The organism is Streptomyces sp. NPDC002911, from assembly GCF_053591835.1.
Map to the genome: position 1 here is coordinate 56,487 of NZ_JBSFUO010000015.1, position 57,146 is coordinate 113,632.

General features: G+C 70.3%; 53 protein-coding genes and 1 pseudogene (2 of these 54 cut by a window edge). 42 read left to right on the plus strand and 12 right to left on the minus strand.

The window, feature by feature from the left end; genetic code table 11:
* Both ACWD04_RS22630 and ffh read left to right on the plus strand, forming a co-directional pair.
* Positions 1-232, plus strand: the final stretch of a protein-coding gene (locus ACWD04_RS22630) for a [protein-PII] uridylyltransferase (protein WP_451134601.1). The gene continues 2,219 nt to the left of window position 1, outside the view; the window shows 232 of its 2,451 coding nt (coding positions 2,220-2,451); the start codon falls outside the window, past its left edge; its stop codon occupies positions 230-232.
* Positions 233-459: 227 nt separating this feature from the next.
* The gene (gene ffh, locus ACWD04_RS22635) at positions 460-2,007 is read left to right on the plus strand and encodes a signal recognition particle protein (protein ID WP_451134603.1); all 1,548 of its coding nucleotides are present in this window, start codon (positions 460-462) and stop codon (positions 2,005-2,007) included.
* 77 nt (positions 2,008-2,084) lie between these two features.
* Here ffh and ACWD04_RS22640 read toward each other — a convergent pair whose 3' ends face one another.
* A complete protein-coding gene (locus ACWD04_RS22640; RefSeq protein ID WP_451134605.1) occupies positions 2,085-2,954 on the minus strand; it encodes a methyltransferase domain-containing protein in 870 nt (289 codons plus the stop codon).
* A 519-nt stretch (positions 2,955-3,473) separates the two neighbouring features.
* Here ACWD04_RS22640 and ACWD04_RS22645 point away from each other — a divergent pair.
* The 17 genes from ACWD04_RS22645 (at position 3,474) to ACWD04_RS22725 (ending at position 16,367) form a co-directional block, all read left to right on the plus strand.
* Positions 3,474-4,067, plus strand: coding sequence for a hypothetical protein (locus ACWD04_RS22645; protein ID WP_451134607.1), 594 nt, complete (start codon positions 3,474-3,476; stop codon positions 4,065-4,067).
* Between the two features lie 155 nt (positions 4,068-4,222).
* On the plus strand, positions 4,223-4,663 hold the full coding sequence (rpsP, locus tag ACWD04_RS22650; RefSeq protein WP_451134609.1) for a 30S ribosomal protein S16: 441 nt from the start codon (positions 4,223-4,225) through the stop codon (positions 4,661-4,663).
* Between the two features lie 2 nt (positions 4,664-4,665).
* A complete protein-coding gene (locus ACWD04_RS22655; RefSeq protein WP_451134611.1) occupies positions 4,666-4,905 on the plus strand; it encodes an RNA-binding protein in 240 nt (79 codons plus the stop codon).
* A gap of 106 nt (positions 4,906-5,011) precedes the next feature.
* Entirely contained in the window at positions 5,012-5,644 is a 633-nt protein-coding gene (gene rimM / locus ACWD04_RS22660; RefSeq protein ID WP_451134613.1) for a ribosome maturation factor RimM, read from the plus strand.
* The gene (trmD, locus tag ACWD04_RS22665) at positions 5,644-6,465 is read left to right on the plus strand and encodes a tRNA (guanosine(37)-N1)-methyltransferase TrmD (protein WP_451134615.1); all 822 of its coding nucleotides are present in this window, start codon (positions 5,644-5,646) and stop codon (positions 6,463-6,465) included. The genes rimM and trmD overlap by 1 nt, the downstream gene beginning before the upstream one ends.
* A gap of 129 nt (positions 6,466-6,594) precedes the next feature.
* A complete protein-coding gene (gene rplS, locus ACWD04_RS22670) occupies positions 6,595-6,945 on the plus strand; it encodes a 50S ribosomal protein L19 (RefSeq protein ID WP_451134617.1) in 351 nt (116 codons plus the stop codon).
* A 45-nt stretch (positions 6,946-6,990) separates the two neighbouring features.
* Positions 6,991-7,776: a signal peptidase I gene (gene lepB / locus ACWD04_RS22675; protein ID WP_451134619.1), complete on the plus strand. Its 786-nt coding sequence runs from the start codon at positions 6,991-6,993 to the stop codon at positions 7,774-7,776.
* Positions 7,769-8,827, plus strand: coding sequence for a signal peptidase I (gene lepB, locus ACWD04_RS22680; RefSeq protein WP_451134621.1), 1,059 nt, complete (start codon positions 7,769-7,771; stop codon positions 8,825-8,827). Before lepB (ACWD04_RS22675) ends, lepB (ACWD04_RS22680) begins: the two co-directional genes overlap by 8 nt.
* Positions 8,745-9,626, plus strand: coding sequence for a signal peptidase I (lepB, locus tag ACWD04_RS22685; RefSeq protein WP_451134779.1), 882 nt, complete (start codon positions 8,745-8,747; stop codon positions 9,624-9,626). The genes lepB (ACWD04_RS22680) and lepB (ACWD04_RS22685) overlap by 83 nt, the downstream gene beginning before the upstream one ends.
* Before the next feature lie 50 nt (positions 9,627-9,676).
* Positions 9,677-10,450 (plus strand): signal peptidase I, encoded by a 774-nt coding sequence (gene lepB / locus ACWD04_RS22690; protein WP_451134623.1) that lies wholly within the window; start codon positions 9,677-9,679, stop codon positions 10,448-10,450.
* Positions 10,440-10,928, plus strand: a complete 489-nt coding sequence (locus ACWD04_RS22695) for an NUDIX hydrolase (protein ID WP_451134625.1) — start codon at positions 10,440-10,442, stop codon at positions 10,926-10,928. Before lepB (ACWD04_RS22690) ends, ACWD04_RS22695 begins: the two co-directional genes overlap by 11 nt.
* 63 nt (positions 10,929-10,991) lie before the next feature.
* Positions 10,992-11,300 (plus strand): DUF2469 domain-containing protein, encoded by a 309-nt coding sequence (locus ACWD04_RS22700; RefSeq protein WP_003965949.1) that lies wholly within the window; start codon positions 10,992-10,994, stop codon positions 11,298-11,300.
* 132 nt (positions 11,301-11,432) lie between these two features.
* The gene (locus ACWD04_RS22705; protein WP_451134627.1) at positions 11,433-11,792 is read left to right on the plus strand and encodes a YraN family protein; all 360 of its coding nucleotides are present in this window, start codon (positions 11,433-11,435) and stop codon (positions 11,790-11,792) included.
* Positions 11,792-13,414, plus strand: a complete 1,623-nt coding sequence (locus tag ACWD04_RS22710) for a YifB family Mg chelatase-like AAA ATPase (protein ID WP_451134629.1) — start codon at positions 11,792-11,794, stop codon at positions 13,412-13,414. Before ACWD04_RS22705 ends, ACWD04_RS22710 begins: the two co-directional genes overlap by 1 nt.
* Positions 13,415-13,419: 5 nt before the next feature.
* A complete protein-coding gene (gene dprA, locus ACWD04_RS22715; protein WP_451134781.1) occupies positions 13,420-14,619 on the plus strand; it encodes a DNA-processing protein DprA in 1,200 nt (399 codons plus the stop codon).
* A gap of 259 nt (positions 14,620-14,878) precedes the next feature.
* Positions 14,879-15,715, plus strand: coding sequence for an RNA polymerase sigma factor WhiG (gene whiG / locus ACWD04_RS22720; RefSeq protein WP_033304072.1), 837 nt, complete (start codon positions 14,879-14,881; stop codon positions 15,713-15,715).
* Between the two features lie 97 nt (positions 15,716-15,812).
* Positions 15,813-16,367 (plus strand): TetR/AcrR family transcriptional regulator, encoded by a 555-nt coding sequence (locus ACWD04_RS22725; protein WP_451134783.1) that lies wholly within the window; start codon positions 15,813-15,815, stop codon positions 16,365-16,367.
* Positions 16,368-16,525: 158 nt separating this feature from the next.
* On the opposite strand, the pseudogene ACWD04_RS22730 reads toward ACWD04_RS22725, so the two are convergent.
* A pseudogene (locus ACWD04_RS22730) lies at positions 16,526-17,002 on the minus strand (peptidoglycan DD-metalloendopeptidase family protein); the annotation flags it as partial.
* Positions 17,003-17,280: 278 nt separating this feature from the next.
* Here ACWD04_RS22730 and rpsB point away from each other — a divergent pair.
* The 9 genes from rpsB (at position 17,281) to ACWD04_RS22775 (ending at position 27,153) form a co-directional block, all read left to right on the plus strand.
* Positions 17,281-18,234 carry a 30S ribosomal protein S2 gene (rpsB, locus tag ACWD04_RS22735; RefSeq protein ID WP_451134631.1) on the plus strand — a complete coding sequence of 318 codons (954 nt, stop codon included), beginning with the start codon at positions 17,281-17,283 and terminating at the stop codon, positions 18,232-18,234.
* Positions 18,235-18,335: 101 nt separating this feature from the next.
* Positions 18,336-19,172 (plus strand): translation elongation factor Ts, encoded by an 837-nt coding sequence (gene tsf, locus ACWD04_RS22740; protein WP_451134633.1) that lies wholly within the window; start codon positions 18,336-18,338, stop codon positions 19,170-19,172.
* Between the two features lie 158 nt (positions 19,173-19,330).
* Complete coding sequence (gene pyrH / locus ACWD04_RS22745; RefSeq protein WP_451134635.1) at positions 19,331-20,110, plus strand: UMP kinase; 780 nt, start codon at positions 19,331-19,333, stop codon at positions 20,108-20,110.
* Between the two features lie 115 nt (positions 20,111-20,225).
* Positions 20,226-20,783, plus strand: a complete 558-nt coding sequence (gene frr / locus ACWD04_RS22750; protein ID WP_451134637.1) for a ribosome recycling factor — start codon at positions 20,226-20,228, stop codon at positions 20,781-20,783.
* Entirely contained in the window at positions 20,783-21,871 is a 1,089-nt protein-coding gene (locus ACWD04_RS22755; protein ID WP_451134639.1) for a phosphatidate cytidylyltransferase, read from the plus strand. Before frr ends, ACWD04_RS22755 begins: the two co-directional genes overlap by 1 nt.
* Positions 21,872-21,975: 104 nt before the next feature.
* A complete protein-coding gene (gene rlmN / locus ACWD04_RS22760; RefSeq protein ID WP_451134641.1) occupies positions 21,976-23,082 on the plus strand; it encodes a 23S rRNA (adenine(2503)-C(2))-methyltransferase RlmN in 1,107 nt (368 codons plus the stop codon).
* A 266-nt stretch (positions 23,083-23,348) separates the two neighbouring features.
* On the plus strand, positions 23,349-24,443 hold the full coding sequence (locus ACWD04_RS22765) for a thiamine ABC transporter substrate-binding protein (RefSeq protein ID WP_451134643.1): 1,095 nt from the start codon (positions 23,349-23,351) through the stop codon (positions 24,441-24,443).
* A 44-nt stretch (positions 24,444-24,487) separates the two neighbouring features.
* Entirely contained in the window at positions 24,488-26,101 is a 1,614-nt protein-coding gene (locus ACWD04_RS22770; RefSeq protein ID WP_451134645.1) for an ABC transporter permease, read from the plus strand.
* Positions 26,102-26,103: 2 nt separating this feature from the next.
* On the plus strand, positions 26,104-27,153 hold the full coding sequence (locus tag ACWD04_RS22775) for an ABC transporter ATP-binding protein (RefSeq protein ID WP_451134647.1): 1,050 nt from the start codon (positions 26,104-26,106) through the stop codon (positions 27,151-27,153).
* A gap of 409 nt (positions 27,154-27,562) precedes the next feature.
* On the opposite strand, the gene ACWD04_RS22780 is transcribed toward ACWD04_RS22775, so the two are convergent.
* The 5 genes from ACWD04_RS22780 to ACWD04_RS22800 form a co-directional block, all read right to left on the minus strand.
* On the minus strand, positions 27,563-28,681 hold the full coding sequence (locus ACWD04_RS22780; protein WP_451134649.1) for an LOG family protein: 1,119 nt from the start codon (positions 28,679-28,681) through the stop codon (positions 27,563-27,565).
* Positions 28,682-28,715: 34 nt separating this feature from the next.
* Positions 28,716-29,879, minus strand: a complete 1,164-nt coding sequence (locus tag ACWD04_RS22785; RefSeq protein WP_451134651.1) for a hypothetical protein — start codon at positions 29,877-29,879, stop codon at positions 28,716-28,718.
* Entirely contained in the window at positions 29,861-30,598 is a 738-nt protein-coding gene (locus ACWD04_RS22790) for an ABC transporter ATP-binding protein (protein WP_451134653.1), read from the minus strand. The genes ACWD04_RS22785 and ACWD04_RS22790 overlap by 19 nt, the downstream gene beginning before the upstream one ends.
* Before the next feature lie 224 nt (positions 30,599-30,822).
* On the minus strand, positions 30,823-32,202 hold the full coding sequence (locus tag ACWD04_RS22795) for an aspartate aminotransferase family protein (protein ID WP_451134655.1): 1,380 nt from the start codon (positions 32,200-32,202) through the stop codon (positions 30,823-30,825).
* Positions 32,181-32,678, minus strand: coding sequence for an Lrp/AsnC family transcriptional regulator (locus tag ACWD04_RS22800; protein ID WP_451134657.1), 498 nt, complete (start codon positions 32,676-32,678; stop codon positions 32,181-32,183). The genes ACWD04_RS22795 and ACWD04_RS22800 overlap by 22 nt, the downstream gene beginning before the upstream one ends.
* Positions 32,679-32,855: 177 nt before the next feature.
* On the opposite strand from ACWD04_RS22800, the gene ACWD04_RS22805 reads away from it, so the two are divergent.
* The gene (locus ACWD04_RS22805) at positions 32,856-34,295 is read left to right on the plus strand and encodes a gamma-aminobutyraldehyde dehydrogenase (protein ID WP_451134659.1); all 1,440 of its coding nucleotides are present in this window, start codon (positions 32,856-32,858) and stop codon (positions 34,293-34,295) included.
* Positions 34,296-34,709: 414 nt separating this feature from the next.
* On the opposite strand, the gene ACWD04_RS22810 is transcribed toward ACWD04_RS22805, so the two are convergent.
* A complete protein-coding gene (locus ACWD04_RS22810) occupies positions 34,710-35,414 on the minus strand; it encodes a glycerophosphodiester phosphodiesterase (protein ID WP_451134661.1) in 705 nt (234 codons plus the stop codon).
* A 23-nt stretch (positions 35,415-35,437) separates the two neighbouring features.
* Positions 35,438-36,472: an adenosine deaminase gene (locus ACWD04_RS22815; RefSeq protein ID WP_451134663.1), complete on the minus strand. Its 1,035-nt coding sequence runs from the start codon at positions 36,470-36,472 to the stop codon at positions 35,438-35,440.
* Between the two features lie 119 nt (positions 36,473-36,591).
* Between ACWD04_RS22815 and ACWD04_RS22820 the strand changes: the two genes are divergently transcribed.
* Entirely contained in the window at positions 36,592-37,302 is a 711-nt protein-coding gene (locus ACWD04_RS22820) for a DUF4190 domain-containing protein (protein ID WP_451134665.1), read from the plus strand.
* A 67-nt stretch (positions 37,303-37,369) separates the two neighbouring features.
* Here the strand turns inward: ACWD04_RS22820 and ACWD04_RS22825 are convergent, their stop codons facing one another.
* Positions 37,370-37,909, minus strand: a complete 540-nt coding sequence (locus ACWD04_RS22825; protein ID WP_451134785.1) for an NADAR family protein — start codon at positions 37,907-37,909, stop codon at positions 37,370-37,372.
* A 217-nt stretch (positions 37,910-38,126) separates the two neighbouring features.
* Here ACWD04_RS22825 and ACWD04_RS22830 point away from each other — a divergent pair, with 217 nt between their 5' ends.
* From ACWD04_RS22830 to ACWD04_RS22855, 6 genes are read left to right on the plus strand one after another with little or no spacing between them, the layout of a single operon-like run.
* Positions 38,127-39,641 carry a gamma-aminobutyraldehyde dehydrogenase gene (locus ACWD04_RS22830; RefSeq protein WP_451134667.1) on the plus strand — a complete coding sequence of 505 codons (1,515 nt, stop codon included), beginning with the start codon at positions 38,127-38,129 and terminating at the stop codon, positions 39,639-39,641.
* A 48-nt stretch (positions 39,642-39,689) separates the two neighbouring features.
* Complete coding sequence (locus ACWD04_RS22835; protein WP_451134669.1) at positions 39,690-40,937, plus strand: ABC transporter substrate-binding protein; 1,248 nt, start codon at positions 39,690-39,692, stop codon at positions 40,935-40,937.
* Between the two features lie 50 nt (positions 40,938-40,987).
* Positions 40,988-42,148 (plus strand): ABC transporter ATP-binding protein, encoded by a 1,161-nt coding sequence (locus ACWD04_RS22840; RefSeq protein WP_451134670.1) that lies wholly within the window; start codon positions 40,988-40,990, stop codon positions 42,146-42,148.
* Positions 42,145-43,068: an ABC transporter permease gene (locus ACWD04_RS22845; RefSeq protein WP_451134672.1), complete on the plus strand. Its 924-nt coding sequence runs from the start codon at positions 42,145-42,147 to the stop codon at positions 43,066-43,068. Before ACWD04_RS22840 ends, ACWD04_RS22845 begins: the two co-directional genes overlap by 4 nt.
* Positions 43,068-43,871, plus strand: a complete 804-nt coding sequence (locus tag ACWD04_RS22850; protein WP_451134674.1) for an ABC transporter permease — start codon at positions 43,068-43,070, stop codon at positions 43,869-43,871. The genes ACWD04_RS22845 and ACWD04_RS22850 overlap by 1 nt, the downstream gene beginning before the upstream one ends.
* A 21-nt stretch (positions 43,872-43,892) precedes the next feature.
* Positions 43,893-45,308, plus strand: a complete 1,416-nt coding sequence (locus ACWD04_RS22855; RefSeq protein ID WP_451134676.1) for an NAD(P)/FAD-dependent oxidoreductase — start codon at positions 43,893-43,895, stop codon at positions 45,306-45,308.
* 90 nt (positions 45,309-45,398) lie between these two features.
* On the opposite strand, the gene ACWD04_RS22860 is transcribed toward ACWD04_RS22855, so the two are convergent.
* Both ACWD04_RS22860 and gabT read right to left on the minus strand, forming a co-directional pair.
* A complete protein-coding gene (locus ACWD04_RS22860; protein ID WP_451134678.1) occupies positions 45,399-45,935 on the minus strand; it encodes a phosphatase PAP2 family protein in 537 nt (178 codons plus the stop codon).
* Positions 45,936-46,345: 410 nt separating this feature from the next.
* Complete coding sequence (gene gabT / locus ACWD04_RS22865) at positions 46,346-47,686, minus strand: 4-aminobutyrate--2-oxoglutarate transaminase (RefSeq protein ID WP_451134680.1); 1,341 nt, start codon at positions 47,684-47,686, stop codon at positions 46,346-46,348.
* Between the two features lie 266 nt (positions 47,687-47,952).
* On the opposite strand from gabT, the gene ACWD04_RS22870 reads away from it, so the two are divergent.
* The 6 genes from ACWD04_RS22870 to aroA form a co-directional block, all read left to right on the plus strand.
* Positions 47,953-50,316: an ATP/GTP-binding protein gene (locus ACWD04_RS22870; protein ID WP_451134682.1), complete on the plus strand. Its 2,364-nt coding sequence runs from the start codon at positions 47,953-47,955 to the stop codon at positions 50,314-50,316.
* Between the two features lie 146 nt (positions 50,317-50,462).
* Positions 50,463-52,040 (plus strand): PucR family transcriptional regulator, encoded by a 1,578-nt coding sequence (locus ACWD04_RS22875; RefSeq protein ID WP_451134684.1) that lies wholly within the window; start codon positions 50,463-50,465, stop codon positions 52,038-52,040.
* 222 nt (positions 52,041-52,262) lie between these two features.
* Positions 52,263-53,708: an aldehyde dehydrogenase family protein gene (locus tag ACWD04_RS22880; RefSeq protein ID WP_451134686.1), complete on the plus strand. Its 1,446-nt coding sequence runs from the start codon at positions 52,263-52,265 to the stop codon at positions 53,706-53,708.
* Between the two features lie 479 nt (positions 53,709-54,187).
* Complete coding sequence (locus ACWD04_RS22885) at positions 54,188-54,388, plus strand: hypothetical protein (RefSeq protein WP_451134787.1); 201 nt, start codon at positions 54,188-54,190, stop codon at positions 54,386-54,388.
* 296 nt (positions 54,389-54,684) lie between these two features.
* Positions 54,685-56,631, plus strand: a complete 1,947-nt coding sequence (locus ACWD04_RS22890; protein WP_451134688.1) for an acyl-CoA dehydrogenase family protein — start codon at positions 54,685-54,687, stop codon at positions 56,629-56,631.
* A gap of 79 nt (positions 56,632-56,710) precedes the next feature.
* Positions 56,711-57,146, plus strand: the 5' end (the start) of a protein-coding gene (gene aroA / locus ACWD04_RS22895) for a 3-phosphoshikimate 1-carboxyvinyltransferase (protein ID WP_451134690.1). The gene runs 806 nt beyond the window's last position; the window shows 436 of its 1,242 coding nt (coding positions 1-436); its start codon is at positions 56,711-56,713; its stop codon lies beyond the right edge, outside the window.

Below are 57,146 nucleotides of genomic sequence, written 5' to 3' on the forward strand. Positions count from 1 at the left end.
GGGCTCACGCCTGGCCACAGTGATCGAGGTCCGCGCCCAGGACGCCCCGGGGCTGCTGCACCGGATCGGCCGGGCGCTGGAACAGAGTGCGGTACGGGTACGGAGCGCCCATGTCTCCACGCTGGGAGCCAACGCGGTGGATACGGTCTATGTCACCCGTCAGGACGGCACAGTACTCTCCGCCGACGAGGCGACAGCACTGGCGAAGACGCTGGAGGAGGCCCTGCGATAAGGGCGTGACGAGCCCTGCTCGCAGTCGTTGAACGGGGTGAAGGCGGCCCCTGGTCCAGGGGGGTGCCCCGGCGTCCACGGCGTTCGCACGAAGGTGGATATGTGCTCCCCGCTCGTGCGGGGTAACAGCCCTTGCGGTCGGAGACGACCGGCAAGGGCTGACGTTTGCCCGGGCCAGATACTCTAGGAACGAACCACCCGACCCCGACCCTGAGGACCGACGAGCCCGTGTTCGATACTCTCTCCGACCGCCTTAGCGCGACTTTCAAAAACCTCAGGGGCAAGGGCCGCTTGTCCGAGGCGGACATCGACGCCACGGCTCGCGAGATCCGTATCGCCCTGCTCGAGGCCGATGTCGCCCTCCCCGTCGTCCGCGCGTTCATCGCCAACGTCAAGGAGCGGGCGCGTGGCGTCGAGGTCTCCCAGGCGCTGAACCCCGCACAGCAGGTCGTCAAGATCGTCAACGAGGAGCTCGTCGGCATCCTCGGCGGCGAGACCCGGCGGCTCCGGTTCGCCAAGAACCCGCCCACCGTGATCATGCTCGCGGGTCTCCAGGGTGCCGGTAAGACCACTCTCGCCGGGAAGCTCGGTCTCTGGCTCAAGGCCCAGGGCCACTCCCCGCTGCTCGTCGCCTGTGACCTCCAGCGCCCCAACGCCGTCAACCAGCTGAGCGTCGTCGCCGACCGCGCCGGTGTCGCGGTCTACGCACCGGAACCGGGCAACGGCGTGGGCGACCCGGTCAAGGTCGCCAAGGACTCCATCGAGTTCGCCAAGTCCAAGGTCCACGACATCGTCATCGTCGACACCGCAGGACGTCTCGGCATCGACGAGGAGCTGATGCGGCAGGCCGCGGACATCCGCGACGCCGTCAGCCCCGACGAGATCCTCTTCGTCGTCGACGCGATGATCGGCCAGGACGCGGTCAACACCGCCGAGGCCTTCCGCGACGGCGTCGGCTTCGACGGCGTGGTGCTCTCCAAGCTCGACGGTGACGCCCGCGGTGGTGCCGCCCTGTCGATCGCCCATGTCACGGGCAAGCAGATCATGTTCGCGTCGAACGGTGAGAAGCTCGGGGACTTCGACGCCTTCCACCCCGACCGCATGGCCTCCCGCATCCTCGACATGGGTGACCTGCTCACCCTGATCGAGCAGGCGGAGAAGACGTTCAGCCAGGAAGAGGCCGCCAAAATGGCCTCCAAGCTGGCGTCGAGCAAGGGCAAGGACTTCACGCTCGACGACTTCCTGGCGCAGATGGAGCAGGTCAGGAAGATGGGCTCCATCTCCAAGCTGCTCGGGATGCTGCCCGGCATGGGGCAGATCAAGGATCAGATCAACAACATCGACGAGCGCGACGTGGACCGCATGGCCGCGATCATCAAGTCGATGACCCCGAAGGAACGCGCCGAACCGACGATCATCAACGGATCGCGCCGGGCCCGTATCGCCAAGGGTTCCGGTGCCGAGGTCTCCGCGGTGAAGGGCCTCATCGAGCGGTTCTTCGAGGCCCGGAAGATGATGTCGAAGATGGCCCAGGGCGGCGGCATGCCGGGCATGCCGGGGATGCCCGGCATGGGCGGCGGCCCCGGTCGCCAGAAGAAGCAGGTCAAGCAGGCCAAGGGCAAGCGCAAGAGCGGTAACCCGATGAAGCGTAAGGCCGAGGAGCAGGCCGCTGCCGCCCGTCGCGAGCAGGCGGCGCAGGGCGGCGCGCTGGGTCTCCCCGCCCAGGAGGACCAGAACTTCGAACTGCCGGACGAGTTCAAGAAGTTCATGGGCTGACCGTTCATGGGCTGACCGGGCGGGGAACACGGACGAAGGGGCGCCCCCGCATGTCGGGGCGCCCCGTCGCTTTTCCGTCACGAAACGCACACCAGATAGCGGAAGACGTTCGGCATCCACACCGTGCCGTCGGGCCGCAGATGCGGATGCAGGGCTTCCGCGACCTCCTTCTCCACCTGGGAACGGTCCGTCGCCCGTATCGCCGTATCGAACAGCCCGGTCGACAGCAGACCGCGCACCGCGCTGTCCACGTCCGCGTAGCCGAACGGGCAGGACACCCGGCCCGAGCCGTCCGGTTTCAGCCCGGCCCGTGCGGCGACCTCCTCGAGGTCGTCCCGCAGCGCCGGCCGCCAGCCGCTCCCTGAGCGCGGGGCGCGTGCCGACTCGGTGAGCCGGGCCGCCACCCGCAGCACCGGAGCCGCGGCGCACCGCTCCGGTGGTCCCCAGCCGGCCAGCACCACCGTGGCTCCCCGCACGGCGTGCGGCACGGCGGAGGCCAGCGCGGGCGCGAGCCCCTCGGAGTCTCCGGCCGCGCAGCCGATCGGCTGGAACGCGGTCAACAGGTTGTACGGGACCTCACCGTCCGGGGCGGCCGCCGGAATGCTCTCGACGAGCCTCGCGGCCCTCGGGTCCGTACGGCCCGGTCCCATGTCCTGCCCCGGGCCGGAAGCGAGGCGTCCGCGGGCAAGGGCGAGCCGTTCACGGTCGGTGTCGACGCCGGTGACGCGCGCCCCGCGCGAGGCCGCGATCAGCAGCGCGAGCCCGGAACCGCAGCCGAGGGAAAGCATCCGCGTACCGGCCCCGACTTCGAGGCGCTCGTACACCGCCTCGTAGAGCGGTGCCAGCATGCGCTCCTGGATCTCGGCCCAGTCACGGGCACGGGTACCGGCGTCCACCGGGGCGGACGAATCCGCGTACCTGTGGTGCCGCACGAGCGTAGGTGTCATGGAATGCGCCCCAATCCGCCGTGAGGTCGGTCGTGCCCGAGTGAGGTCCCCCATGTCTGTTGCTGTGTATGCGCGCCCACAGCCCCCGTATGTCAGAGAACTCCGCATCGGCGGTCCCGTCCAGAGGCCGGACGGGGTGGGATGGCATTGCTCGCGTGCTCCGGTCGTGCGCCCCCGGGCGCGGTGTGGCCGCTGCGGGCGCCGGGAACAGCGCGCCTGCCGCTCGCTTCCTCACAGTCTTACCCGACACGCGGGGCGCAGCACGTCGAGCGCTCCGGCCCGGACCACGACCGGCGTGCGGCCGTCGCTCCGTGTTGGGTAATCTCACCCACGGGGCGTCTGTCCACGCCGGTGCGTACGCGTTGCTACGTACCACCTTGGTGCGAGCTGTGAGTCTTCTCCGCTGATCTGGGCACCCGCCCTCGTCCGGACGCATCAAGGGCAACTGACTGGTACGTGCAAATTATTTGGGATGCCCCGGAATAGGAACACCGGAGCACTCAGGCTCGTTGTCACGACGTGAGCACGACACCACCTGTACTTGCCGCAGAGCTGGCACAGGCGTGGGCCGACATTCAGCGGTACCACCCCGAGCTGCCCGATCTTGCCGCGCCAGAGTCCCTGATCGGAGAGTCCTCGTCCGCCTGTGGCGCCGAGCTCTCCTTCGAACGGCTGCTCCATGAGGCAGTCCATGGCATCGCGGCCGCGAGAGGTGTGCGGGACACCTCCCGCGCCGGCCGCTACCACAACAGACGCTTCCTCGCGATCGCCGAGGAGCTGGGCCTCGATCATGCCGAGGAGCCCCACCCCAGCAGCGGATTCTCGCTGGTGACACTGAATCCTGAGGCCAAACGCAGGTACCGCCCCACGACGGAACGGCTGCGGCGTGCGCTCAAGGCGCACACCGTCGCCACCGCGGCGGACACGAAGCGCTCGTTCCGCGGCCCCGCCGCGCGGCACGGCTCGTCCGGAGGAGGGGTGCGCGTCAAGGCCGTCTGTGACTGCGGGCGCAACGTCCGCGTCGTGCCCTCGGTCCTCGCCCAGGCCCCGATCGTCTGCGGCGGTTGCGGAAAGCCCTTCCGTATCCCGGAAGCAGCGGTCGCGGTGGGGTGACCCGATGTGGTGTGGCACAATGTCTAGCTGTACTCGACAGTCGCATAGGACCCCTCTCTCCTCCGGCTGACGCGTCCATCGGGCACCCGAGTACCGCAACCCCACGTGGCATCTTTTGTGCCCAACCACGTCAGAGACCAGGAGACACCACTTCCGTGGCAGTCAAGATCAAGCTGAAGCGTCTGGGCAAGATCCGTTCGCCTCACTACCGCATCGTCGTCGCCGACTCCCGTACCCGCCGTGACGGCCGGGCCATCGAGGAGATCGGCCTGTACCACCCGGTGCAGAACCCCTCGCGCATCGAGGTCAACGCAGAGCGCGCGCAGTACTGGCTGTCCGTCGGCGCCCAGCCGACCGAGCCCGTCCTCGCGATCCTGAAGCTCACCGGTGACTGGCAGGCCCACAAGGGCCTCCCGGCCCCCGCGCCGCTGCTGCAGCCGGAGCCCAAGGCTGACAAGCGCGCCCTGTTCGAGGCCCTGACCGCGGACGGCGACGAGGCCAAGGGTGAGGCCATCACCCAGAAGGCCAAGAAGTCGGACAAGAAGGCGGACGAGGCGGCTGACACTGCCGCGTCCACCGAGTCGACCGAGGCCTGAGCATGCTCGAGGAGGCTCTTGAGCACCTCGTGAAGGGCATCGTCGACAACCCCGACGATGTGCAGGTCGCCTCGCGTGACCTGCGCCGTGGACGCGTGGTCGAGGTCCGGGTTCACCCGGACGACCTCGGTAAGGTGATCGGTCGTAACGGCCGCACCGCACGCGCCCTGCGTACCGTCGTGGGTGCCATCGGCGGCCGTGGAATCCGTGTCGACCTCGTCGATGTGGACCAGGTTCGCTGAAAGAGTTGAACACCGGCCGGGGCCGGGGAGGGCTTTCGAGCCGTCCCCGGCCTTTGTCGTCCGTACATGACCGCCTCCTCAGTAAAAGATCACCGGGAGAAGTAGCGTGCAGTTGGTAGTTGCGCGGATCGGTCGCGCCCATGGCATCAAGGGCGAGGTCACCGTCGAGGTGCGCACCGACGAGCCTGAGCTCCGGCTCGGGCCCGGGGCCGTGCTGGCCACGGAGCCCGCCCACGTGGGGCCGCTGACGATCGAGACCGGCCGGGTGCACAGCGGCAGGCTGCTGCTGCGCTTCGAGGGTGTGCGCGACCGTACGGCGGCCGAGGCGCTGCGCAACACTCTGCTGATCGCCGAGGTGGACCCGGCGGAACTGCCCGAGGATCCCGAGGAGTTCTACGACCACCAGCTGATGGACCTGGACGTCGTCCTCGCCGACGGCACGGAGGTCGGCCGGATCACCGAGATCACGCACCTGCCGTCCCAGGACCTGTTCATCGTGGAACGGCCGGACGGCAGCGAGGTGATGATCCCGTTCGTCGAGGAGATCGTCGCGGAGATCGACCTGGAGGAGCAGCGGGCCGTCATCACTCCGCCACCGGGTCTGATCGACGAGAGCGACGCGGTGATCGCCTCCACGCGGGACGAGGACGAAGCGACCGAGGGTGAAGCGGCCGAGGGTGACGCCGCGAGTGACGCCGCGAGTGACGCCGCGCGTGACGGGAAGAAGGGCGGCGCGTGATGCGGCTCGACGTCGTCACGATCTTCCCCGAGTACCTGGAGCCTCTGAACGTCTCGCTCGTCGGCAAGGCGCGCGCCCGGGGCCGTCTCGACGTACACGTCCACGACCTGCGGGACTGGACCTACGACCGGCACAACACGGTGGACGACACCCCTTACGGCGGTGGCCCCGGCATGGTCATGAAGACCGAGCCCTGGGGTGAGGCGCTGGACGACGCGCTGGCCGGCGGATACGAGGCCGGGGCGCATTCCCCGGTCCTCGTGGTGCCCACGCCCAGCGGCGGGCGCTTCACCCAGGAGCTGGCCGTCGAGCTGTCGGAGCGGCCGTGGCTGATCTTCACCCCCGCCCGCTACGAGGGCATCGACCGTCGGGTGATGGATGAGTACGCGACCCGGATGCCGGTCATCGAGGTGTCCATCGGGGACTACGTCCTGGCGGGCGGGGAAGCAGCCGTCCTGGTGATCACCGAGGCCGTCGCCCGGCTGCTGCCGGGAGTGCTCGGCAACGCCGAGTCGCACCGCGACGACTCCTTCGCGCCCGGAGCCATGGCCGATCTGCTCGAGGGACCCGTCTACACGAAGCCTCCCGAGTGGCGCGGGCGTGGTATCCCCGAGGTGCTGCTCAGTGGCCACCACGGCCGGATCGCGCGCTGGCGGCGGGACGAGGCCTTCCGTCGCACCGCTCTTCACAGGCCCGATCTCATCGAGCGTTGCGAGGCGTCCGGCTTCGACAAGAAGGACCGCGAGATGCTCTCCATCCTCGGCTGGTCCCCGGCGTCCGACGGACGATTTTGGCGCAGGCCTGAGGCCGTGGAAGAATAGGTCCGCTGTACGTCCGGTGTGCGCCCCTGCCACAGGGGGAAAGCCGCCCGCTCGATGTGATCAGCACCCGAACCTCACTCTTAACTCTCCCGTCGATGACCTGTGGCATCGGCGAAGAAAGCAGACAACATGGCTTCCCTGCTCGATGGCGTCAACGCCGCCACCCTCCGCACCGATCTCCCGGCGTTCCGCCCCGGTGACACGGTCAACGTCCACGTGCGCGTGATCGAGGGCAACCGCTCCCGTATCCAGCAGTTCAAGGGCGTCGTCATCCGTCGCCAGGGCTCGGGTGTCAGCGAGACCTTCACGGTCCGTAAGGTCTCCTTCAGTGTCGGCGTCGAGCGCACCTTCCCGGTGCACAGCCCGATCTTCGAGAAGATCGAGCTCGTCACCCGTGGTGACGTCCGTCGCGCCAAGCTGTACTTCCTCCGTGAGCTCCGCGGCAAGGCCGCGAAGATCAAGGAGAAGCGCGACCGCTGATTCACCTCCGGCGTCCACAGCGCGGCCGGATAGAATCCGGCCCCGATGGACACGGAAGCACAGCACACGGAGCGCGATCCCTCCTCCGGCCCCGCAGACGGGCCGGAGGAGGGATCGCGCTTCACGCATGTCCCGGACCCGCGGGCTACGGTTTCGGCCTCGGCCATGTCCTGGGGACGGACCGTCTTCCTGGGCATGCTCTGCACGCTCGCCCTGTTGCTGTTCAGCACCTTCGTGCTGCAGCCCTTCCTCATCCCCAGCGGTTCGATGGAGCCCACGCTGCGGGTCGGGGACCGGGTCCTCGTCAACAAGCTGGCGTACCGTTTCGCCTCGGAGCCTCGGCGCGGCGACGTGGTGGTCTTCGACGGCACCGGATCCTTCGTACAGGAGACGACGTCCGGGGAGAACCCCGTCGGCGCTCTGCTGCGCGGGGCGGCCGCGTCCCTGGGGCTCGCCGAACCCGCCGGGTCCGACTTCGTGAAGCGGACGGTGGGCGTGGGGGGCGATCGTGTGGTCTGCTGCGACAAGCGGGGGAGGCTCGAGGTGAACGGCGTCCCGGTCGACGAGGAGTACCTGTACCCGGGTGACCGCCCGTCCGAGGTCGCCTTCGACATCGTGGTGCCCGAGGGCACGCTGTGGGTGATGGGCGACCACCGCAGCAACTCGCGGGACTCTCGCGACCACCTGGGTCAGCCCGGGGGCGGCATGGTGCCCGTCGAGCGCGTGATCGGGCGGGTCGACTGGCTCGGCTGGCCGCTCGGCAGGCTCGGTTCCCTGGAGGGTACCGAGGCCTTCACCGGCATACGGCCGAAGGACGCGCACCATGGGTAACCGGGGGCGCAAGCGGGGAGAGCCGGACGCCGGCCCGCCGCTGCCCACCGGGTCGAGGCCGGCCACGGGTCGCTCGCTGCCCACACGGGCGGAGCGCCGCAAGCTGGCCCGTAAGGTGAAACGCCGACGGCGCAGGTCCGCGATCAAGGAGATACCCCTCCTCGTCCTGGTGGCGCTGGTGATCGCGCTGGTACTCAAGACCTTCCTCGTCCAAGCCTTTGTCATCCCCAGCGGGTCGATGGAACAGACCATCCGGATCGGTGACCGGGTTCTGGTGGACAAGCTGACCCCATGGTTCGGCTCCGAACCTCAGCGTGGCGACGTCGTCGTCTTCAAGGACCCGGGCGGCTGGCTGCAGCAGGAGAGCGCCGCCGCCGAGGACCCGCCCGCCGGGGTCAAACAGGTCAAGGAACTGCTGACCTTCATCGGACTGCTCCCCTCCGAGGACGAGCAGGATCTGATCAAGCGCGTGGTGGCCGTCGGGGGCGACACCGTGAAGTGCTGCGGCGCCGACGGCAGGATCACGGTCAACGGCGTGGCGCTGGACGAGCCGTATCTGAACCCCGGCGATGTGCCGTCCACTCTCCAATTCGAGGTAAAGGTTCCCGAGGGCCGCATCTTCGTCATGGGCGACCACCGGTCGAATTCCGCGGACTCGCGATTCCATCTCGACAAACCGGGGAAGGGCACGGTGTCGGAGGACGAGGTCGTGGGCCAGGCCGTGGTGATCGCCTGGCCGTTCGGGCATTGGCGCAGGCTGGAGGAGCCCGGAACGTATGCCTCCGTCCCCGACGGGAACGCCGGAGCGACGGCCGGGGGGTCCCCGTCGAATAGTGTGTCCTCCCAGGATCGCAACGGAATGGTCCTGCTCCCGACCCCTGCGGAACTCCCGCTCGTTATGGGAGTGGTGGGCCTGCGCCGATTCGGGCGCGGGCGGTGGCACGGAGTGAGGAGTGGATGTGGGGGATTTGGCGGTCGGCGCACGATCCGGACACGACGAACCCGAGGACCGGCCTTCGAGCGACGGGGTCCCGGTGGAGGCGGAGAGTGACGACGAGTCCGCGGACGGTGGCAGTACGGCGGTGAAGAAGCCGCGCTCGTTCTGGAAGGAGCTGCCGCTCCTCATCGGCATCGCACTCATTCTCGCGCTGCTGATCAAGACGTTCCTGGTACAGGCGTTCTCGATCCCCTCGGACTCCATGCAGAACACTCTGCAGCGGGGGGACCGGGTGCTGGTCGACAAGCTGACGCCGTGGTTCGGCTCGGAGCCGGAGCGCGGAGAGGTCGTGGTCTTCCACGACCCGGGCGGCTGGCTGGAGGACACCGCGACTCCCGAGCCCAACGCGGTGCAGAAGTTCCTGAGCTTCATCGGGCTGATGCCGTCCGCGGAGGAGAAGGACCTGATCAAGAGGGTCATCGCCGTAGGCGGCGACACCGTCGCGTGCAAGAAGAACGGGCCGGTGACGGTCAACGGCAAGGCGCTGGACGACAAGTCGTTCATCTTCGAGGGAAACAGTGCCTGTGACGACGAGCCGTTCGGGCCGATCCATGTGCCCGAGGGCCGTATCTGGGTGATGGGCGACCACCGGCAGAATTCGCTGGACTCCCGTTACCACCAAGAGCTGCCCGGTCAGGGCACGGTGTCGACGGACGAGGTGGTCGGGCGGGCTGTCGTCGTGGCCTGGCCCATCAACCGCTGGGCGACTCTCCCGGTGCCGAGCACGTTCGACCAGCCCGCTCTGAACGAGGCTGCCGCCGCCGCTGTGCCCGGAGCACTCGGTGTAGCCGGGGCGCTGCCTCTCGTGTTCTGGCGTCGCCGCAGGCTGACCCGCGGGCATACCGCCGGGTAGGGTGCCGACTCGGATCAGCGATTGTCGATCTCCGATGGGGGAGCGCTGGGATGAGTGGATCAGGACGTACGGACGGCCACGGCCGGCTCGGCAACGCGTTGTCGAACCTGGCCGTGGCCGTCGGCTGTGTGCTCTTCCTCGGCGGGTTCGCCTGGGGAGCGGTGGTGTACAAGCCGTATACCGTGCCGACCGACTCGATGACACCGACGGTGAACGCCGGCGACCGGGTCCTCGCGGAGCGGCTGGACGGCGATGACGTGCGGCGCGGCGACGTGGTCGTCTTCGCCGACTCGACGTGGGGCGATGTGCCCATGGTGAAGCGGGTCATCGGTGTGGGCGGTGACAAGGTCGCCTGCTGCGACAAGGACGGCCGGCTCACCGTCAACGGCAAGCCCGTCGAGGAACCGTATCTTCGGGCGAAGGGCGCCTTGTCGGGCACGTCGGCGGACGGGGAGGCTCCGGCCTCTCTGCGAAACTTCACGGCCGATGTGCCCAAGGACCGGCTCTTCCTCCTCGGTGACGAGCGCAGCACCTCCGTGGACTCCCGCGTCCATCTGGAGGACCCGGGGCAGGGTTCGGTGCCCCGGAGCGCGGTCCAGGCACGGGTGGACGCCGTGGCCTGGCCCATGAACGGGATGATCGGCAGGCCCGAGGCCTTCGCGGCCCTGCCCGGCGGGGTGTCGTCCGACGGGCCGCTGCCGCTGCAGGTCGGAGCCTCCGTGGTGGGGGTGGTGCTCATCCTGGGCGGAGCGGCCTACGGCCCGCTCGCGGCGCGCTCCGCACGGGGGCCCAAGCGGCCGAAGGTGTCCGCCGGTGCGCACTGAGATACGCGAGGTCGCTCGCGTGGTGCTCCTGGACCCGGACGACCGGATCCTGCTGCTGCACGGCTTCGAGCCCGAGGATCGGGACAAGAGCTGGTGGTTCACCCCGGGCGGAGGCCTGGAGGGCGAGGAGACCAGGGAGGAGGCAGCCCTGCGTGAGCTCGCCGAGGAAACCGGGATCACGGACGTCTCCCTCGGTCCGCTGCTGTGGACGAGAATCTGCTCCTTCCCGTTCGACGGGCGGCGCTGGGACCAGGACGAGTGGTACTTCCTGGCCCGTACGTCGCAGACGGCCACCGATCAGAAGGGCCTCACCGAGCTGGAGCTGCGCAGTGTCGCCGGTCTGAGGTGGTGGACCTCCGCCGAACTTCTCGCCACGCGTGAGACGGTGTATCCGACCAAGCTCGCCGGGCTGCTGCGCACGCTGCTCGACGAGGGTCCCCCGAGTGTTCCGCTGGTTCTCGCCCCCGAAATCGTCTAATCGGTCAGGGGCGCGTGGGGCTGGCGCACAATGGGGGGACGCACGGCTGAAGGGGAACATGCCATGAGTGCCGAGGACCTCGAGAAGTACGAGACCGAGATGGAGCTGAAGCTCTACCGGGAGTACCGCGATGTCGTCGGTCTGTTCAAATATGTGATCGAGACCGAACGGCGTTTCTACCTCACCAATGACTACGAGATGCAGGTGCACTCGGTCCAGGGCGAGGTCTTTTTCGAGGTTTCCATGGCGGATGCGTGGGTCTGGGACATGTACAGGCCCGCCCGATTCGTCAAGCAGGTTCGGGTATTGACGTTCAAGGACGTGAACATCGAGGAGCTCAACAAGAGCGATCTCGAACTCCCGGGCGGCTGATTCAGGACGTGCTCTCCGATGTCTCGGTTCACTCGTCGGAGTGACCGGGATATCCACAACGACCTGGTTGTCCACCAAGATCCAATAGGTCGGGCGGGACGCGTCACAGTCGGTGCCGGAGGTGGTGCCGATATGAACGCACGGGGGGCACTCGGGCGGTACGGCGAGGATCTGGCGGCACGGCTGCTGGCCGACGCCGGTATGACCGTGCTGGAGCGCAACTGGCGGTGTCGCGCAGGAGAAATCGACATCGTGGCCAGGGACGGCGACGCGCTGGTCGTGTGCGAGGTGAAGGCCCGGAGGGCCGGCTCCTTCGAGCATCCGATGCAGGCCGTCACGCAGGCCAAGGCCGACCGGCTGCGCCGACTGGCCGAGATCTGGCTCGACCGGCACGGTGGCCCGCCGTCGGGCGGGGTCCGGATCGACCTGATCGGCGTCATCCTGCCCAGGCGCGGCGCCCCGGTGACCGAACATGTGCGGGGCGTGGCCTGATGGGGTTCGCGCGGGCGTGCTCGGTGGCCCTGGTCGGCGTCGAGGGCGTAGTGGTGGAGGTCCAGGCCGATCTGGAACCAGGCGTGGCGGCGTTCACGCTCGTCGGGCTGCCGGACAAGAGCCTGGTGGAGAGCCGGGACCGGGTCAGGGCCGCGGTCGTCAATTCCGGGGCCGAGTGGCCGCAGAAGAAGCTCACGGTGGGTCTGTCCCCTGCCTCCGTACCCAAGAGTGGTTCGGGTTTCGATCTCGCCGTCGCGTGCGCGGTGCTCGGCGCGGCCGAGCGGATCGACCCTGCCGCCATCGCCGATGTGGTGATGATCGGGGAGCTCGGCCTCGACGGCAGGGTGCGCCCGGTGCGCGGGGTGCTGCCCGCGGTGCTCGCGGCGGCGGAGGCGGGGTACCGGCACGTCGTCGTACCGGAACAGACCGCGGGGGAGGCCGCCCTCGTACCGGGCGTCTCCGTCCTCGGCGTACGGAGCCTGCGTCAGCTGATCGCCGTCCTCGGTGACGAACCCGTGCCGGAGGAGCCGTCCGCCGACCGGGGCCGTCCGGACGCGATGCTTGCCGGGCTGATGGTGCCCGGAGCGGGGCTCGGCACGGGGCTGGCCCCGCTGTCGGCCGACGGTACGGCGCACCGGCCCGATCTGTCCGATGTCGCGGGCCAGGGCCGGGCGCGCAAGGCCCTGGAGGTGGCGGCGGCGGGCGGACACCACCTGCTGCTCTCCGGGCCGCCGGGCGCGGGGAAGACCATGCTGGCCGAGCGGCTCACCGCGATCCTGCCGCCGCTCTCCCGGCGGGAATCCCTCGAAGTGACGGCGGTCCACTCCGTCGCGGGCATCCTTCCGCCGGGCGAACCCCTGATCAGTCGAGCGCCGTACTGCGCGCCGCACCACTCGGCGACGATGCAGTCACTCGTGGGCGGGGGGAACGGCATGCCGAGGCCGGGGGCAGTGTCCCTGGCGCATCGAGGCGTTCTTTTCCTGGACGAGGCCCCGGAGTTCTCGGGGAGGGCACTGGACGCGCTGCGGCAGCCCCTGGAGTCCGGACATGTGGTGGTCGCGCGTGCGGCCGGGGTCGTCCGGCTGCCCGCACGCTTCTTGATGATCCTGGCCGCGAACCCCTGTCCGTGCGGCAGGCACACCCTGACCGGTGCTGGCTGCGAATGCCCGCCCTCCGCGGTCCGCCGCTATCAGGGGCGGCTGTCCGGCCCGTTGCTCGACCGCGTGGACCTGCGCGTCGAGGTCGAACCGGTGGGCAGGGCGGACCTGATGGGGAGCAGTAGCCGCGGGGAGTCCTCGGCCGAGGTGGCCGCCCGGGTGGGGCAGGCCAGGGAGCGCGCCGCGGAGCGGCTCGCCGGTACCCCCTGGACCACCAACAGCGAGGTGCCCGGGCACGAGTTGCGGACCAGGCTGGTCACGGCGCCCGGCGCGCTGATGGCGGCAGAGCGTGACATGGAGCGGGGCGCCCTCACGGCCCGTGGCCTCGACCGGGTCCTGCGCGTGGCCTGGACCGTGGCGGACCTGAGGGCCGCCGACCGTCCGGACGCCTCGGACGTCGCGGTGGCGCTGGAGCTGCGGACGGGTATTCAGCGGGGTGCTCCGATGCAGGCGGGTGCCCTGTGAACGCCCTGCCGGGCCACGACGAGCGGGAACGGCCGACGTCGGCCGCCGGCTCGAACACGCGGGAGCGGCTGGCGAGGGCTGCCCTCACCCGCGTGTTCGAGCCGGGGGACGAGCGCGGTGGCCGCTGGATCCGTGAGATCGGGCCCGTCGAGCTGATACGGCGTCTTGCCGGTACGGAAGGGTCGGCGCAGACGCTCAAGGGCATGACGGAGACCCGGCTCGCCGGCTACCGCCTGCGGGCGTCGAGCGCCGACCCTGGACGAGACCTGGCGGACGTGGCCGCGATCGGCGGGCGGTTCGTCTGCCCGGGTGACCGGGAGTGGCCGAGCCAGCTCGACGACCTGGGTGACGCGCGGCCCATCGGGCTCTGGGTGCGCGGCCGGTCCGACCTGCGCCTCTGGGCGCTGCGCTCGGTTGCCCTGGTCGGAGCCCGGGCCTGCACGCCCTACGGGGCGCACATGGCGGCAACGCTCGCCGCGGGGCTGGCTGAGCGGGGCTGGGTCGTGGTCTCCGGTGCGGCGTTCGGGGTGGACGGCGCCGCCCACCGCGGAGCGCTGGCCGCGGGCGGGGCGACCATGGCGGTACTGGCCTGCGGCGTGGACGTGGCCTACCCCCGGGGACACGCCGAGCTGATCGGGCGCATCGTGGAACAGGGCATGGTCATGGGCGAGCTGCCGCCCTCGGACCATCCGACGCGCAGCAGATTCATCCTGCGGAACAGGGTGATCGCGGCACTTACGAGAGGCACTGTGGTGGTGGAGGCCGAATACCGCAGTGGCTCGCTGGTCACCGCGAGGAACGCGCTACGGCTGGGACGCTTCACGATGGGGGTGCCGGGGCCCGCCACCAGCGGTCTCTCGGCCGGGGTCCACGAGCTCCTGCGCGGCGAGGGCGTCCTGGTCACCGATGCCGCCGAGATCGCCGAACTCGTAGGGGAGATCGGTGAACTGGCTCCGGCCAGAAGCGGCCCGGTCCTGCCCCGGGACCACCTCGACGCCGCGTCCGCAAGGGTGCTGGACGCACTGCCGTGGGCGGGCGCCGTGGACGGGCGCGACGTGGCTCGGAGCGCCGGGACGTCAACAGATGAAGCCCTCGCTCGCCTGTACGAACTGCACTCACTGGGGTTCGTCGAACGCGAGGGCGACGGGTGGCGGTTGACGCGGGGACGGACACGCAATGAGGACGCGCGGCGAGGCGGTACTTGACCCGGAGCATTCGGGTGAAAAGGTGATGCCGGTGACCTCGGCAGCACCCGGTCAGGCCTCCGGGGACGGTGCGAGCGGTGACGGCCCTCGCCGTCGGCCCTGTCGGCAACAAGGGAACGGCGAGGGATTCGGGTGCAATCGCACCGCGCGGTTCCCTTGTCCTGAGCGCACCGCGACACCTCAGTCACGCTACGCTCACAAGGAATCCACCCCATGGACACGTCCCAGCACTTCACAGCAGAACGGCTCAAGGCACCACATGCCCCAGCACACCTCCGGGTCTGACCGCGCGGCAGTACCACCGGCTGCGCGTGGCACTGTGCGCCCTCCCGCCCCCTCCTCGCTCGACGAGTTGTGGCGCTCGTACAAGACCACTGGTGACGAAAGGCTGCGGGAGCAGCTGATCCTGCACTACTCCCCCCTGGTGAAGTACGTCGCCGGCCGGGTCAGCGTGGGGCTGCCGTCCAATGTGGAGCAGGCGGACTTCGTCTCGTCCGGCGTCTTCGGGCTGATCGACGCCATCGAGAAGTTCGACATCGAGCGGGCCATCAAGTTCGAGACCTACGCGATCACCAGGATCCGCGGCGCGATGATCGACGAACTCCGTGCGCTGGACTGGATTCCCCGGTCGGTGCGGCAGAAGGCACGCAACGTGGAGCGCGCATACGCCACGCTGGAGGCGCAACTGCGGCGTACGCCCTCGGAGGCCGAGGTCGCTGCGGAGATGGGCGTCGCCCTCGAGGAACTACACGCCGTTTTCAGCCAGTTGTCGCTCGCCAATGTGGTGGCCTTGGAGGAGCTGCTGCATGTCGGTGGTGAGGGCGGCGACCGGCTGAGCCTGATGGACACCCTCGAGGACACCGCGGCCGACAACCCGGTCGAGGTCGCCGAGGACCGGGAGCTCAGGCGATTGCTCGCCCGCGCCATCAATACGCTCCCGGAGCGGGAGAAGACCGTGGTCACGCTCTACTACTACGAAGGGCTGACCCTCGCCGAGATCGGCAATGTCCTCGGGGTCACCGAGAGCAGGGTCAGTCAGATCCACACCAAGTCGGTGCTGCAGCTCCGGGCGAAGCTGGCCGACGCCGGACGCTGAACCGGAGCGGCTTCGGCCATCCGGACGCGAACACGGACCCCACTCCGATCCGATGCCGCCGTAGAGTGGAGGGGTGCCCAGGATTCGAGCGGCCTCCGTGGCCGAGCACCGGACCATGCAGCGCGGCGCCCTCCTGGACGCCGCGCGCTCCTTGCTGTCCGAGGGTGGTACGGAGGCGCTGACCTTCCCCGCCCTCGCCGAGCGCACCGGCCTCGCCAGGTCCTCCGTCTACGAGTACTTCCGCTCCCGAGCCGCTGTGGTCGAGGAGCTCTGCGCCGTCGACTTCCCCGTCTGGGCCGCCGAGGTCGAGAACGCGATGGAGCGGGCCGAGGCGCCCGAGGCGAAGATCGAGGCGTACGTGCGCCGGCAGCTCGACCTGGTCGGGGACCGGCGGCACCGCGCGGTCGTGGCCATCTCCGCGAGCGAGCTGGACGCGGGCGCACGCGAGAAGATCCGGGCCGCGCACGGAGGGCTGATCGTCATGATCGTCGAGGCGCTCGCCGACCTGGGCCACACCGAGCCGAGGCTCGCGGCGATGCTGCTGCAGGGCTCCGTGGATGCCGCGGTGCGCAGGATCGAGCTGGGCGCGGAGGCGCCGAGCATCGTGGCGGACACGGCCGTGGCCATGGTCCTGCGCGGCGTGCGAGGCTGAGCAGCGGGCCTCCGGTCCGTCTCGGGGCGCGGCACACCGAACACCGGCAGCAGTCGGGAAGGCCCCCGTCGCAGCAGTGACGGAGGGAGCATCGACAGCGGATCCAGATAGACGTCCCCGCGCCGCAGGCCCCAGTGCAGGCAGCCTGAGGCGCAGTGGGACGCCTCCGTCCCGACCGCCCCCACCACCTGTCCCGCGACCACCTCGTCGCCTGCGGCGACCCGCGCCCGCACGGGCTCGTACGTGAAGCGAAGCGGTGGCGCCCCGCTCCCGGACACGTCGACGGAGACCACCCCGCGCCCCGCCACCGGCCCGGCGAAGGCGACCCGGCCGGGGGCTGCCGCCCGCACCGGGGTGCCCGGCGGAGCCGCGAGGTCGACCCCACGATGGCCCGGCCCGTACGGGCCGACGGGCGGCTCCCAGCCCCGTACGACCAGTGGCCGGCCCGCGAGCGGCCAGACGCGGTCGCCGCCGGGCGGCACTCCCGCTGCCGCGCGGGCGGTGGCCGGTCCCAGCAGGACCACGAGCAGCGCGGCCAGCAGCGTGGCCAGCAGGAACACGTGCGGCCCGGCCGGCATCGCGGCCGGCGGGGCGCCACGGGGTCGGTCGGCGGTTTTGACAGGTGAGCGGCACATGACGGAAACGATCTACCGAAGGCTCGTTCCGCGGGGATCATGGTCCGGATCTGTGGACGGCCGGGGGGTTGTGGACATCGCCGTCACCCGGCACCCGGCGGGTCCCGTACACTTCTTCTGGCGATCCGGGTCACCGGGTCGACTTCGCACGCCCCGCCACCTCCCACTCTGCGGACGGTGGCCGCGCTCCTCGGTCCCTCGTGGCACGGCGCGTCGGGGCGTCAGGCGCGACAGCAATCCTGCGGTCGCGACAACCGAGTACCTCAAGGAGTACGGCCATGGCCGTCGTCACAATGCGGGAGCTGCTGGAAAGCGGCGTCCACTTCGGTCACCAGACCCGTCGCTGGAACCCGAAGATGAAGCGCTTCATCTTCACCGAGCGCAACGGCATCTACATCATCGACCTGCTCCAGTCGCTGTCGTACATCGACCGCGCCTACGAGTTCGTCAAGGAGACCGTCGCCCACGGCGGCTCCATCATGTTCGTGGGTACGAAGAAGCAGGCCCAGGAGGCCATCGCCGAGCAGGCGACGCGCGTCGGCATGCCGTACGTCAACCAGCGTTGGCTCGGTGGCATGCTCACCAACTTCTCCACCGTCTACAAGCGCCTTCAGCGTCTGAAGGAGCTCGAGCTCATCGACTTCGAGGACGTGGCCGCCTCCGGCCTCACCAAGAAGGAGCTCCTGGTTCTCTCCCGCGAGAAGGCCAAGCTGGAGAAGACCCTCGGTGGTATCCGCGAGATGCAGAAGGTGCCGAGCGCCGTCTGGATCGTCGACACCAAGAAGGAGCACATCGCCGTCGGTGAGGCGCGCAAGCTCCACATCCCGGTCGTCGCGATCCTCGACACCAACTGCGACCCCGACGAGGTCGACTACAAGATTCCGGGCAACGACGACGCGATCCGCTCCGTCACCCTGCTCACCCGCGTGATCGCCGACGCCGTCGCCGAGGGCCTCATCGCCCGTTCCGGTGCTGCCACCGGTGACTCGAAGCCGGGCGAGAAGGCCGCCGGCGAGCCCCTCGCCGAGTGGGAGCGAGACCTGCTCACGGGCGAGAAGAAGGACGACGCCGACGTCCAGTCCTCCGCCGAGACGGAGAAGGCCGCTGACGCCGAGCCGGTCGCCGCCGCCGACGAGCAGGCTGCCGAGCAGGCCGAGGCACCCGCCGCCGAGGCTCCTGCCGCCGAGGCTCCCGCTGCCGAGGCTCCGGCCGCAGACGCCGAGCAGGCCTGACACCCGTCAGTCACGGCTGAATGACGGCGGGGGCCGGTGCACTGGCACCGCCCCCGCCGTTCACCCGTAGATCTTTCAGACTTCGAGAGAGAAACAGACTCATGGCGAACTACACCGCCGCTGACGTCAAGAAGCTCCGCGAGCTCACCGGCGCCGGCATGATGGACTGCAAGAAGGCCCTCGACGAGGCCGACGGCAACGTCGACGGCGCGGTCGAGGCGCTCCGTATCAAGGGTCAGAAGGGCGTCGCCAAGCGCGAAGGCCGTTCTGCCGAGAACGGTGCCGTCGTCTCCCTCATCTCCGAGGACAAGACGTCCGGCGTCCTGCTCGAGCTGAAGTGCGAGACGGACTTCGTCGCCAAGGGCGAGAAGTTCCAGAGCGTCGCCAACACGCTCGCCGCGCACGTCGCCGCGACCTCCCCGGCCGACATCGAGGCACTTCTCGCCTCGGAGATCGAGCCCGGCAAGACCGTCCAGGCATACGTGGACGAGGCCAACGCCAACCTCGGCGAGAAGATCGTCCTGGACCGCTTCGCGCAGTTCACCGGCGGTTATGTGGCTGCGTACATGCACCGCACCATGCCCGACCTCCCGCCGCAGGTCGGCGTCCTCGTCCAGCTGGACAAGGAGAGCGCAGAGGTCGCCAAGGACGTCGCGCAGCACATCACCGCCTTCGCGCCGAAGTACCTCAACCGCGACGAGGTCCCGGCCGAGACGGTCGAGAACGAGCGCCGCGTCGCCGAGGCCACCTCGCGTGAGGAGGGCAAGCCCGAGGCCGCCCTCCCGAAGATCGTCGAGGGTCGCGTCAACGGCTTCTTCAAGGACGTCGTCGTCCTCGAGCAGGCCTTCGCGAAGGACAACAAGAAGTCGGTCCAGAAGGTCCTGGACGAGGCCGGTGTCAGCCTGACGCGCTTCGCGCGCATCAAGGTCGGCATCTGAGTCCGTCCGCGAACAACGGTGGACCCCGATAGGGTCTGGTGCAGTCGTCGGCCGCACCCAGCCGGACGACCGCAGATCCGACGAGGAGGCCATTGCCGCTGAGGGACACCAGACCCACCGGCAATGGCCTTCTTCGTATGTGCACGAGGAGAATTCCCATGAACAAGGGCGCGGACGCCACCACCCAGGGCGACCACAAACGTGACGACGCCGAGATTTCCGGCCGCTTCATGCTGAAGCTGTCCGGTGAGGCGTTCGCCGGCGGCGGCGGACTGGGCGTCGACCCGGATGTCGTGCACGCCATCGCGCGTGAGATCGCCGCTGTCGTGCGCGACGGCGCGGAGATCGCGGTCGTCATCGGCGGCGGCAACTTCTTCCGCGGCGCCGAGCTCCAGCAGCGCGGTATGGACCGGGCGCGGTCCGACTACATGGGCATGCTCGGCACGGTCATGAACTGCCTGGCATTGCAGGACTTCCTGGAGAAGGAAGGCATCGACTCACGCGTCCAGACCGCCATCACCATGGGCCAGGTCGCAGAGCCGTACATCCCGCTCCGTGCCGTACGGCACCTGGAGAAGGGGCGCGTCGTGATCTTCGGGGCCGGTATGGGAATGCCGTACTTCTCCACCGACACGACCGCCGCCCAGCGCGCTCTCGAGATCGACGCCGAGGCGCTGCTGATGGGGAAGAACGGCGTGGACGGGGTCTACGACTCCGACCCGAAGGTCAACCCCGACGCGGTGAAGTTCGACGCCCTGGAGTACGGCGAGGTGATCGCCCGCGACCTCAGGGTCGCCGACGCCACCGCTATCACGCTCTGCCGTGACAACCAGCTCCCGATTCTGGTCTTCGAGCTGACCACGGAGGGCAATATCGCCCGTGCGGTCAAGGGTGAGAAGATCGGCACGCTGGTGAGCGACGAGAGCACCCGGGCCTGACAGCCCCAAAGATGGACAACGGCCTGCCGGTCGGACACCGTGCAGGTGAGGACGCGACGCAGGATCCGCAGGGCCCGACGATGCCGGGTCCGCTCAAGACACGCAGGAGCACGTGGTGATCGAAGAAATCCTCCTCGAGGCCGAGGAGAAGATGGAGAAGGCCGTCGTGGTCGCGAAAGAGGACTTCGCCGCGATCCGTACCGGCCGTGCCCACCCGGCGATGTTCAACAAGATCGTCGCGGACTACTACGGCGCGCTGACCCCGATCAACCAGCTCGCCTCGTTCTCGGTCCCCGAGCCGCGGATGGCGGTGGTGACCCCGTTCGACAAGACCGCGCTGCGCAACATCGAGCAGGCGATCCGTGACTCCGACCTCGGCGTCAACCCGAGCAACGACGGCAACATCATCCGTGTGACGTTCCCCGAGCTCACGCAGGACCGTCGCAAGGAGTTCATCAAGGTCGCCAAGACCAAGGCCGAGGACTCGAAGATCTCGATCCGCTCCGTCCGCCGCAAGGCCAAGGAGACGCTCGACAAGCTCGTCAAGGACAAGGAGTCCGGCGAGGACGAGGTCCGTCGCGCGGAGAAGGAGCTCGACGACACCACCGCGAAGTACGTCGCGCAGGTGGACGAGCTGCTCAAGCACAAGGAAGCCGAGCTGCTCGAAGTCTGATGAACGACTCTTCCCGGGGCGCCCCGCAGGGAGCCGGCTACTGGGGCGCGCCCGAGATGGGGGCCGCTCCGGCGGGTCCTGCATACGATGTGCACGGCGCCCAGCAGACTCGGCCCATGCCCATCGTGCCGGACGTTCCCGACGCAGGTAGAGACGCTGACGACCGCGACGGCCGGAACAGGGACGCCGCGCGCGTCAGCGGCCCCCTGTTCCGTGACGAGAAGCCGCAGGAGCCCATGTCCACCCCGTTGCCGTCGCCCCCGCCGCAGAAGAAGCGGGCGGGCCGTGATCTGCGTGCCGCCATAGGGGTCGGCCTCGGGCTCGGTGCGGTCGTCGCCGGGTCGCTCTTCATCGTGAAGGCCGTTTTCGTCGGTGTCGTCGTGATGGCGGTGGTGGTGGGGCTCTGGGAGCTCACTTCACGCCTCAAGGAGCGCAAGGGCATCAACGCTCCTCTCGTGCCGCTCGCCGTCGGCGGCGCCGCGATGGTGGTCGCCGGCTATGTGCGGGAGGCGGAGGGTGCCTGGGTCGCCATGGTGCTCACGACCCTCGCGGTGCTCGTGTGGCGGATGACGGAGCCGCCCGAGGGTTACCTCAAGGACGTCACGGCGGGTGTCTTCGCCGTGTTCTACGTGCCGTTCCTGGCGACGTTCGTCGCCATGATGCTCACCGCGGACGACGGTGCGTGGCGTGTGCTGACCTTCCTCCTGCTGACCGTGGTGAGCGACACCGGCGCTTACGCCGTCGGCTGGCGCTACGGCACGCACAAACTGGCACCGCGCATCAGCCCCGGGAAGACCCGCGAGGGCCTGCTCGGGGCGGTCGGTTTCGCGATGGTGGTTGGCGCCCTGTGCATGGAGTTCCTTATCGACGGCGGAAGCTGGTGGCAGGGCCTGCTGATGGGCCTCGCCGTCGCCGGCAGCGCCACGCTGGGGGATCTGGGAGAGTCCATGATCAAGCGGGACCTCGGCATCAAGGACATGGGCACCCTGCTGCCCGGCCACGGCGGCATCATGGACCGTCTCGACTCGCTCCTGCCGAGCGCCCCGGTCGTGTGGCTGCTGCTGGTGCTGTTCGTCGGATCCGGCTGATCGGCCTCGCACGCATACTGCTTGACCTGCGATATTTCGAATGAGGGTCCGTTGTCCACAGGGCGGCGGGCCCTCACTCGTATGTCTGCGACACTGGATGAACCATGCCTAAGCCCGGAGAACTCACTTTTGTCGCGCCCCGTGGAGCCAAGCGGCCGCCGCGGCACCTCGCCGACCTCACCCCCGACGAGCGTAAGGAAGCAGTCGCCGCGACCGGCGAGAAGCCCTTCCGTGCCAAGCAGCTGTCGCAGCACTACTTCACGCGGTACGCGCACGACCCGGCGGAGTGGACCAACATCCCGGCCGCGTCGCGGGACAAGCTCGCCGAGGCGATGTTCCCCGACCTCATGTCGGTGCTGCGCCACATCAGCTGTGACGACGACACCACCCGTAAGACCCTCTGGAAGCTGCACGACGGCACCCTCGTGGAGTCCGTCCTCATGCGCTATCCGGACCGGGTGACCATGTGCATCTCGTCCCAGGCCGGCTGCGGGATGAACTGCCCGTTCTGTGCCACCGGACAGGCGGGACTGGACCGCAACCTGTCGACCGCCGAGATCGTGCACCAGATCGTGGACGGCATGCGGGCGCTTCGCGACGGCGAGGTCCCGGGCGGGCCGGCGCGGCTGTCCAACATCGTCTTCATGGGTATGGGCGAGCCGTTGGCCAACTACAAGCGCGTGGTCGGGGCGATCCGGCGGCTGACGGACCCGGAGCCGGATGGCCTCGGGCTGTCGCAGCGCGGCATCACCGTGTCCACGGTGGGCCTGGTGCCGGCGATGCTTCGCTTCGCCGACGAGGGCTTCAAGTGCCGCCTCGCGGTCTCGCTGCACGCCCCCGACGACGAGCTGCGCGACACCCTCGTGCCCGTGAACACCCGCTGGAAGGTCCGTGAGGTACTGGACGCCGCGTGGGAGTACGCGGAGAAGTCGGGCCGCCGCATCTCCATCGAGTACGCGCTGATCCGCGACATCAACGACCAGGCCTGGCGGGGCGACCTCTTGGGCCGGCTACTCAAGGGCAAGCGGGTACACGTCAATCTCATCCCGCTGAACCCGACCCCGGGCTCGAAGTGGACCGCCTCGCGGCCCGAGGACGAGAAGGCGTTCGTCGAGGCGATCGCCGCCCATGGCGTGCCGGTCACCGTCCGGGACACCCGCGGCCAGGAGATCGACGGGGCCTGCGGGCAGCTGGCGGCCTCCGAGCGCTGAGGCGGTTCAGGCGGACGGGCGCTATCCGGCCGGTACGGCGTGATCCGGCCGGTGTAGCCTGGCCCGGAAATCAACTTCATATTCCGACAGGGGAGCGCCACAGCGCTGAGAGTGCGGCACCGAGGACAGGTCGGCCGCAGACCCTCTGAACCTCGCCCGGGTCATTCCGGGTAGGAAGTTCGGACTTTACTCAAGCTGTTGCGCCCTGCCCGCTTGCCGAGCGGGCGGGGCCGCGTCTCTTCCTGGTCACCTCCAGGAGGAATCACATGAACACCACCACGAAGTACGCGGCGACGGCGCTCGCCGCCGTACTCGGCGCCACCGTGCTCGCGGGATGCGGCGGCTCCGACGACAAGGTTTCCGGTGGCACGGGGGCCGGTTCCAAGACAGTCACCCTGGTCAGCCACGACTCGTTCAACGCCTCGGACGCCGTCCTGAAGGCGTTCACGAAGGAGACCGGATACACGGTCAAGGTGCTCAAGAGCGGTGACGCCGGAGCCGCCCTCAACCAGGAGATCCTGACCAAGGGCTCCCCGCGCGGCGACGTGTTCTTCGGCGCCGACAACACGCTGCTCTCGCGTGCCCTGGACAACGGCCTGTTCACGCCGTACGAGGCGAAGGGCCTGGACCGTGTCGCGGCAGACACGCAACTGGACAAGGACAAGCACCGGGTCACGCCCATCGACACCGGCGACATCTGCGTCAACTACGACAAGAAGTACTTCGCCGACAAGAAGCTCGACCCGCCGAAGTCCTTCGACGACCTGCTGAAGCCCGCGTACAAGAACCTCCTCGTCACCGAGAACGCCGCGACCTCCTCGCCCGGCCTCGGCTTCCTCCTCGGTACGGTCGCCACCCATGGTGAGACCGGCTACCAGGACTACTGGAAGAAGCTGAAGAGCAACGGAGTCAAGGTCGTCGACGGCTGGGAGCAGGCGTACAACGAGGAGTTCTCCGGATCCGCGGGCGGCAAGAAGGCCGAGGCCGACCGTCCGCTCGTCGTCTCGTACGCCTCCAGCCCGCCCGTCGAGGTGCTGTACGCCGATCCGCAGCCTGCCGAGGCCCCCACCGGTGTCGCCACCGGCACCTGCTTCCGTCAGATCGAGTTCGCCGGCCTGCTGGACGGCGCGAAGAACGAGGCGGGCGGCAAGGCACTGCTGGACTTCCTGATCAGCAAGCAGTTCCAGGAGGACATGCCGCTGAACATGTTCGTGAACCCGGTGGTGAAGGACGCGAAGCTTCCGGAGCTCTTCACGAAGTTCGGTGCGGCCGTAGCCACGCCGGCGACCGTGGCCCCGGAAAAGATCGCCGAGAACCGTGAGCAGTGGGTCCAGGCATGGTCCTCGCTCGTCGTGAAGTAGTCGCGCGGCCCCCGCGCGGGGGGAACGTGGTGCGGCTCGGTCTCATGGCCGTGCCCGTCACGTTCTTCGCGCTGTTCTTCGCCTACCCGGTCGTCGCGATCGTCGGCCGGGGGCTGAAGGCGGACGGCGACTGGCAGTTCGGCCGGATCGGTGAGGTGCTGAGCCGGGCGGACATCCTCGACGTCCTCTGGTTCACCACCTGGCAGGCCTTCGCCTCGACCGTCCTCACCCTGCTGATCGCGCTGCCGGGCGCCTACGTTTTCGCCCGCTTCGACTTCCCCGGCAAGCAGGTGCTGCGGGCCGTGGTGACCGTGCCGTTCGTCCTTCCGACGGTCGTCGTGGGTACGGCGTTCCTGGCGCTGCTGGGGCGCGGCGGATTTCTCGACGAACTATGGGGCATCCGGCTCGACACCACGGTGTGGGCGATTCTCCTCGCCCACGTCTTCTTCAACTACGCGGTCGTCGTGAGGACCGTCGGCGGCCTGTGGTCTCAGCTCGACCCCCGTCAGGAGGAGGCGGCCCGGGTGCTCGGGGCCGGCCGCCTCGCCGCCTGGCGGAGGGTGACCCTGCCCGCGCTGGCCCCGGCAGTCGCCGCAGCGGCTCTGATGGTCTTCCTCTTCACCTTCACCTCGTTCGGGGTCGTACAGATCCTCGGTGGCCCGGCCTACTCCACGCTGGAGGTGGAGATCTACCGGCAGACCGCCCAGTTGCTCGATCTGCCGACGGCCGCCGTGCTGACCCTGGTGCAGTTCGCCGCGGTCGGCGGGATCCTCGCCGTGCACGCCCGGACCGTACGGCGCCGGGAAACGGCTCTGAAGCTCGTCGACCCGGCGCAGACCTCCCGGCCACCCCGCGGGGCCGGGCAGCGGGCGCTGCTCGGCGGCGTGCTGCTGACCGTGCTGCTCCTCATTCTGCTGCCGCTCGGCGTGCTGGTGGAACGCTCCCTTGACACCTCCGGCGGTTACGGATTCGACTTCTACCGGGCACTTCGGTCCGCCGACGCCAACGGCTCCACCTTTCTGGTCCCGCCGCTCGACGCCATCGGCAACTCCCTGCGCTACGCCCTGGTCGCGACGCTCATCGCCCTTGTGATCGGCGGCCTCGCCGCCGCCGCGCTGACCCGGCGGGCCGGAAGACTCGTGCGGGGTTTCGACGCGCTGCTGATGCTGCCGCTCGGGGTGTCGGCGGTCACCGTGGGCTTCGGCTTCCTCATCACACTCGACAAGCCGCCGCTGGACCTGCGCACGTCCTGGATCCTCGTCCCGCTCGCGCAGGCGCTGGTGGGCGTCCCCTTCGTCGTACGGACCATGCTGCCCGTCCTGCGTGCCGTTGACGAGCGCCTGCGGGAGGCCGCCGCGGTCCTCGGTGCGTCGCCTCTGCGGGCCTGGCGGGAGGTCGACCTCCCGCTGGTCAGACGGGCGGTGCTGGTGGCCGCCGGGTTCGCCTTCGCGGTGTCGCTCGGTGAGTTCGGTGCGACCGTGTTCATCGCCCGCCCCGACAACCCCACCCTGCCGGTGGCCGTCGCCAGGCTGCTCGGGCGCTCCGGAGAGCTCAACTACGGCCAGGCGATGGCCCTCAGCACGATTCTGATGCTTGTCTGCGCGGTGTCGCTGCTCCTGCTCGAACGTATTCGTACCGACCGATCCGGGGAGTTCTAGAGATGCTGGCAGTGGAGTCCGCCACCGTCCGGTTCGGGAAGCGGACCGCGCTGGACGCGGTGGACCTGGAGGTCGCGGACCACGAGGTCGTCTGTGTGCTGGGGCCGAGCGGCAGTGGCAAGTCGACGCTGCTGAGGGCCGTGGCCGGACTGCAGTCCCTGGACGGCGGACGGGTGCTCCTGGACGGCGTGGACCAGGCGCCGCTGCCCGTGCACCGGCGCGGACTCGGCCTGATGTTCCAGGATCACCAGCTGTTCCCGCACCGGGACGTCGGTGCCAACGTCGCCTTCGGACTGAGGATGCACGGCGTGCCCCGCGCCGAGCGCGACCGCAGGGCCGGCGAACTCCTGGACCTGGTCGGCCTGCCCGGCGCGGGCCGGCGGGCCGTCGCCGCCCTGTCCGGCGGCGAGCAGCAACGCGTGGCCCTCGCCCGGGCCCTCGCGCCCCGTCCGAAGCTGCTGATGCTGGACGAACCGCTGGGGCAGCTGGACCGGAGCCTGCGCGAACGGCTCGTCGTCGAACTGCGCACCCTCTTCGGCCGGTTGGGCACCACGGTGCTCGCCGTCACCCACGACCAGGGCGAGGCGTTCGCGCTCGCCGACCGGGTCGTGGTCATGCGGGACGGCCGGATCGCCCAGGCGGGCACCCCGCTGGAGGTCTGGCAGCGCCCCGCGTCGGCTTTCGTCGCTCGTTTCCTCGGCTTCGACAACCTGGTGGACGCCACTGTCACGGGTACGACCGCCGACACGGACTGGGGCAAGGTGCCGGTGCCGGAGGGCTCGCCCCAGGGCGAGTGCGAGCTGCTGGTGCGGCCGGGGGGCGTCCGGATCGGCGGCCCGCAGGACGGTCTGCGCTGCACCGTAGGCGTACGCACCTTCCGCGGCCACCATGTCACCGTCACCCTGCACCCCGGCGACGGGCCTGCGTTGGACGCGGAGTGTGTCCTGCGGGACACCCCGGAGGAGGGCGCCGTCGTGGGTGTGACCTTCGACCCGGCGGAGACGGTGGCCCTTCCACCGGCCGGCCGGGCCGCTGGGCCTCCCGGGTCCTGACCCGGGACGAACGGCCTCGGCGTCGGTGGTCCTCCCGCCCCACGACCACCAGGCCCAGCTCGTGCGCCAGGATCACCGCCCGTGCTCGGTCGGCGACAAGCACTCGGATCACCGAGGGAGTTCCGCCTCCACGCGAAAGCCACCGGCCGGGCCCGCCCCGTGGTGAGTCTGCCGCCCCGCAGCGCGGCCCGTTCGCTCATGCCCACCGGTCCGTGGCTGCGGAGGCGGGCGCCGCCCTGCCCGTCGGACTCCTGAGGGACCGCCGGAGTGCGGCGGCCATGGGTGAGCGGGCCGGAAACGGGTCCGTACGGAGTGGGGCCGGGAACGGACGTACGACAGGCTGGCGGCGCTCCTCGGGGCGTGATCTTCCGGCAGCGCGCCCCTGACGTCAGGTGCGCCCGCCGCGCGGTCAGCCCGTCAGCCGGGCGAGGGCTCCGGCCGCCTCCTCCACCGTGTCGACGAGGGCGATGCGGGTCTCCATCGACCGGCCTGCCGCGAGTGCGCTCAGCAGCGGCCAGGCGGGCAGCTTCTCCGTCCAGTGCGTGCGGTTCACCAGCACCATCGGCGTGGGTGCGGAACGCGACTCGTAGTAGTTCGGCGTCGCGTTGTCGAAGATCTCCTGCACGGTCCCGGCGGCACCCGGCAGGAAGATCACACCGGCGGTCGAGCGGGCCAGCAGCCCGTCCTCGCGTACGGCGTTCGCGAAGTACTTGGCGATGTGGTCCGCGAAGGCGTTCGGCGGCTCGTGGCCGTAGAACCACGTGGGGATCGCGACCGAGGATCCCCCGTCGGGCCAGCGTTCCCGTACGGAGAAGGCGGCCCTCGCCCAGGCGGTGATCGACGGGCTGAACGACGGTTCCGCGGCGAGGAGTTCGCAGGCCTTGACCAGCATCGCGTCGGAGTGCGGGGCCGCGTACGCGCCGAGGTTGGCCGCTTCCATGGCGCCCGGGCCACCGCCCGTCGCCACGGTCAGACCGCTGCGGGCCAGCTCCCTGCCGAGCACGGCCGCGCCGCGGTACTCCTCGGAGCCGCGGGCCATCGCGTGGCCGCCCATCACGCCCACCACACGGGCCCCGACGAGGTGTTCGTCCAGGGCGTCGGAGACCGCGTCGTCGTGGAGGGCCCGCAGCATCGAGGCGAAGACGTCGCCGTTCGCCTTGGTCAACTGGAACCAGCCGTACGCCCGCGCGTCGGGCGTCGACTCGTAACCGCCCTCCGCCAGGCCCTCGTACAGGGCGTCGGGGGTGTAGAGCAGCCCGCGGTACGGGTCGAACGGGAGGCCGGGCACCGGCGGGAAGACGAAGGCCCCGTCCGCGCGTATCTTCGCCTCCGCGCGGGGCTCCATGCGGCAGCCGAGAAAGACGGCGCCCTGGGTGCCGGTCGTGAGCAGTGCGTCGCTCCGGTCCGTCAGGTCGACCGACTGGACACGGTGCCCGGCCAGGGTTCCGGCCGCGACTGCCTGGTCGAATGCGGTGAGCGTCTCGATCTCGACGCCCGGCGGGTACGTGTTCTCGTCCGGATTCTCCACGCCGCCATGCTACGTACCGTCCAGGTGGCGGGTGTCATCCCGTCAGGGGCAGTGCTGCCAGCTCCGCGACAGCCCAGGTCAGCGGGGCGAGGACGACCAGCAGCACCAGCGCCCGCAGGGCGGCGGCGGTCCGGAGGACGGAGGCCGGGGCGCCCAGCCGCAGCAGGGTCCGCGCCGTGCGGGCACGGGCCTGCCTGGCCTCCAGCGCGGTCGTCAGCAGGGTGGCCGTGGTGCACCCGAGGACGAGTACGGCGCCGAGCGCGGTGAGCGGTCCGAAGGGGCGAGGCCCGTCGGTGTGGAGCACGGAGGCCGCGATCACCCCGGACAGCACCGCGCAGACGACCCCCAGCGGCCGGCCGATCCGGGACGCCTCGTCCATCAGGACCCTGCCCGCCAGCAGCCGTACGGCTCCGGGGCGCACCGCCTGGAGCAGCCGTCCGCACAAATGGGTGAGGCCCGGCCCCGCCATGGCCAGGCCGATCGCGGTGAGGGTCCAGCCCGCGAGCACGGCGGCGGGGGTGGAGTCCAGCCGGCCCGGCAGTGGGAACGGGTTGCCCGCCGAGCCACGGCTCGCGTACGCCTCGACCGCGAGTCCGGCCGCGGTGAGCGCGACTCCCCAGGGCAGCCCCGTCGGGGTCGGGGCGGGGGCGAGGTCCTCCTCGGCCTCCTGGGCCTCTGACGGCGCGACCGGCCTGGAGCGCAGCGCGAGCCAGCCCGCCGCGGACGAGGCCAACGGCACCAGGGCCAGCAGCGTGAGTGCTGCGGCGAGGGGCAGCGGGGTGCCGGCGCCAAGGAACTCGGCCGCGCCGCCGTCGAACGGCAGACCGGTCAGATCGCCGCGCAGATGGAGGAAGAAGAGCAGCGCCACCACCGATCCCAGCGTGGTGGACACCGCCGTCGAGATCGCCGCCAGCAAAGAGAGACGGGCCGGGCCGAGACCGGCGGCGAAGAGCCCCGGCCGCGGACGGGTGCTCGGATCCGTCCGCGCGACCGCCACCGCGAACTGGACGGTCGCGGCGAGCGGGACGGCGCACCACAGCAGCCGCAAGACGGAGCTCGACGCGTGCGCCGGGTGCCCGGAGGCGTATCCCAGGGTGCACAGGAGCAGGAAGCCCACCCCGGCCGACGCGGCGGCCAGGAGCAGACGCCCCCCAAGGACCAGGGGGTGCGAGCCGCGGGTCAGACGGAGAGCGAGCACGCCGAGCGGCCTTCCGTATCGGGCGCGGCGGGCAGAGAGACGGTGGTGACGCGGCGGCCGTCCAGCAGACTGACCACCCGGTCGGCGAGTGCGGCGACCGACGCGTCGTGGGTGGCCAGCACGACGGTGATCCCGTGGGACCGGGCCGCCGTGGTGAGGGTGCGCAGCAGCTGCGCGCGCTCGGCGTGGTGCAGCGTGGCGGTCGGCTCGTCCGCGAAGATCACGGACGGCGACGCGGCCAGCGCGCGGGCCACGGAGATCCGCTGACGCTGCGACTGGAGCAGGGTGTGGGGCCGTTTCCTGGCGAGCGGGCCGATGTCCAGGCGCTCCAGCCACTCTGTGGCGGTCTTCTTCGCCGCCCGGTGCGAGACGCCTCGCAGCAGCAGCGGCAGGGCGGCGTTCTCCCAGGTGCTGAGCTCGGGCACGAGCTGGGGCTCGGCCGCGATCCAGCCGAATCTGTCCCGACGGAGCTGTTCCCGGAGCCGGGGTCCCATGGTGTGCACGGGCACGCTGTTGAACCAGACCTCGCCCTGCTGGGCCACGAGCTGGCCGGAGAGGCAGTGAAGCAGCGTCGTCTTCCCGCACCCGCGGGGACCGGTCACGGCGAGGATCTCGCCGTCGCGGACACCGAGCGAGACACCGTTGAGCCCTGGTGATCCGTTGTGGGAATGGTGCAGGGAACGTGCCCAGATCACGTCGTTGTCGGGCGGGGCCACCATGGCGTACACCTCGGTTCGGATCAGATTTCCCGTCCCCCGTAAGGGGGAACGAATTCAACGAAAACAAGGCCGATCGGTCACTCGGCACGGTAGGCAGCCGGGCCGGGGTGTCGGGACAGTACGCGGCCCGGATGCCCCCTTCTCACTCGAACGGGTGCATCCGGGCCGCGTGGTCCGTATGACGTGACTGCCGAAAGCCGTGCCGACGGCAGTGGCCGGAGCGGTCAGAGCTTCGCCCAGGCCTGAGTCAGGACACCGCGCAGAATGTCCTCGATCTCGTCGAAGGTCGACTGGTCGGAGATCAGCGGCGGGGCGAGCTGGACGACCGGGTCTCCGCGGTCGTCGGCCCGGCAGTAGAGGCCGTTCTCGTACAGCGCCTTGGAGAGGAAGCCGTACAGGACGCGCTCGGTCTCCTCGGCGGTGAACGTCTCCTTGGTGGCCTTGTCCTTCACCAGCTCGACGCCGTAGAAGAAGCCGTTGCCACGGACGTCGCCGACGATCGGCAGGTCGTGCAGCTTCTGCAGCGTGGTCAGGAACGCGTTCTCGTTGTCCAGGACGTGCTGGTTGAGGCCCTCGCGCTCGAAGATGTCGAGGTTGGCGAGACCGACCGCGGCGGAGACCGGGTGGCCGCCGAAGGTGTAGCCGTGCAGAAAGGTGTTGTCGCCCTCGTAGAACGGCTCGGCCAGCCGGTCGGAGATGATGCAGGCGCCGATGGGGGAGTAGCCCGAGGTCATGCCCTTGGCGCAGGTGATCATGTCCGGCACGTAGCCGAACTTGTCGCAGGCGAACATCGTGCCGAGGCGGCCGAACGCGCAGATGACCTCGTCGGAGACGAGCAGCACATCGTGCCGGTCGCAGATCTCCCGCACGCGCTGGAAGTAGCCGGGCGGCGGCGGGAAGCAGCCGCCCGCGTTCTGCACGGGCTCCAGGAAGACCGCGGCGACGGTGTCCGGGCCTTCGAACAGAATCTCCTGCTCGATCTGGTCGGCGGCCCAGCGGCCGAAGGCCTCCGGGTTGTCACCGAAGAGCGGGGCGCGGTAGATGTTGGTGTTCGGCACCTTGTGCGCGCCGGGGACCAGCGGCTCGAACGGGGCTTTGAGCGCGGGCAGACCCGTGATCGACAGGGCGCCCTGCGGGGTCCCGTGATACGCCACGGCGCGCGAGATGACCTTGTACTTGGCCGGCTTGCCCTTGAGCTTGAAGTACTGCTTGGCCAGCTTCCAGGCCGTCTCCACCGCCTCGCCGCCGCCCGTGGTGAAGAAGACCTTGTTGAGGTCGCCCGGAGCGTAGCCGGCGAGCCGTTCGGCGAGCTCCACCGCCTTGGGGTGGGCGTAGGACCACACCGGGAAGAAGGCCAGCTCCTGCGCCTGCTTGTACGCCGTCTCGGCGAGCTCGTGACGTCCGTGCCCGGCGTTGACGACGAACAGGCCGGAGAGACCGTCGAGGTAACGCTTGCCCTTGTCGTCGTATATGTAGGTGCCCTCGCCACGCACGATGGTGGGAACGGGCGCGTTCTCGTAGTCCGACATGCGGGTGAAATGCATCCACAGGTGGTCGTACGCGGTTCGGCTGAGGTCCTTGCTCACGGCTGTCGGGTTCCCCACATATAGGTCTGCTTCTTGAGCTTGAGGTAGACGAAGCTTTCGGTGGAGCGGACACCGGGGATGGCCCGGATGCGTTTGTTGATCGTCTCCAACAGGTGGTCGTCGTCCTCGCAGACGATCTCCACCATGAGGTCGAAGGAACCCGCCGTCATCACCACGTACTCGCACTCGGCCATGACCGACAGGGCCTCGGCCACGGGGTCGAGGTCGCCCTCGACGTTGATCCCGACCATCGCCTGGCGCCGGAAGCCCACGGTGAGCGGGTCGGTGACGGCGACGATCTGCATCACCCCCTGATCGAGCAGCTTCTGGACGCGCTGGCGCACGGCCGCTTCGGACAGGCCCACGGCCTTGCCGATCGCGGCGTACGGCCGGCGGCCGTCCTCCTGGAGCTGCTCAATGATCGCGAGGGAGACGGCATCGACCGCTGGTGCCGGTCCGTTTCCTGTCCTGGGGTCTGCGCTACGACTGGCCACGGCCCCACTTTGCACTGCGCTTCGTCTGCCTGGCAAGCTCGATTCAATGAAATTCGTCGTTTGAGCCTCTCGATCTCACTGAATCCGAAGTTCACGGCGGGTGGGTATGTCGAAAGCGTCACCTCACGGTTTAGTGTGGAAGTCTCACCCATCGGACAGCTGACAGGAGGGGTGGTTGTGACCACCGAGGTGCGCCGTCTGCGCAACTACATCAACGGAGAGTTCCGGGACGCCGCGGACGGGCGGACCATTGATGTGGTCAACCCGGTGACGGAAGAGGTCTACGCGACCTCGCCGCTGTCCGGACCGGCCGACGTCGATGCCGCCATGGAAGCGGCGGCCGCCGCGTTCCCCGCCTGGCGCGACGTGACGCCCGCCGAGCGACAGAAGGCACTGCTGAAGATCGCGGATGCCTTCGAGGAGCGGGCCGAGGACCTCATCGCGGCGGAGTCGGAGAACACCGGCAAGCCGCTGGAGCTCACCCGTACCGAAGAGATCCCGCCGATGGTGGACCAGATCCGTTTCTTCGCGGGCGCCGCCCGGCTCCTCGAAGGCCGTTCGGCCGGCGAGTACATGGAGGGACTGACCTCCATCGTCCGCCGCGAGCCGGTGGGGGTCTGTGCCCAGGTCGCGCCGTGGAACTACCCGATGATGATGGCCGTGTGGAAGTTCGCCCCGGCGCTCGCCGCGGGCAACACCGTCGTCATCAAGCCGTCTGACACCACCCCGGCGTCGACGGTGCTGATCGCGGAGATCATCGGGCAGATCCTGCCCGAGGGCGTCTTCAACGTCATCTGCGGCGACCGCGAGACCGGCCGCGCGATGGTCGAGCACCCGATCCCCGCCATGGCCTCCATCACCGGCTCCGTACGGGCCGGCATGCAGGTCGCCGAGTCCGCCGCCAAGGACGTCAAGCGGGTCCATCTGGAGCTCGGCGGCAAGGCCCCCGTCGTCGTGTTCGAGGACACCGACATCGCCAAGGCCGTCGAGGGCATCTCTGTCGCGGGCTACTTCAACGCGGGCCAGGACTGCACGGCCGCGACCCGTGTCATGGTCCACGAGTCCATCCACGACGAGTTCGTCACGGCGCTCGCCAGGGCGGCGGCCGACACCAAGACCGGCCTGCCGGACGACGAGGACGTGCTGTACGGACCGCTCAACAACGCCAACCAGCTGGCGCAGGTCAGTGGGTTCATCGAGCGGCTCCCCGCGCACGCCAAGGTCGAGGCGGGCGGTCACCGGGTCGGCGACAAGGGCTACTTCTACGCCCCGACCGTAGTCTCAGGCCTCCGGCAGGACGACGAGATCGTCCAGCACGAGGTCTTCGGCCCCGTCATCACCGTCCAGTCCTTCACGGACGAGGCCCAGGCCGTCGAGTACGCCAACGGCGTCGAGTACGCCCTGGCCTCCTCGGTGTGGACCAAGGATCACTCCCGCGCGATGCGGATGTCCAAGAAGCTCGACTTCGGCTGCGTGTGGATCAACACCCACATCCCGCTCGTCGCCGAGATGCCGCACGGCGGGTTCAAGAAGTCCGGCTACGGCAAGGACCTCTCCGCCTACGGCTTCGAGGACTACACCCGGATCAAGCACGTCATGACCTCGCTCGACGACTGAGCGACGCCGCGTACGCGAACGGCCCCGGGCTCCGGCCCGGGGCCGTTCGCGTGCCCCCGGGGCGGGTCCGCTCGTGCGCCCCCGGGGCGGGCCGAGAGCGTCACATGTCATGAACAGAGTGTGCGGGCCTGCCCGCTCCCGCTGGACGGCTGGCTGACGGGGAAACCGCCGCGCTCGCCGAGGGCCCGCCGGTCCTCCCCGACGACGTGATGAGCCAACGGCAGGCCGTCGCCCGTGACATCACAGCCGAGGGTCGCACCAGGTTCGCGAAGAGGCGGAACTCCGTCGTCCGACCTCGGTGACCGGGGCGGCGACCCTTTTTGAACGCGTTCATGCGTGGTTCGGGGGTCCCGGATCGGGCACGTCCGCTCCGGAGATCACGAACGGTACGGACCGCCCGTGATGCCGGGCCGATCAAGAAGCGTCGTTCGGAGAAGAGTTGGCCAACTGGGCCCTGAGTGCGTCGATCCGGTTGGTGGTGATCGAGTCGACGCCGTACGTGAACAGCCGGCGCATCGTGCGCCGGGTGTCCACCGTCCAGGCTGACACCAGCAGCCCGTCGGCATGGACCCGGTCGGCCAGCTCACGGCTCAGCAGCCCGAAACGGTAGTTCAGCCAGCGCGGCCGCACCGCTTCGAGCAGCACGGCGCGGGGCGGGGCGAGCGTCGTCCAGGTCAGGGCGATCTCGGCGGACGGATCGGCCGCGCGCACCTTCAGCATCGCGTGCGTGTCCGCGCAGTAGTACACGCGCTCCTGCGCCCCACACTCCCGCACCACACCGACGATCTCCCGTACGGACGCGTCGGTCGCGCCGGGCAGGTCGACCATGAGCCGGCGGTCGCCGGCGGCGGACAGTGCCTCGCGCAGGGTCGGTACCCCGCCGCCGGTCGACTCCGCCAACTCCCGGTGATCCAGCCGGTCGAGGCGGATGTCGTGGCCCCACAGGCGTTCCAGTGTGGAGTCGTGGAGCAGCACGGGCACCCTGTCCCGGGTGACGCGGACATCGATCTCGACCGCGTCCGCCCCCCGTTCCACGGCGGACCGGATCGAGGGGAGCGTGTTCTCGCGGGCACGGTAGGGATCGCCGCGGTGTGCCACGGCGGTGACGGTGGTGGTCATGAGGACATTGTGACCGGGAGGGGTCACGGGGCCGGGGCCGCCAGCCAGTTCGTCGTGTACGCGTCGATCTCGGCGGCCAGCGTCCGCTTGCCGGCCGGGTCCAGGTACGAGGCCTCCACGGCGTTCTTCGCCAGATCGGCCACTCCGCGCGCGTCCAGGCCGAGCAGCCGGGCCGCTACCCCGTACTCGTTGTTGAGGTCGGTGCCGAACATGGGCGGGTCGTCGCTGTTGACCGTGACGAGTACGCCTGCCTCCACCATCTCCTTTATCGGGTGCTGGTCGAGGTCCGCGACCGCCCGGGTGGCGATGTTCGACGTAGGGCAGACCTCCAGGGCGATGCGGTGCTCGGCGAGGTGGGCCAGCAGCTTCGGATCCTGGGTGGAGCTGGTGCCGTGGCCGATGCGCTCCGCGCGCAGCGCGGTCAGCGCGTCCCAGACGGTCTGCGGGCCCGTGGTCTCCCCGGCGTGCGGGACGGAGTGCAGCCCCTCGGCGATCGCGCGGTCGAAGTAGGGCTTGAACCGCGGGCGGTCCACGCCGACCTCGGGCCCGCCCAGACCGAAGGAGACCAGGCCCTCGGGCCGGAGGCCGACCGCGAGCCGGGTGGTCTCCTCGGCGGCCTCGAGACCGGCCTCGCCCGGGATGTCGAAGCACCAGCGCAGGACGACACCGAGCTCTGCCTCGGCTGACTTGCGGGCGTCCTCGATGGCCTCCATGAAGCCTTGCTCCGGGATCCCCCGGCGGGTCGAGCTGAACGGGGTGACGGTCAGCTCCGCGTACCGGATGTTCTGCCGTGCCATGTCCCGGGCGATCTCGAAGGTCAGCAGCCGGACGTCCTCAGGGGTGCGGATCAGCTCCACCACCGAGAGATAGACGTCGATGAAGTGGCCGAAGTCGGTGAAGGTGAAGAAGTCCGACAGCGCCTCCGGGTCCGTGGGGACCTTGGAGTCGGGGTGGTGCGCCGCCAGTTCGGCCACGATGCGGGGCGAGGCCGACCCGACGTGGTGGACATGGAGCTCGGCCTTGGGCAGCCCCGCGATGAAGGGGTGCAGATCGCTCATCGGATACTCCCGGATCTCTGTTCTCGGCCGGGTGTCCCGGCTGCACCGGTCATCGTAGGCGGGGCTCTTGCGGCCGGAGGCCGGGCCGTAGCATGGCGGGACCACGATGGGGGAGGCACATGTCAGACAACACACAGCAGCCCGGGGGCGAGGGTGCGCCGCGCAATCCGTGGGCTCCGCCGGACAGCAGGGTCGAGCTGGGCAAGCAGCCCACGGACGCCGTCCCGCCCGCTGTGCACGACCAGCCCACGGTCACGTCGATGCCGGGTGCCGACACGGGCACCGGGCCCATACCCGGTGCGACGGGATCGTTCGGCCCGCAGCAACCCCCGGTGCCCGCGCCGCCGGTCGCGCCGCACGGGCCCGGGGACCACGGCCCGTACGGTTATCCGGCAGCTCCCGCCGCACCCTCGGCGGCGTACGGCTACCCGGCAGCTCCCGCCGCACCTTCGGCACAGTACGGCTACCCGGGTTACCCCGGCTACGGCGGCCAGCAGCCCTGGGGGCCGGCGCCCGCGAACGGGCTGGGGATCGCGGCGATGGTCCTCGGCATCATCGCGGTTGCCGGCTTCTGTATGTGGGGGCTCGGCGTCATCCTGGGCATCCTCGCCCTGATCTTCGGCATCATCGGCCGGGGCCGCGCCAAGCGCGGCGAGGCGACCAACGGAGGCATGGCACTCGCCGGGATCATCCTGGGGTCGATCTCGATCGTCATCAGCGCGGTCTTCCTCGGATTCCTGATCTGGGCCATCGCCAACGACGAATCGGGCAGTGACTACGACTACGACGACCCCTACGCCACGTCGCTCGTCGTCGGCACGTCCCGCTGATCCGTGGTGAACGGCCGCCCGTGGCCGGGCCGGGGGAAGCACGTCCCGGGCCCGGCCGCGCGCCGTGTCACCCCGCGCGCAGCCGCGCCCGCGCCTCCATGAGTGCGAAGCCCAGCAGATTCAGCCCTCGCCAGGACGCCGGGTCCGCGATGCGCGGATCGTCCTCGGCGAGGCCGATGCCCCATATCCGGTCCATCGGACTGGCCTCGACGAGCACGCGCTCGCCGGTGCCCAGCAGGTACGCCCGCAGCGCCGGGTCCTGGCCGAACTTGTGGACGCTGCCCGCGACGACCAGGGTGAACCGCTCCCGCTCCCACGCGCCGTCGTCGAAGCCCTCGACCAGCCGGCCCACCTTCTTCGCCGCCGCCGGGCTGCTCGCCGCCACAGCCCGGGCCTCCGCCTCCGTGTCGCCGAAGAGCCGTGCCTTGCCCGCCATCATCCAGTGTTCCGTCGAGGCGTAGGTCACCGAATCGACCGTGAAAGGCGCGGGCCACCACTGACTGAGGCAGCTCTCGCCGAGCCTGCCGTCCGAGCGGGGCCGATGCCCCCAGAACGGCAGGTACTTCACGTTCTCCCCGCGTGCCGTGCGCGCCAGGAGACCGTCCATGTGTTCCTGTCCCATGGCAGCCGAGTCTGGCATCCGCCACTGACAGCCAGTACAGGGATTTCCGTACGCGCGAGGCACATCATCGACAGATTCCGTTGCGTAACCAAAAGGAAACAACGGAATCACTTGTTGGTAGAGGTGCCCTCTGTCAGGATCGGCACTCAATTCGACAAGAAGCTACGCCGCCCCTGGTCACGGGGTAGCGGAGGAGAACGTCATGGCCAACGGATTCCAGGTGCAGGACCGCTTCGCCGGGGGCGCTCAGTACATCGGCGGACGGCTGCGCCCCGGCACATCGGGACGCCACCAGGACGTGGTCGACCCCGCCACGGGAAGAACGGTCCTCCGCTACGAACTGGGGGGCACCGTCGACGTCGACGCCGCCGTGGCCGCCGCCCGGCAGGCGTTCCCGGGCTGGTCGGGGTTCACCCCGGCCGAACGGTCCGAGGCGCTGCACCGCTTCGCCGTCGAACTCGCCGGGCAGGCCGAGGACTTCGCGTACGCCGAATCCCTGCAGTGCGGCAAGCCCGTCAAGCTCTCCGCCGAGTTCGACGTTCCTGGCACGGTCGACAACACCTCGTTCTTCGCCGGTGCGGCACGCCACCTCGAAGGGAAGTCGGCCGCCGAGTACAGCGGCGACCACACCTCCTACGTACGCCGCGAGGCCCTCGGGGTCATCGGCTCCGTCACGCCCTGGAACTACCCGCTCCAGATGGCGGCCTGGAAGATCCTCCCGGCTGTGGCCGCAGGCAACACCATCGTGCTGAAGCCCGCCGAGATCACACCGCTGACCTCGCTGATGTTCGCGCAGGCGGCCACGGAGGCCGGCATTCCCGACGGCGTGATCAACATCGTCTCCGGCGCCGGGCAGGACGCGGGCGAGCACCTCGTGAGCCACCCCGACGTCGTGATGACCTCCTTCACCGGATCGACCGCGGTCGGCAAGCGGGTCGCCGCGCTCGCCACCTCCACCGTCAAGCGCCTTCACCTGGAACTCGGCGGCAAGGCGCCCTTCCTCGTGTTCGACGACGCCGACCTCGAAGCGGCGGTCCATGGAGCGGTCGCCGGCTCCCTCATCAACACCGGCCAGGACTGCACGGCCGCCACCCGCGCCTACGTCCAGCGCCCCCTCTACGACGCGTTCGTGAGCGGGGTCGCCGCCCTGATGGAGAGCGTGCGGCTCGGCGACCCCTTCGACCCGTCGACCGACCTGGGCCCGTTGATCAGCCGTCAGCAGCGCGACCGCGTCGCCGGATTCGTCGACCGTGCCCGCGCCTACGCCACCGTCGTCACCGGCGGTGAGGCTCCCGGAGGCGAACTCGCCGAGGGCGCCTACTACCGGCCGACCCTGATCACCGGCGCCGCCCAGGACAGCGAGATCGTCACGTCGGAGATCTTCGGCCCCGTGCTGGTCGTGCTGCCCTTCGACACCGACGACGAGGGACTCCGCCTCGCCGACGACACCCCGTACGGACTGGCCGCCTCCGCCTGGAGCACCGGTCTGTACCGGGCCAACCGGGCCACCCGCGAGCTCAGGGCGGGCTGTGTGTGGATCAACGACCACATCCCGATCATCAGCGAGATGCCGCACGGCGGGCGCGGGGCCAGCGGCTTCGGCAAGGACATGTCGTCGTACTCCTTCGAGGAGTACACGCAGGTCAAGCACGTCATGTACGACAACACCGCGGTGGCCAGGAAGGACTGGCACCGCACAGTCTTCGGGGACCGATAGCAGCGGCTGCCGCACGGCGGCCCCACCCACCCGGAAGGGCATACGCGTATGGAGCAGTACGAGCCCGAGCGCTTCTCCGCGCCGCAACTGGCCGCCATGAGGCGCAGCCTCACGAACGGCAGGGGAGCCCTCACCCGCCGTTCCCTTCTCCGGGCCTCCGGCACGGCAGCCCTCGCGTTCGGCGGCCTCGGGGCCCTGACCGCGTGCGGCATCCCGCCCGCCGGACGGGAAGGGGAAGCCACGGCCTCCGACGACCACTCGGCAGCGGAGAAACAGATCAACTTCTCCAACTGGACCGAGTACATGGACGTCAGCGAGGACGAGAAGAGCCGTCCGACCCTGGAGGCGTTCACGAAACGCACCGGGATCAAGGTCAGGTACGCCGAGGACATCAACGACAACGTCGAGTTCTTCGGGAAGATCAAGCCACAGCTCGCGGCGGGACAGGACACCGGCCGCGACCTGATCATCGTGACGGACTGGCTGGCCGCACGCATCATCCGGCTCGGCTGGGCGCAGAAGCTCGACCACGCGAACCTCCCGCACGCCTTCGCCAACCTGTCGGCCCAGTTCCGTACACCCGACTGGGACCCGGGACGTGCCTACTCCTATCCGTGGACCGGCATCCCGACCGTCATCGCCTACAACGAGAAGGCGACCGGTGGACGGAAGGTCGACTCCGTCACCCAGCTGCTCGACGACCCCCGGCTCAGGGGCAAGGTCTCGTTCCTCTCCGAGATGCGCGACTCGGTCGGCATGACACTCCTCGACATGGGCAAGGATCCCGGGTCGTTCACGGACGCCGACTTCGACGCGGCCATAGGCCGGATGCAGAAGGGCGTCGACAAGAAGCAGATACGCCGCTTCACCGGCAACGACTACACCGCGGACCTGAGCAAGGGCGACATCGCGGCGTGTGTGGCGTGGGCGGGGGACATCATCCAGCTCCGGGCCGACAACCCGGCGATCAAGTTCTCCGTCCCGTCCGCCGGTTACATCACGTCGAGCGACAACATGCTGGTCCCGGCACAGGCCCGGCACAAGACCAACGCCGAGAAGCTCATGGACTACTACTACGAGCTCCCGGTCGCGGCCCAGCTCGCCGCCTACATCAACTACGTCTGCCCGGTGGACGGCGTCGCCGGCGACCTCGCGAAGATCGACGAGTCGATGGCGTCCAACACGCTGATCCTCCCCGACAAGGCCATGGCCGCGAAGTCGCGTGCCTTCCGCTCCCTCAGCGCCGAGGAAGAGACGGCGTACGAGGAGAAGTTCGCCGAGCTCATCGGCGCCTGACCGGCCCGTCCCCTTCCCGATCTCCCCCGACACCACTGGGACCGCGACCCATGACACAGCAGCAGACAGCGGGCGGCGACGTCCGTCTCACCGGGATCAGCAAGACATACGGCTCCTTCACCGCAGTGCACCCCCTCGACCTGACCGTCCCGCAGGGCTCCTTCTTCGCGCTGCTCGGAGCGTCCGGCTGCGGCAAGACCACCACCCTGCGCATGATCGCGGGCCTGGAGGAGGCCACCACCGGCACGGTCTCGCTCGGCGGCCGCGACATCACCGGCCTGCCCCCGTACAAGCGGCCCGTGAACACCGTCTTCCAGAGCTACGCGCTCTTCCCGCACCTCGACGTCGGCGAGAACATCGCCTTCGGGCTGCGCCGCCGCGGCATCAGGTCCGTGCGGAAGCAGGTCGGGGAGATGCTGGAGCTCGTCCAGCTCGCCGACTTCGCCCGTCGCAAGCCGCACCGGCTCTCCGGCGGCCAGCAGCAGCGCGTCGCCGTGGCCCGCGCCCTCATCAACCACCCCCAGGTCCTCCTCCTCGACGAGCCCCTGGGCGCCCTCGACCTCAAGCTGCGCCGCCGGATGCAGCTCGAACTCAAGCGGATCCAGACCGAGGTCGGCATCACGTTCATCCATGTCACCCACGACCAGGAGGAGGCCATGACCATGGCCGACACCGTCGCGGTGATGAACGGCGGGCGGGTCGAACAGCTCGGTGCCCCCGCCGATCTGTACGAGAACCCCCGGACCACCTTCGTGGCGAACTTCCTCGGCACCTCCAACCTCATCGAGGGGGAGATCGTGTCCACGGGCGCGGACGTCGTGGTCTCGTCCGGCGGAGGGAAGCTCAGGCTGCCCGGCGGGCGCTGCTCGTCCCCGGCGGAGAGCGGGGGAAAACTGCTCGTGGGTGTCCGCCCGGAGAAGATCTCCCTCACCCACACCGACGACGCGGCCGCGATACCCGACGGCCGCAACCGGGTCACCGGCCGCATCACCGACTCCAGCTTCATCGGTGTCTCCACGCAGTACGTCGTCGAGAGCCCGGCCGGCACGGCGCTCCAGGTCTACGAGCAGAACATCGAGCGCGACAGCCGGCTCGTCCCCGGCGCCGACGTCGTCCTGCACTGGAACCCCGAGCACACCTTCGGACTCGACGCGGCCCAGTCCATCAACGCCGGAGCCGCCGGCGCGGACGGCACGGAGGAAGCGGCGTGAGCGTCACCCAGGCGCCACCGGCGCACCCGGCGAAGGCCGAGGTCCGCAAGCCGTCCACCCGCAGGCGGCTCGTCCCCTACTGGTTGCTGCTCCCCGGCATCCTGTGGCTGCTCGTCTTCTTCGCGCTGCCGATGGTCTACCAGGCGTCGACCTCCGTCCAGACCGGATCCCTGGAGAAGGGCTTCGAGGTCACCTGGCACTTCCGGACCTACTGGGACGCCCTCGCGGACTACTACCCGCAGTTCATCCGGTCCCTCCTGTACGCGGGCACCGCGACGCTCCTGTGCCTGCTGCTCGGCTACCCGCTCGCGTATCTGATCGCCTTCAAGGCGGGCCGCTGGCGCAACCTGGTGCTCGTGCTGGTCGTCGCCCCGTTCTTCACCAGTTTCCTCATCCGGACGCTGGCCTGGAAGACGATCCTCGCGGACGGCGGCACGGTGGTCGGCGTGCTGAACACCCTGCACGTCCTGGACGTCACCGCCTGGCTCGGCTGGACCGAGAACAACCGCGTCCTGGCGACCCCCATGGCCGTCGTCTGCGGACTGACGTACAACTTCCTGCCGTTCATGATCCTGCCGCTCTACACCTCGCTGGAACGCATCGACGGCCGGCTGCACGAGGCCGCGGGCGATCTGTACGCCACCCCCGTCACCACCTTCCGCAGGGTGACGCTGCCGCTGTCCATGCCCGGGGTCGTCTCCGGCACGCTGCTGACGTTCATCCCGGCCAGCGGCGACTACGTCAACGCGGAACTCCTCGGCTCCACCGACACCAAAATGGTCGGCAGCGTCATCCAGACCCAGTTCCTACGGGTCCTGGACTATCCGACGGCGGCCGCGCTCTCGTTCATCCTCATGGCGGTCGTCCTGCTCGTGGTCACCGTCCACATCCGCCGCTCCGGGACGGAGGACCTGGTCTGATGCCCGTACTCCGTCTGCTTCGCCGGAACCTGGTCGTGATCGCGGGGCTGCTGACCCTCGCCTACATGATCATGCCGAACGCCGTCGTCATGGTCTTCTCCCTCAACCAGCCGAAGGGGCGCTTCAACTACGCCTGGCAGGAGTTCTCCCTGGACGCCTGGAAGGACCCCTGCGGCGTCGCCGGCCTCTGCGAATCGCTGTCGCTCTCGCTGCGGATCGCCGTCTGGGCGACGGTCGGCGCGACCGTGCTCGGCACGATGATCGCCTTCGCGCTGGTCCGCTACCGGTTCCGGGCCCGCGGCGCGATCAACTCACTCATCTTCCTGCCCATGGCGATGCCCGAGGCCGTCATGGCCGCCTCGCTGCTCACGCTCTTCCTCAACATGGGCGCCGCACTGGGCTTCTGGACCGTGCTGATCGCCCACGTCATGTTCTGTCTCAGCTTCGTGGTGACCGCGGTCAAGGCACGTGTCATGTCGATGGACCCGAGGCTGGAGGAGGCCGCCCGCGATCTGTACGCGGGCCCGGTGCAGACGTTCGTCCGGGTGACCCTCCCGATCGCCGCCCCGGGCATCGCCGCCGGAGCGCTGCTCGCTTTCGCGCTCTCCTTCGACGATTTCATCATCACCAATTTCAACGCGGGCTCCGCGGTGACGTTCCCCATGTTCGTCTGGGGATCCGCGCAGCGTGGAACACCCGTACAGATCAACGTCATCGGCACGGCCATGTTCGTCATCGCCGTGGCGGTGGTTCTCGCCGGACACCTCATCGCGAACCGGCGCAGGAGCAACGCGGGAAAGTAGCCATCGAAGGAGTTGGAACCCATGGCCCCGGATGCCATGCGTCATGCCGCACACGCACTCTCCGACGTACGCCCCCTGGCGTACTGGCTCGACGACCCGGGAAAGCCCGGCGCCCTTCCCGCACTCACCGGCGACGAACGGTGCGATCTCGTGGTCGTCGGCGGCGGCTACAGCGGACTGTGGACCGCGCTGCTCGCCAAGGAACGGGACCCCGGACGCGATGTCGTCCTCATCGAGGGCCACGAGGTGGGCTGGGCCGCCTCGGGCCGCAACGGCGGATTCTGCGCCGCCTCGCTGACCCACGGACTGGCCAACGGTCTGGAGCGCTGGCCGGACGAGATAGGGACGCTGGAGGAGCTGGGCGCGCGGAATCTCGACGCCATCGAGGCGGCCGTGGCCCGCTACTCCCTCGACTGCGACTTCGAGCGCACCGGCGAGATCGATGTCGCCACACAGCCCCACCAGCTCGACGAGCTGCGGGAATGGCAGCGCAGGGCCGAGGAACTGGGCCTGGGCGCACTCGAGTTCCTCGATCGCGACCAGGTGCGCTCCCATGTCGACTCACCGACATTCCTGGGCGGTCTGCTGGACCGGCGCGGCGTCGCCATGCTGCATCCGGCCAAGCTCGCCTGGGGGCTCAAAGAGGCATGCCGCGGTCTCGGCGTACGGATCTACGAGCACACCCGCGGCCTCGAGATCGCCCGGTCGGGCGCCGGGATGGCGGTGCGTACCCCGTACGGCAGGGCATTCGCCCGGGACGTCGCTCTCGGCACGAACATCTTCCCGTCGCTGGTGCGGCGGGTGCGCCCGTACACGGTCCCGGTGTACGACTACGCGCTGATGACGGAGCCCCTGAGCGCGGATCAGCTCGCCTCGGTCGGCTGGCGCGACCGCCAGGGACTCGGGGACAGCGCCAACCAGTTCCACTACTTCCGGCTCTCCGCCGACAACCGGATCCTGTGGGGCGGATACGACGCCGTCTATCCGTACGGCGGCCGTCTGCATCCCTCGCTGGACCAGCGGCCGGAGACCTTCCTGAAACTCGCCGGGCAGTTCTTCGAGTGCTTTCCCCAGCTGTCCGGTGTGCGTTTCAGCCACGCCTGGGGCGGTGCGATCGATACGTGCTCCCGCTTCTCCGCGTTCTTCGGTACGGCCCATCGCGGGCGGGTCGCGTACGCCGCCGGATACACCGGGCTGGGCGTCGGAGCCACGCGCTTCGGTGCCGAGGTCATGCTCGACCTGCTGTCGGGCCGGGAAACCGAGCGGACCGCGCTCGACATGGTCCGCTCGAAGCCGATGCCCTTCCCGCCCGAGCCGCTCGCCTGGGCCGGGATCGAGCTCACCAAGAGGTCCCTCGCCCGTGCCGACACTCATGGCGGGCACCGCGACCTCTGGCTGCGGACCATGGACCGGCTGGGGCTCGGCTTCGACAGCTGAGCCCGGGTGATCCAGCTCGCTACCGATCGGTAGCCGAGCCCGTGCGAGACCCGCGGCACCCGGTCAGGGCCGCGCGAAGGACTTCGACGCCTACTTCGGCGGCTGACCGCTCCGGGTACCCGCCCGCAATGCGAGCAGCAGCACCCCGCTGAGGCACCAGCCGGCCACCACGTCCAGCGGCCAGTGGTAGCCGCGCAGCACCAGACCGACGCTCGTGGCCGCCGTCAGCAGGACGGCGGCCACGAGCGTCACCCATGACCGCTTCAGATACGGGGCCAGCAGCAGGGCCGCGGCCCCGTACGCCACCATCGCCGTGGTCGTATGACCCGAGGGGTAGTAGCCCGTCGCCTCCGTCAGCGGACCCTGACGGTCCGTCCACAGCTTCAGCGGGATGACGAGCGCCGGGACGGCGGCCATCGTCAGGGAGGCGTACACCGCCGCACGCCGGGCACGGCGGAACCAGGCGACGAGGACGGCGCACGCCAGTACGGGAAGGGCGACCTGCATGTTGCCGAGATCGGCGAAGAGATCCGCGAGCGAGGCGGGGCCTCGCCCCGCAAGCTCCAGGCCGAGGCGTTCGTCGGGATCCAGCAGCGGGCCGTCGGCCAGCACCTGCCAGGTGATCACGAGGAAGAGTACTGGCAGCGCCGCGGCCGCGGAAACGAGAAGAACCGGCCACCGGGGAACAGGGGGGATTGTTCCGAGGTGGCCGGTCGGATCGGTGTGCCGCGCGCCCCGGGGGGTGTGGGGCGAGCGGCCATCCGATCGGTGAGGAGTCCCGGAGCCCGAGGCTCCAGCGGTGTGCGCGATGGCACGGCCGGGACGGCGCTGGGGGAGCGCAGGCCCGACATCACCCGCAGTCCCCTGCGGGCGGGGTGTTTCTCTCATCTGGGAAAACCGTACGTCAGTGGAAGGAGGCACCGGAAGTGACCACGGTATCCCGCCATCGCCCCCGCACACCTTCTTCACACGCCTCCACCCGGGAGCCGGTCGTCGCCCCGGGGAGCGATGCCCGGCGCCGGGGTGGTCGGCACGTGTCAGAGCCGCGCGAACGCCTGCTCGATGATGTCCAGGCCCTCGTTCAGCAGGTCCTCGCCGATGACGAGCGGCGGCAGGAAGCGCAGGACATTGCCGTAGGTGCCGCAGGTCAGGACCAGCAGACCCTCCGCGTGGCAGGCCTTGGCCAGTGCCCCCGTGGCGGCCGCGTCGGGCTCCTTCGTGCCAGGCTTCACCAGCTCGATCGCGATCATGGCGCCGCGCCCTCGGATGTCCCCGATGGTGTCGCCGTTCGGGAGCTTCGACTGCATCTCGACGAGGCGGCCCTTCATGACCTCCTCGATGCGCTTGGCCTTGCCGTTCAGGTCCAGCTCGCGCATCGTCTCGATGGCGCCGAGCGCGCCCGCGCAGGCCACCGGGTTGCCGCCGTACGTCCCGCCGAGGCCGCCGGCGTGCGCGGCGTCCATGATCTCGGCGCGGCCGGTCACCGCGGAGAGCGGGAGTCCGCCCGCGATGCCCTTGGCCGTGGTGATCAGGTCGGGCACGATGCCCTCGTCCTCGCAGGCGAACCACTGGCCGGTGCGGCAGAAGCCCGACTGGATCTCGTCCGCGACGAAGACGATGCCGTTGTCCTTCGCGAACCGGGCGATCGCCGGGAGGAAGCCCTTGGCCGGCTCGATGAAACCGCCCTCGCCCAGGACCGGCTCGATGATGATCGCGGCGACGTTGTCCGCGCCGATCTGCTTGGTGATCTCGTCGATGGCCTGCGCGGACGCCTCGGCACCGGCGTTCTCGGCGCCGGTCGGCCAGCGGTAGCCGTACGCCACCGGCACGCGGTACACCTCGGGCGCGAACGGGCCGAAGCCCTGCTTGTACGGCATGTTCTTCGCCGTCAGCGCCATCGTGAGGTTCGTCCGGCCGTGGTAGCCGTGGTCGAAGACGACGACCGCGGTGCGCCTGGTGTGGGCGCGGGCGATCTTCACGGCGTTCTCGACGGCCTCGGCACCGGAGTTGAACAGCGCCGACTTCTTGGCGTGGTCACCGGGCGTCAGCTCGGCGAGCTGCTCGCAGACCTCGACGTACCCCTCGTACGGCGTGACCATGAAGCACGAGTGCGTGAAGTCGGCGAGCTGCGCCGACGCGCGGCGTACGACGGCCTCGGCGGAGGCGCCCACCGAGGTCACCGCGATACCGGAACCGAAGTCGATCAGCCGGTTGCCGTCCACGTCCTCGATGATTCCGCCGCCCGCCCGAGCGGTGAAGACCGGCAGCGTGGAACCCACACCTGCGGCGACCGCCGCGACACGGCGGGCCTGCAGCTCGGCCGACTTCGGGCCGGGGATGGCGGTGACGACGCGGCGCTCCTGCGGGATGTCGGACATGAGGGGCTCCTGGGGGTGTTTCGGACGCTTCTGTCTCTGCAGGCTAGGGGCGGCTGCGGGCAGCGGTCATGCTCCGATCGGGAGTGGTGGGAGCGGGTCCTTGTCCGTGGCGGACAGGTGGCCGGGTGGGTCATGTGTCCGCCTGTGTCCGCCACGGACGGCGCCCGCAGCCGGGTCGTACGACCGCATGGCTGAACTCCCCGTGTCCGGGCACTAGATTGGCCGGTGCAGAAGGCGGGACCTGGCTGGTCAGGGGGCAGCACTTCATGGACACCGAAGGCACGTACGACGCACCGGGCGCGGACCGGGTGCCACGCCCTGCCGGGCCACCGACCGCGGCGCCACCGCCTCCCACGTATGCCCCGCAACCCCGCCGCCCACCGGCGGGGGACGCCGGTGTCGAGGAATGGCTGCGAACCCCTCGCCCCGTGCGGGAACCGGGCGTATGGCGCTACGGGCACACCCCGCGCCCGCCCGAGAAGCCCGAGGGGGTCTCCGACCGCTCGCTGCTGGTCGGGGTGGTCATCTCCGTACTCGGCGGGCTGCTCCTGTGGTCGCTCTGGCGTAACGGGTACATCCCTTACCGGCTCGTCCCGCTCAAGCTGTTCACTCCCAGCGACTGGTGGTACGCCGGTACGTTCGGAGGGCCCCGGACGATCGAGGGCGCGGACGCCCTCACGGTCTACGAGGCCGTCCTCTTCGGGCTCCTGGTCTACGGCTGCGGGCGCCTGGGCAACTGGTCCGAGATCTTCCGGCGTCATGTCGCCGGCCGGGGGCAGCCCTTCCTCGGGGTGGCCGCCGCCGCCGGCGGGGCCCTGGCCGAGCTCCTCGTGTGGAAGGACGCCGTGCCGCTCGTCCGGCCGGTACTGATCCTCGTCGCCTCGGTCGCGGGCGGTGAGATCTACCAGAGCCAGACCGTCGTCAACGTGATCTACACCCTGATCGCCCTCGGGGTGCTCTGGCCGTTCGCGCGCCTCGGTCGGTGGCGCCGCCTGCTGGCCGACCGGTTCGGGAAGGGCGCCGCCACGGCGCCCCGAGCCCCTGCCGCCCCCCCGGACGCCCCCACCCCCGAGCAGTGGCCGGAGCTCCGCGCCGCGGGGCGGACGGACGCCGCCGATGCGCTCACCGCCGAGGTGCGCACCGGCCGGATGAACGACGTCGACGTCGCGCGCCTGCGCCACGCCTGGACCGTCGGCAGGGGGCATCCGGAGCGCCTCGCCGCGCTCACCGAGGCCGTCCTGCGCACCGGCGGCGCCGCCGCGCTCCACCCCTCGGGCGCCCGGGACCTGCCGCGCCGGACCGTCCGGCACGATCTGCTCACCGGCCAGGTCCGTCTCGGCAGCTGCGCGGACGACCCGCACAACCCGTACGCCCGCCGCGGCTCGGGCATCGCCCTGGAACCCGCCCTGCTGGGCACCTCGCTGCTGGCGGTCGGCCCGCCGGGCGCCGGCAAGTCCGCCCGCCTGGTGCGGCCGGTCGTCGAGTCTCTCGCCCTGCAGGCACTCGCGGGCCGGGCCGCGGTACTCGCCGTCGGCGGCACCGGGGGCGAGCTCGGCCCGGACGACGCGTTCGACGTCGTGGTGCGGATCGGTGACCCCTCCTCCGTGCACGACTTCGACCTGTACGGCGGTACGACCGACCCCGACGAAGCCGCGAGTGTGCTCGCGGAGGGACTGGTCGGCGATGTGACCCACCTGGACAGCAGGCGCGCCGCCACCGTGCTCGCCCAGCTGCTGGGCCCCTACCGCGCCGTCCACGGGTACTTCCCCGGGGTGCCCGCCCTCCGGGAGCTCCTGGACGGCGACCTCGCCGCGATCCAGGTGCTGAGGAAGGCCCTCGGGGCGGGCGGCCACCAGGCCATGCTGCGCGAACTGGACGCCCGGACCCGGCAGACGGGCGCAGCCGGAGACCCCGGGCCGGTGCTCGCCGACCGGATCGCGCTGCTCGACCGGCCCGCGTTCGCGCCGTTCTTCGCCACCGGTGAGGAGGCCCGGCCCTTCTCCCTGCGTTCCCTCGAGCACCTGCCGCTCCGGGTCAGGATCGACCTTCCGGAGCGGGCGCACGCGGAGGCGTCGCGGCTGCTCACCCGGCTCGTCCTCGCCCAGTTCACGGCGATCGCCGCCGCCCGCACCGACCGGTCACTCTTCGTCTGCCTGGTCCTGGACGACGCCACCCGTACCGTCACTGCCGAGACCGTCCGGGGCATCCGGCGGCTGCGGTCGGTCAACGCGGGAGCGGTCCTGACGCTGCGCACCGTCGACGACGTCCCCGAGGGCCTGCACACCCCGCTGCTCGGCGCCGTCGGCTGCTGCATGGTCTTCAGCGGGGTCACCACCTGGGACGGCAAGCGCTTCGCCGAGGTCTGGGGCACGGAGTGGGTGGAGACCCGCGAGGTCGCCCAGCACGCGGTCTTCGCTGACCAGCCGTTCACCCGCGCCCTGCACGGGCTGCGCAAGCTCGTCACCGGCAAGGCCGTGACCAGGGACGCCGTGACCGTGCGGCAGGTCGAGCGGGAGCGCTGGTCCGCGTCGGAGCTCGCGTACCGGCTCCCCGCAGGTCACGCGGTCCTGTCGCTGACGACGGTGGACGGCGAGCACGCGCCCCCGCTCCTGGTCGAGCTGGGTGGTTGAGCGAGAGGTTACGGGGACTCTGCCGCCCTGGCAGAATCGACCCCGCCCGGCTGTACGGGGCGGCGCATTCGGTCCGTCCGCGCAGGCCGGTCCCATCGAGCCGTCCGCACGGGCGGTGCCATCGACGACCGGAGGTCCGGCGGTCCATGCCTCCCACTCTCGCCTCGCTCGTCCAGCACCCGTCGCTCAAGCTCACCGTCCGGGCGGGCGCCGACCGGCTCGGCACGCCCGTGCGGTGGGCGCACGCCAGCGAACTCGCCGACCCGGTCCCGTACATGGACGGCGGTGAGCTGCTCCTCGTCACCGCGACCAACCTCGACGCCCGGGACCCGGGGACGATGCGCCGGTACGTACAGCGACTGGTCGGCGCCGGGGTCGCCGGGATCGGCTTCGGTGTCGGTGTCACCTATGAGGAGATTCCCCCGGCCCTGGTGGACGCCGCCGAGGAAGCCGGGCTGCCGCTCCTGGAAGTGCCCCGGCGCACTCCGTTCCTCGCCATCAGCAAGGCGGTGTCCGCGGCGATCGCCGCGGACCAGTACCGCTCGGTCACGGCTGGCTTCGAGGCCCAGCGGGAACTGACCCGTGCCGCGGTCGCCGGCGACGGCCCCGCGGAGCTGCTCACCCGCCTCGCCGCGCACGTCGACGGATGGGCCGCGCTGTACGACTCCGCGGGCGCCGTCGTCGCCGCGGCGCCCGACTGGGCAGCACGCCGGGCCGCCCGGCTCACCCCCGAGGTGGAGCGGCTGCGGGACCGCCCGGCCCCGGCCAGCGCGGTCGTCGGCGAGAGCGACAGCGACGACCGGGTCGAACTCCAGTCCCTGGGCACCGACCGCCGGAACCGCGGTGCGCTGGCCGTAGGCACGGGAGCGGCGCTCGGCACGGCCGAGCGCTACGCGGTGCACTCCGCGGCCGCCCTGCTGACCCTGACCACGGCCCGTTCCCGGGCGCTCCAGGGCGCGGAGCAGCGCCTCGGCGCCGCGGTCCTGCGCATGCTGCTGGCGGGGGAGTCCGACCACGCCCGCGCCGTCGCCGGGGATCTGTACGGCGGCCTGCTCGACGCTCCCTTCCGGCTGCTGATCGCCGAGGCGGCGGCCCCGTCCGGGACGGAGCTGCTCGCCGAGGCGATGGAGGCCGCCGCCTCCCGGTCCGGCGAATCCCTGCTGACGGTGCCCGAGGGCGAGCGCCTCGTGGTGCTGGCCGTGGACGGCGGCGCGGCGGTCGAGGCCTGCGCGGCCCACGCCCGGGCCACGGACGGCCGTCCCGCGCGCGAGATGGGGGCCGACGACGCCGAGGCGGTCGTCGGCATGTCCGCCCCCTCCGGGCCCATCGCCGTCTCCGCCGCGTACAAACAGGCCGAACAGGCCCTCTCGGTGGCCCGCCGCCGGGGCAGGTCACTGGTCGAGCACGAGGAGGTCGCGGCCGGCTCCGTCCTGCCGCTCCTCGCCGACGACGCCGTACGGGCCTTCGCCGACGGGATGCTGCGGCCGCTGCGCGAACACGACGCGAAGGGCCGCGGCGATCTGGCCGCCTCCCTGCGCGCCTGGCTCTCCCGGCACGGCCAGTGGGACGCCGCCGCCGCCGACCTGGGCGTGCATCGCCACACCCTGCGCTACCGGATGCGCCGGGTGGAGGAAATCCTGGGCCGCTCCCTGGACGACCCGGACGTCCGTATGGAGCTGTGGCTGGCGCTGAAGGCGACGACCGTCTCCTCGGGGACGCACTAGCCAGGGGGACTTCGTTCGAATCAGCAGGGGGACCAGAGGAAGATGCCTGCGAGGTGGAGGCGCCAGGGATCTCCGGCTACGACAAACCGGCGTAACGGGCTTCCACTCCACTCCGCGGCGGACAAGCCTCATCCGGGCCGGGGCGTCCTACGGTGGGGCCGCAGGGCACTCGCGCGGCGCCCTGCGATCGTCGTTCACCACCCCCGAAGGGCCGGAACCGCCATGACTTCCACCCACGCCTTCTGGCTGGCCGGCCGCCAGGCCACCGGCGAGGACAGCTTCGACGTCACCAACCCCTGGGACGGCCGTCTCGTCGGCACGGTCGCCGTGCCGACCGACGCCCAGGTCGAGGAGGCCGTCGCCGCCGCGTACGCCGTGCGCGAGGAGTTCGCCGCGACGCCGGCGCACGTACGGGCCGCCGCGCTCGATCACGTCGTGCGCCGCCTCACCGAGCGCACCGAGGAGATTGCCCAGCTGATCTCCGCCGAGAACGGCAAGCCCGTCAAGTGGGCCCGCGGCGAGGTCGGCCGCGCCGTCTCCGTCTTCCGGTTCGCATCCGAGGAGGCCCGCCGCTTCAACGGCGGCGACACCCAGCGGCTGGACACGGACGCCGGCGGCACCGGCCGCCTGGGGCTGACCCGGCGCTTCCCACGCGGCCCCGTCCTCGGCATCGCGCCCTTCAACTTCCCGCTCAACCTGAGTGCCCACAAGGTCGCCCCGGCGATCGCCGTCGGCGCGCCGATCATCCTGAAGCCGGCACCGGCCACCCCGATCTCATCCCTGATCCTGGGCGAGCTGCTGGCCGAGACGGACCTGCCGGCCGGTTCCTGGTCCGTGCTGACCGTGCCCAACGACAAGATGCCCGCCCTGGTCCAGGACGAGCGGCTCCCGGTGATCTCCTTCACGGGGTCCGGCCCGGTCGGCTACTCGATCATGGAGTCGGTGCCGCGCAAGCACTGCACCCTGGAGCTCGGCGGCAACGGAGCCGCCGTCGTGCTCGGCGACTGGTCCTCCGAGGAGGACCTGGACCGGGCCGCGACCCGCATCGCGACCTTCTCCAACTACCAGGGCGGCCAGTCCTGCATCTCGGTGCAGCGCGTCATCGCCGACGCCTCGGTGTACGACCGGCTCGTCCCGAAGATCGTCGCGGCCGTCGAGGCCCTGGTGACCGGTGACCCCTCCGACGCGGCCACCGACGTGGGCCCGCTGGTCAGCGAGGACGCCGCCCGCCGCGTCGAGTCCTGGGTCGACGAGGCCGTCGCGGCCGGCGCCAGGCTGCTGACCGGTGGCAGGCGCGACGGCGCCACCTACGCCCCGACGGTCCTCACCGACCTCCCCGGCACCACGACGATCGCCGGCGAAGAGGTCTTCGGCCCGGTCCTGTACGTCCAGAGGACCGATGGTGAGGCCGAGGCCTTCGCCGCCGTCAACGCCTCCAAGTACGGACTGCAGGCCGGTGTCTTCACTCACGACCTGCAGACCGCCTTCCGCGCCCACCGCGCCCTGGAGGTGGGCGGCGTGATCATCGGCGACGTGCCCTCCTACCGCGCGGATCAGATGCCCTACGGCGGCGTCAAGCAGTCCGGCGTGGGCCGCGAGGGCGTCCGCTACGCCATGGACGACTACACCTACGAGCGGGTGCTCGTCCTCACCGGCCTGGCCCTGTAGCCGGGCGGGGAACGGACCGGCCGGAGCCCACTGCGCGGGGGCTCCGGCCGGCCTTCTTCGTTGTTCCGTGACGATCCGCGAACTCACCCCGCCGATGACTGCTCGTCGTCCGGGGCCGGGTGGCGCGAAACCACCCCCTGCCGGCGATCCCACACCCGACCCGCGTGCTCAGCGATCGGCGGCGACGCCGGTCGTGGTGACGTGATCCGGGGGATCGGGGAGAGCAGGTACGACCGAGCTCCGCAGGCAACTCGCCGCTGACACCCCCGAGCCGGAGGCGCTGAAGAAGATGTCCGCTGACGGCTCCTGCGCAAACACCGTCGTCCCGTACCCGGCCGAGCAGCGCCGGGGCACGCCGAATCCGTAGGGATGATCTTGCGTGACCTCGGCCCCGTCCAGTGGTTATGGCTATGAGCGGGTGGACACATCCGATGAGAAGAAGACGAGGTCACCAAGTGAAGTCATACCGGACACGCGGACTGCTCCGAAGCTCCCTCGGGTGCGGCGCCGCTCTGCTGGCCGTGGGGCTGTCCCCCGGGGCGGCGTACGCCGACGAGACGCACACCAACGCGCACAACGCACCCCACTTCGGTCTCATCCAGACCGGGCAGATCGACGACCCCCTGGAGGATGTGCTGGAGCACGCGGCGGTCCTCGGCACCACCTACGTCTTCGACTGAGGCCGGGCCGTCCACCACCGGCACGGCTGCACGCCGCGCCGGTGGGCCGCCTCGCGGGCGGGGGGAACGACTGCGACGGGGTCGCCCGACCGGCGGAGCGGGTCCGGTCGGACTCACGCCCGGGCGGCTCGCGGGGAAGAACCTGCCGCGCCAGGCTCCAGCCTCTTCCGCGGGCCGCCGGAAGGCCGGCACAGGGTGGTGGGGCCGGCGCAGATCGGGTAGATACGGACGAGTGGTACCGATCGACACGCGTACGGCCCGACCCCTACCCCGACTCGCGGCGAGGTGAGCTCCTCATGTCCGCCCCATCCGACATTCCCCAGGCCCCCAAAGTCACCGAGCGCGAAGCACGGCAGGTCGCCGAGGCCGCCCGTGAACAGGACTGGCGCAAGCCGAGTTTCGCCAAGGAACTCTTCCTCGGACGCTTCCGGCTGGACCTGATCCACCCCCACCCCCTCCCGGCCCCGGACGACGTACGCCGCGGCGAGGCCTTCCTCGCCCGGCTGCGCGACTTCTGCGAGACCCACGTCGACGGCGCCCTCATCGAGCGAGAGGCCAGGATCCCCGACGAGGTGATCAACGGCCTCAAGGAGCTCGGCGCCCTCGGCATGAAGATCGAGACCAAGTACGGCGGCCTGGGGCTGACCCAGGTCTACTACAACAAGGCGCTCGCGCTGGCCGGTTCGGCGAGCCCCTCGATCGGCGCGCTGCTCTCCGCCCACCAGTCGATCGGCGTACCGCAGCCGCTGAAGATGTTCGGCACGCAGGAGCAGAAGGACGCCTTCCTGCCCCGCCTCGCGCGGACGGACATCTCCGCCTTCCTCCTCACCGAACCCGATGTCGGCTCCGACCCCGCACGGCTCGCGACCGCAGCCGTGCCCGAGGGCGACGACTACGTCCTGGACGGTGTGAAGCTCTGGACGACCAACGGCGTCGTCGCCGACCTGCTCGTCGTCATGGCCCGGGTCCCCGAGTCCGAGGACCACAAGGGCGGCATCACCGCCTTCGTCGTCGAGGCCGACTCCCCGGGCATCACCGTGGAGCACCGCAACGCCTTCATGGGCCTGCGTGGCATCGAGAACGGTGTGACCCGCTTCCACCGCGTCCGCGTTCCCGCGGCCAACCGGATCGGCCCCGAGGGCGCCGGCCTCAAGATCGCCCTCACCACGCTCAACACCGGCCGTCTCTCGTTGCCCGCCATGTGCGTGGGCGTGGGGAAGTGGTCCCTGAAGATCGCCCGTGAATGGTCGGCGGTCCGCGAGCAGTGGGGCAGGGCGGTCGCCCGGCACGAGGCGGTCGGCGCGAAGATCTCCTTCATCGCCGCCACCACCTTCGCCCTCGAAGCGGTCGTGGACCTCTCCTCGCAGATGGCCGACGAGAGCCGCAACGACATCCGTATCGAGGCCGCGCTCGCCAAGCTGTACGGCTCGGAGATGGGCTGGCTGATCTCCGACGAACTCGTCCAGATCCGCGGAGGACGCGGCTTCGAGACGGCCGCCTCGCTCGCCGCCCGCGGCGAACGTGCCGTCCCCGCCGAGCAGATGCTCCGTGACATGCGGATCAACCGGATCTTCGAGGGCTCCACGGAGATCATGCACCTGCTGATCGCCCGGGAGGCCGTCGACGCCCACCTCAAGGTCGCCGGCGACATCATCGACCCCGAGAAGCCGCTCTCCGCCAAGGCGAAGGCGGGCGCCAACGCCGCCGGGTTCTACGCCCGCTGGCTCCCCAAGCTGGTCAGCGGCCCCGGCCAGCTGCCCAACGCCTTCGGAGAGTTCCGCGTCCCCGGGCACCCCGACCTCTCCGCCCACCTGCGGTACGTCGAGCGCTCGTCCCGCAAGCTGGCCCGCTCCACCTTCTACGCGATGTCCCGCTGGCAGGGCCGCATGGAGACCAAGCAGGGCTTCCTCGGCCGGATCGTCGACATCGGCGCCGAACTCTTCGCGATGAGCGCCGCCTGTGTCCGGGCCGAGTACCTGCGGGCCGACAACGACCACGGGCGCGAGGCGTACCAGCTCGCAGACGTGTTCTGCCGACAGTCCCGTATCCGTGTGGAGGAGCTCTTCAACCGTCTCTGGTCCAACACCGACGACATCGACAAGCGCGTCGTCGACGGTGTCCTCTCCGGGACCTACACCTGGCTAGAGGAGGGTGTCATCGACCCCAGCGGCGACGGCCCTTGGATCGCGGACGCCACCCCCGGCCCCGCCACCGCGGACGACGTCCACCGGCCCGTCCGCTGAACCCGGCACCTCTGCGGGGCGCGTCCACTGCCTGGACGCGCCCCGTGGTCACGTCCGCCCCAGGGCAGGATGGGCGCCCGTGACCGCCATCGAAATCCCCGGCTCCAAGTCCGTCACCGCCCGCGCCCTGTTCCTGGCCGCTGCTGCTGACGGCACCACCACTCTCCTGAGGCCCCTGCTCTCGGACGACACCGAGGGGTTCACCGAGGGACTGACCCGCCTCGGGTACGGGGTGAGCCGGGAGCCGGACCGATGGCACATCGAGGGGCGCCCGTCGGGACCCGCCGCCGAGAACGCCGAGATCCACTGCCGCGACGGCGCCACCACCGCGCGCTTCCTGCCGACGCTCGCCGCCGCAGCGGCCACCGGCACCTACCGCTTCGACGCCTCCGCGCAGATGCGCCGCCGCCCCCTCGCCCCGCTCACCGAGGCCCTGCGCGCCCTCGGCGTCGGCGTGCGCCACGAAGGAGCCGAGGGTCACCACCCGCTCACCATCGAGGCGTCGGGCGTCAAGG

What these genes read in the sequence shown, in the direction of transcription:
- ACWD04_RS22640 (WP_451134605.1), bottom strand. Translation starts at nt 2,954, where the DNA reads ATGACACCTACGCTCGTGCGGCACCACAGGTACGCGGATTCGTCCGCC.
- ACWD04_RS22655 (WP_451134611.1), top strand. Translation starts at nt 4,666, where the DNA reads ATGCTCGAGGAGGCTCTTGAGCACCTCGTGAAGGGCATCGTCGACAAC.
- trmD (WP_451134615.1), top strand. Translation starts at nt 5,644, where the DNA reads ATGCGGCTCGACGTCGTCACGATCTTCCCCGAGTACCTGGAGCCTCTG.
- rplS (WP_451134617.1), top strand. Translation starts at nt 6,595, where the DNA reads ATGGCTTCCCTGCTCGATGGCGTCAACGCCGCCACCCTCCGCACCGAT.
- lepB (WP_451134619.1), top strand. Translation starts at nt 6,991, where the DNA reads ATGGACACGGAAGCACAGCACACGGAGCGCGATCCCTCCTCCGGCCCC.
- lepB (WP_451134621.1), top strand. Translation starts at nt 7,769, where the DNA reads ATGGGTAACCGGGGGCGCAAGCGGGGAGAGCCGGACGCCGGCCCGCCG.
- lepB (WP_451134623.1), top strand. Translation starts at nt 9,677, where the DNA reads ATGAGTGGATCAGGACGTACGGACGGCCACGGCCGGCTCGGCAACGCG.
- ACWD04_RS22700 (WP_003965949.1), top strand. Translation starts at nt 10,992, where the DNA reads ATGAGTGCCGAGGACCTCGAGAAGTACGAGACCGAGATGGAGCTGAAG.
- ACWD04_RS22705 (WP_451134627.1), top strand. Translation starts at nt 11,433, where the DNA reads ATGAACGCACGGGGGGCACTCGGGCGGTACGGCGAGGATCTGGCGGCA.
- ACWD04_RS22710 (WP_451134629.1), top strand. Translation starts at nt 11,792, where the DNA reads ATGGGGTTCGCGCGGGCGTGCTCGGTGGCCCTGGTCGGCGTCGAGGGC.
- whiG (WP_033304072.1), top strand. Translation starts at nt 14,879, where the DNA reads ATGCCCCAGCACACCTCCGGGTCTGACCGCGCGGCAGTACCACCGGCT.
- rpsB (WP_451134631.1), top strand. Translation starts at nt 17,281, where the DNA reads ATGGCCGTCGTCACAATGCGGGAGCTGCTGGAAAGCGGCGTCCACTTC.
- tsf (WP_451134633.1), top strand. Translation starts at nt 18,336, where the DNA reads ATGGCGAACTACACCGCCGCTGACGTCAAGAAGCTCCGCGAGCTCACC.
- pyrH (WP_451134635.1), top strand. Translation starts at nt 19,331, where the DNA reads ATGAACAAGGGCGCGGACGCCACCACCCAGGGCGACCACAAACGTGAC.
- ACWD04_RS22755 (WP_451134639.1), top strand. Translation starts at nt 20,783, where the DNA reads ATGAACGACTCTTCCCGGGGCGCCCCGCAGGGAGCCGGCTACTGGGGC.
- rlmN (WP_451134641.1), top strand. Translation starts at nt 21,976, where the DNA reads ATGCCTAAGCCCGGAGAACTCACTTTTGTCGCGCCCCGTGGAGCCAAG.
- ACWD04_RS22765 (WP_451134643.1), top strand. Translation starts at nt 23,349, where the DNA reads ATGAACACCACCACGAAGTACGCGGCGACGGCGCTCGCCGCCGTACTC.
- ACWD04_RS22770 (WP_451134645.1), top strand. Translation starts at nt 24,488, where the DNA reads ATGGCCGTGCCCGTCACGTTCTTCGCGCTGTTCTTCGCCTACCCGGTC.
- ACWD04_RS22775 (WP_451134647.1), top strand. Translation starts at nt 26,104, where the DNA reads ATGCTGGCAGTGGAGTCCGCCACCGTCCGGTTCGGGAAGCGGACCGCG.
- ACWD04_RS22790 (WP_451134653.1), bottom strand. Translation starts at nt 30,598, where the DNA reads ATGGTGGCCCCGCCCGACAACGACGTGATCTGGGCACGTTCCCTGCAC.
- ACWD04_RS22810 (WP_451134661.1), bottom strand. Translation starts at nt 35,414, where the DNA reads ATGACCACCACCGTCACCGCCGTGGCACACCGCGGCGATCCCTACCGT.
- ACWD04_RS22815 (WP_451134663.1), bottom strand. Translation starts at nt 36,472, where the DNA reads ATGAGCGATCTGCACCCCTTCATCGCGGGGCTGCCCAAGGCCGAGCTC.
- ACWD04_RS22820 (WP_451134665.1), top strand. Translation starts at nt 36,592, where the DNA reads ATGTCAGACAACACACAGCAGCCCGGGGGCGAGGGTGCGCCGCGCAAT.
- ACWD04_RS22825 (WP_451134785.1), bottom strand. Translation starts at nt 37,909, where the DNA reads ATGGACGGTCTCCTGGCGCGCACGGCACGCGGGGAGAACGTGAAGTAC.
- ACWD04_RS22830 (WP_451134667.1), top strand. Translation starts at nt 38,127, where the DNA reads ATGGCCAACGGATTCCAGGTGCAGGACCGCTTCGCCGGGGGCGCTCAG.
- ACWD04_RS22835 (WP_451134669.1), top strand. Translation starts at nt 39,690, where the DNA reads ATGGAGCAGTACGAGCCCGAGCGCTTCTCCGCGCCGCAACTGGCCGCC.
- ACWD04_RS22840 (WP_451134670.1), top strand. Translation starts at nt 40,988, where the DNA reads ATGACACAGCAGCAGACAGCGGGCGGCGACGTCCGTCTCACCGGGATC.
- ACWD04_RS22850 (WP_451134674.1), top strand. Translation starts at nt 43,068, where the DNA reads ATGCCCGTACTCCGTCTGCTTCGCCGGAACCTGGTCGTGATCGCGGGG.
- ACWD04_RS22855 (WP_451134676.1), top strand. Translation starts at nt 43,893, where the DNA reads ATGGCCCCGGATGCCATGCGTCATGCCGCACACGCACTCTCCGACGTA.
- gabT (WP_451134680.1), bottom strand. Translation starts at nt 47,686, where the DNA reads ATGTCCGACATCCCGCAGGAGCGCCGCGTCGTCACCGCCATCCCCGGC.
- ACWD04_RS22870 (WP_451134682.1), top strand. Translation starts at nt 47,953, where the DNA reads ATGGACACCGAAGGCACGTACGACGCACCGGGCGCGGACCGGGTGCCA.
- ACWD04_RS22875 (WP_451134684.1), top strand. Translation starts at nt 50,463, where the DNA reads ATGCCTCCCACTCTCGCCTCGCTCGTCCAGCACCCGTCGCTCAAGCTC.
- ACWD04_RS22880 (WP_451134686.1), top strand. Translation starts at nt 52,263, where the DNA reads ATGACTTCCACCCACGCCTTCTGGCTGGCCGGCCGCCAGGCCACCGGC.
- ACWD04_RS22890 (WP_451134688.1), top strand. Translation starts at nt 54,685, where the DNA reads ATGTCCGCCCCATCCGACATTCCCCAGGCCCCCAAAGTCACCGAGCGC.